At 73.1% G+C, this 56,594-nt stretch carries 53 protein-coding genes, 1 tRNA gene and 1 pseudogene (1 of these 55 only partly in view); 34 read left to right on the forward strand and 21 right to left on the reverse strand.

Features of this window, described 5'->3' with window-relative positions; genetic code table 11:
* Window positions 1-40: 40 nt before the first annotated feature.
* Window positions 41-1,495: an MFS transporter gene (locus M8C11_RS09530; RefSeq protein WP_252449293.1), complete on the reverse strand. Its 1,455-nt coding sequence runs from the start codon at window positions 1,493-1,495 to the stop codon at window positions 41-43.
* A gap of 248 nt (window positions 1,496-1,743) precedes the next feature.
* On the opposite strand from M8C11_RS09530, the gene M8C11_RS09535 reads away from it, so the two are divergent.
* From M8C11_RS09535 to M8C11_RS09545, 3 genes are all read left to right on the forward strand, one after another.
* Window positions 1,744-2,349, forward strand: coding sequence for a TetR/AcrR family transcriptional regulator (locus M8C11_RS09535; RefSeq protein WP_252449294.1), 606 nt, complete (start codon window positions 1,744-1,746; stop codon window positions 2,347-2,349).
* A gap of 83 nt (window positions 2,350-2,432) precedes the next feature.
* On the forward strand, window positions 2,433-2,744 hold the full coding sequence (locus M8C11_RS09540) for a hypothetical protein (protein WP_121686184.1): 312 nt from the start codon (window positions 2,433-2,435) through the stop codon (window positions 2,742-2,744).
* Complete coding sequence (locus M8C11_RS09545) at window positions 2,741-3,142, forward strand: hypothetical protein (protein ID WP_252449295.1); 402 nt, start codon at window positions 2,741-2,743, stop codon at window positions 3,140-3,142. The genes M8C11_RS09540 and M8C11_RS09545 overlap by 4 nt, the downstream gene beginning before the upstream one ends.
* A 56-nt stretch (window positions 3,143-3,198) precedes the next feature.
* On the opposite strand, the gene M8C11_RS09550 is transcribed toward M8C11_RS09545, so the two are convergent.
* On the reverse strand, window positions 3,199-4,608 hold the full coding sequence (locus M8C11_RS09550) for an alkaline phosphatase PhoX (protein WP_252449296.1): 1,410 nt from the start codon (window positions 4,606-4,608) through the stop codon (window positions 3,199-3,201).
* Between the two features lie 183 nt (window positions 4,609-4,791).
* Here M8C11_RS09550 and M8C11_RS09555 point away from each other — a divergent pair, with 183 nt between their 5' ends.
* The 4 genes from M8C11_RS09555 (at window position 4,792) to M8C11_RS09570 (ending at window position 9,496) form a co-directional block, all read left to right on the forward strand.
* Window positions 4,792-7,308 (forward strand): FtsK/SpoIIIE domain-containing protein, encoded by a 2,517-nt coding sequence (locus tag M8C11_RS09555; protein WP_252449297.1) that lies wholly within the window; start codon window positions 4,792-4,794, stop codon window positions 7,306-7,308.
* Complete coding sequence (locus M8C11_RS09560) at window positions 7,305-8,084, forward strand: hypothetical protein (protein WP_252449298.1); 780 nt, start codon at window positions 7,305-7,307, stop codon at window positions 8,082-8,084. The genes M8C11_RS09555 and M8C11_RS09560 overlap by 4 nt, the downstream gene beginning before the upstream one ends.
* 177 nt (window positions 8,085-8,261) lie before the next feature.
* Entirely contained in the window at window positions 8,262-8,525 is a 264-nt protein-coding gene (locus M8C11_RS09565) for a DUF6244 family protein (protein ID WP_013287536.1), read from the forward strand.
* Between the two features lie 167 nt (window positions 8,526-8,692).
* Window positions 8,693-9,496 (forward strand): alpha/beta fold hydrolase, encoded by an 804-nt coding sequence (locus M8C11_RS09570; protein WP_252449299.1) that lies wholly within the window; start codon window positions 8,693-8,695, stop codon window positions 9,494-9,496.
* Between the two features lie 57 nt (window positions 9,497-9,553).
* Here M8C11_RS09570 and M8C11_RS30505 read toward each other — a convergent pair whose 3' ends face one another.
* Window positions 9,554-11,146, reverse strand: a complete 1,593-nt coding sequence (locus M8C11_RS30505; protein ID WP_252449300.1) for a GMC family oxidoreductase — start codon at window positions 11,144-11,146, stop codon at window positions 9,554-9,556.
* 79 nt (window positions 11,147-11,225) lie between these two features.
* Entirely contained in the window at window positions 11,226-12,092 is an 867-nt protein-coding gene (locus M8C11_RS09580) for an aldo/keto reductase (RefSeq protein WP_120568872.1), read from the reverse strand.
* A gap of 164 nt (window positions 12,093-12,256) precedes the next feature.
* Here M8C11_RS09580 and M8C11_RS09585 point away from each other — a divergent pair, with 164 nt between their 5' ends.
* From M8C11_RS09585 to M8C11_RS09615, 6 genes are all read left to right on the forward strand, one after another.
* Window positions 12,257-12,622: a YciI family protein gene (locus tag M8C11_RS09585; protein ID WP_013287532.1), complete on the forward strand. Its 366-nt coding sequence runs from the start codon at window positions 12,257-12,259 to the stop codon at window positions 12,620-12,622.
* Window positions 12,623-12,901: 279 nt separating this feature from the next.
* A complete protein-coding gene (gene pyk / locus M8C11_RS09590; protein ID WP_120568873.1) occupies window positions 12,902-14,350 on the forward strand; it encodes a pyruvate kinase in 1,449 nt (482 codons plus the stop codon).
* Window positions 14,351-14,414: 64 nt separating this feature from the next.
* The gene (locus tag M8C11_RS09595; RefSeq protein WP_013287530.1) at window positions 14,415-15,284 is read left to right on the forward strand and encodes an acyl-CoA thioesterase II; all 870 of its coding nucleotides are present in this window, start codon (window positions 14,415-14,417) and stop codon (window positions 15,282-15,284) included.
* A gap of 71 nt (window positions 15,285-15,355) precedes the next feature.
* Entirely contained in the window at window positions 15,356-15,826 is a 471-nt protein-coding gene (locus tag M8C11_RS09600; RefSeq protein WP_120568875.1) for an Rrf2 family transcriptional regulator, read from the forward strand.
* A gap of 132 nt (window positions 15,827-15,958) precedes the next feature.
* Complete coding sequence (locus M8C11_RS09605) at window positions 15,959-17,065, forward strand: sulfite exporter TauE/SafE family protein (RefSeq protein ID WP_252449301.1); 1,107 nt, start codon at window positions 15,959-15,961, stop codon at window positions 17,063-17,065.
* 272 nt (window positions 17,066-17,337) lie between these two features.
* On the forward strand, window positions 17,338-19,635 hold the full coding sequence (locus M8C11_RS09615) for a cellulose binding domain-containing protein (protein ID WP_308212734.1): 2,298 nt from the start codon (window positions 17,338-17,340) through the stop codon (window positions 19,633-19,635).
* A gap of 167 nt (window positions 19,636-19,802) precedes the next feature.
* Here M8C11_RS09615 and M8C11_RS09620 read toward each other — a convergent pair whose 3' ends face one another.
* Entirely contained in the window at window positions 19,803-20,798 is a 996-nt protein-coding gene (locus M8C11_RS09620; protein WP_252449302.1) for an LLM class flavin-dependent oxidoreductase, read from the reverse strand.
* A gap of 61 nt (window positions 20,799-20,859) precedes the next feature.
* On the reverse strand, window positions 20,860-21,339 hold the full coding sequence (locus M8C11_RS09625) for an Lrp/AsnC family transcriptional regulator (RefSeq protein ID WP_047894721.1): 480 nt from the start codon (window positions 21,337-21,339) through the stop codon (window positions 20,860-20,862).
* Between the two features lie 83 nt (window positions 21,340-21,422).
* On the opposite strand from M8C11_RS09625, the gene M8C11_RS09630 reads away from it, so the two are divergent.
* Window positions 21,423-22,598 carry a PLP-dependent aspartate aminotransferase family protein gene (locus M8C11_RS09630; RefSeq protein ID WP_252449303.1) on the forward strand — a complete coding sequence of 392 codons (1,176 nt, stop codon included), beginning with the start codon at window positions 21,423-21,425 and terminating at the stop codon, window positions 22,596-22,598.
* 30 nt (window positions 22,599-22,628) lie between these two features.
* Here M8C11_RS09630 and M8C11_RS09635 read toward each other — a convergent pair whose 3' ends face one another.
* Both M8C11_RS09635 and M8C11_RS09640 read right to left on the reverse strand, forming a co-directional pair.
* Window positions 22,629-23,378, reverse strand: coding sequence for a transcriptional regulator (locus M8C11_RS09635; protein WP_252449304.1), 750 nt, complete (start codon window positions 23,376-23,378; stop codon window positions 22,629-22,631).
* Between the two features lie 35 nt (window positions 23,379-23,413).
* Window positions 23,414-23,487 (reverse strand) — tRNA-Leu (locus M8C11_RS09640).
* A 104-nt stretch (window positions 23,488-23,591) separates the two neighbouring features.
* Between M8C11_RS09640 and M8C11_RS09645 the strand changes: the two genes are divergently transcribed.
* From M8C11_RS09645 to polA, 11 genes are all read left to right on the forward strand, one after another.
* Window positions 23,592-24,212 (forward strand): ANTAR domain-containing response regulator, encoded by a 621-nt coding sequence (locus M8C11_RS09645; RefSeq protein WP_013287522.1) that lies wholly within the window; start codon window positions 23,592-23,594, stop codon window positions 24,210-24,212.
* Window positions 24,213-24,249: 37 nt separating this feature from the next.
* Entirely contained in the window at window positions 24,250-25,461 is a 1,212-nt protein-coding gene (locus M8C11_RS09650) for a hypothetical protein (RefSeq protein ID WP_252449305.1), read from the forward strand.
* A gap of 257 nt (window positions 25,462-25,718) precedes the next feature.
* Window positions 25,719-26,879 (forward strand): branched-chain amino acid ABC transporter substrate-binding protein, encoded by a 1,161-nt coding sequence (locus M8C11_RS09655; RefSeq protein ID WP_121683030.1) that lies wholly within the window; start codon window positions 25,719-25,721, stop codon window positions 26,877-26,879.
* A gap of 105 nt (window positions 26,880-26,984) precedes the next feature.
* Window positions 26,985-27,935, forward strand: coding sequence for a branched-chain amino acid ABC transporter permease (locus M8C11_RS09660; RefSeq protein WP_121683029.1), 951 nt, complete (start codon window positions 26,985-26,987; stop codon window positions 27,933-27,935).
* A complete protein-coding gene (locus tag M8C11_RS09665) occupies window positions 27,932-29,071 on the forward strand; it encodes a branched-chain amino acid ABC transporter permease (protein ID WP_252449306.1) in 1,140 nt (379 codons plus the stop codon). Before M8C11_RS09660 ends, M8C11_RS09665 begins: the two co-directional genes overlap by 4 nt.
* On the forward strand, window positions 29,064-29,909 hold the full coding sequence (locus tag M8C11_RS09670) for an ABC transporter ATP-binding protein (RefSeq protein ID WP_091420549.1): 846 nt from the start codon (window positions 29,064-29,066) through the stop codon (window positions 29,907-29,909). Before M8C11_RS09665 ends, M8C11_RS09670 begins: the two co-directional genes overlap by 8 nt.
* Window positions 29,899-30,609 (forward strand): ABC transporter ATP-binding protein, encoded by a 711-nt coding sequence (locus M8C11_RS09675; RefSeq protein WP_252449307.1) that lies wholly within the window; start codon window positions 29,899-29,901, stop codon window positions 30,607-30,609. Before M8C11_RS09670 ends, M8C11_RS09675 begins: the two co-directional genes overlap by 11 nt.
* A gap of 32 nt (window positions 30,610-30,641) precedes the next feature.
* The gene (locus tag M8C11_RS09680) at window positions 30,642-31,547 is read left to right on the forward strand and encodes an ABC transporter substrate-binding protein (protein ID WP_252449308.1); all 906 of its coding nucleotides are present in this window, start codon (window positions 30,642-30,644) and stop codon (window positions 31,545-31,547) included.
* Between the two features lie 4 nt (window positions 31,548-31,551).
* The gene (locus tag M8C11_RS09685) at window positions 31,552-32,529 is read left to right on the forward strand and encodes an amino acid ABC transporter permease (protein ID WP_013287514.1); all 978 of its coding nucleotides are present in this window, start codon (window positions 31,552-31,554) and stop codon (window positions 32,527-32,529) included.
* A gap of 53 nt (window positions 32,530-32,582) precedes the next feature.
* Window positions 32,583-33,335: an amino acid ABC transporter ATP-binding protein gene (locus M8C11_RS09690; RefSeq protein WP_252449378.1), complete on the forward strand. Its 753-nt coding sequence runs from the start codon at window positions 32,583-32,585 to the stop codon at window positions 33,333-33,335.
* Window positions 33,336-33,407: 72 nt separating this feature from the next.
* Complete coding sequence (gene polA, locus M8C11_RS09695; protein WP_252449309.1) at window positions 33,408-36,107, forward strand: DNA polymerase I; 2,700 nt, start codon at window positions 33,408-33,410, stop codon at window positions 36,105-36,107.
* An 81-nt stretch (window positions 36,108-36,188) separates the two neighbouring features.
* Here polA and M8C11_RS09700 read toward each other — a convergent pair whose 3' ends face one another.
* From M8C11_RS09700 to M8C11_RS09730, 7 genes and pseudogenes are all read right to left on the reverse strand, one after another.
* The gene (locus tag M8C11_RS09700; protein WP_252449310.1) at window positions 36,189-36,563 is read right to left on the reverse strand and encodes a MerR family transcriptional regulator; all 375 of its coding nucleotides are present in this window, start codon (window positions 36,561-36,563) and stop codon (window positions 36,189-36,191) included.
* Between the two features lie 31 nt (window positions 36,564-36,594).
* Window positions 36,595-37,344 (reverse strand): SDR family NAD(P)-dependent oxidoreductase, encoded by a 750-nt coding sequence (locus tag M8C11_RS09705; RefSeq protein ID WP_145751911.1) that lies wholly within the window; start codon window positions 37,342-37,344, stop codon window positions 36,595-36,597.
* Between the two features lie 48 nt (window positions 37,345-37,392).
* Window positions 37,393-38,259, reverse strand: coding sequence for a CPBP family intramembrane glutamic endopeptidase (locus M8C11_RS09710; RefSeq protein ID WP_252449311.1), 867 nt, complete (start codon window positions 38,257-38,259; stop codon window positions 37,393-37,395).
* A gap of 44 nt (window positions 38,260-38,303) precedes the next feature.
* A pseudogene (locus M8C11_RS09715) lies at window positions 38,304-38,648 on the reverse strand (DUF3140 domain-containing protein); the annotation flags it as partial.
* Entirely contained in the window at window positions 38,635-38,853 is a 219-nt protein-coding gene (locus M8C11_RS09720; protein ID WP_252449312.1) for a DUF2945 domain-containing protein, read from the reverse strand. The pseudogene M8C11_RS09715 and the gene M8C11_RS09720, both read right to left, overlap by 14 nt.
* A 97-nt stretch (window positions 38,854-38,950) precedes the next feature.
* Window positions 38,951-39,121 (reverse strand): hypothetical protein, encoded by a 171-nt coding sequence (locus M8C11_RS09725; protein ID WP_252449313.1) that lies wholly within the window; start codon window positions 39,119-39,121, stop codon window positions 38,951-38,953.
* 55 nt (window positions 39,122-39,176) lie between these two features.
* Window positions 39,177-39,980, reverse strand: a complete 804-nt coding sequence (locus M8C11_RS09730; protein ID WP_252449314.1) for a class I SAM-dependent methyltransferase — start codon at window positions 39,978-39,980, stop codon at window positions 39,177-39,179.
* Window positions 39,981-40,292: 312 nt separating this feature from the next.
* Between M8C11_RS09730 and rpsA the strand changes: the two genes are divergently transcribed.
* Together rpsA and coaE are read left to right on the forward strand one after the other, a co-directional pair.
* Entirely contained in the window at window positions 40,293-41,822 is a 1,530-nt protein-coding gene (rpsA, locus tag M8C11_RS09735) for a 30S ribosomal protein S1 (RefSeq protein ID WP_121682996.1), read from the forward strand.
* A gap of 162 nt (window positions 41,823-41,984) precedes the next feature.
* Window positions 41,985-43,163 carry a dephospho-CoA kinase gene (coaE, locus tag M8C11_RS09740; protein WP_252449315.1) on the forward strand — a complete coding sequence of 393 codons (1,179 nt, stop codon included), beginning with the start codon at window positions 41,985-41,987 and terminating at the stop codon, window positions 43,161-43,163.
* Window positions 43,164-43,200: 37 nt separating this feature from the next.
* On the opposite strand, the gene M8C11_RS09745 is transcribed toward coaE, so the two are convergent.
* Window positions 43,201-44,814 carry a hypothetical protein gene (locus tag M8C11_RS09745; protein WP_252449316.1) on the reverse strand — a complete coding sequence of 538 codons (1,614 nt, stop codon included), beginning with the start codon at window positions 44,812-44,814 and terminating at the stop codon, window positions 43,201-43,203.
* Window positions 44,815-45,110: 296 nt separating this feature from the next.
* On the opposite strand from M8C11_RS09745, the gene uvrB reads away from it, so the two are divergent.
* The 4 genes from uvrB (at window position 45,111) to M8C11_RS09765 (ending at window position 49,457) form a co-directional block, all read left to right on the forward strand.
* Window positions 45,111-47,216, forward strand: a complete 2,106-nt coding sequence (gene uvrB, locus M8C11_RS09750; protein WP_120568893.1) for an excinuclease ABC subunit UvrB — start codon at window positions 45,111-45,113, stop codon at window positions 47,214-47,216.
* Between the two features lie 25 nt (window positions 47,217-47,241).
* The gene (locus M8C11_RS09755; protein ID WP_252449317.1) at window positions 47,242-48,078 is read left to right on the forward strand and encodes an AraC family transcriptional regulator; all 837 of its coding nucleotides are present in this window, start codon (window positions 47,242-47,244) and stop codon (window positions 48,076-48,078) included.
* A 25-nt stretch (window positions 48,079-48,103) separates the two neighbouring features.
* Window positions 48,104-48,472, forward strand: a complete 369-nt coding sequence (locus tag M8C11_RS09760) for a VOC family protein (RefSeq protein WP_252449318.1) — start codon at window positions 48,104-48,106, stop codon at window positions 48,470-48,472.
* 85 nt (window positions 48,473-48,557) lie between these two features.
* Window positions 48,558-49,457 (forward strand): DUF5753 domain-containing protein, encoded by a 900-nt coding sequence (locus M8C11_RS09765; RefSeq protein ID WP_121686259.1) that lies wholly within the window; start codon window positions 48,558-48,560, stop codon window positions 49,455-49,457.
* Between the two features lie 108 nt (window positions 49,458-49,565).
* Here M8C11_RS09765 and M8C11_RS09770 read toward each other — a convergent pair whose 3' ends face one another.
* Window positions 49,566-49,859: an antibiotic biosynthesis monooxygenase gene (locus tag M8C11_RS09770; protein ID WP_013287496.1), complete on the reverse strand. Its 294-nt coding sequence runs from the start codon at window positions 49,857-49,859 to the stop codon at window positions 49,566-49,568.
* A 390-nt stretch (window positions 49,860-50,249) separates the two neighbouring features.
* Here M8C11_RS09770 and M8C11_RS09775 point away from each other — a divergent pair, with 390 nt between their 5' ends.
* Entirely contained in the window at window positions 50,250-51,248 is a 999-nt protein-coding gene (locus tag M8C11_RS09775) for a TerC family protein (protein WP_135244020.1), read from the forward strand.
* Between the two features lie 57 nt (window positions 51,249-51,305).
* On the opposite strand, the gene M8C11_RS30405 is transcribed toward M8C11_RS09775, so the two are convergent.
* Complete coding sequence (locus tag M8C11_RS30405) at window positions 51,306-52,421, reverse strand: C40 family peptidase (RefSeq protein ID WP_308212735.1); 1,116 nt, start codon at window positions 52,419-52,421, stop codon at window positions 51,306-51,308.
* A 57-nt stretch (window positions 52,422-52,478) separates the two neighbouring features.
* A complete protein-coding gene (locus M8C11_RS09790; RefSeq protein ID WP_252449319.1) occupies window positions 52,479-53,576 on the reverse strand; it encodes a mandelate racemase/muconate lactonizing enzyme family protein in 1,098 nt (365 codons plus the stop codon).
* 44 nt (window positions 53,577-53,620) lie between these two features.
* Between M8C11_RS09790 and M8C11_RS09795 the strand changes: the two genes are divergently transcribed.
* Window positions 53,621-54,418, forward strand: a complete 798-nt coding sequence (locus M8C11_RS09795) for a tyrosine-protein phosphatase (RefSeq protein WP_121686262.1) — start codon at window positions 53,621-53,623, stop codon at window positions 54,416-54,418.
* A gap of 5 nt (window positions 54,419-54,423) precedes the next feature.
* Here M8C11_RS09795 and M8C11_RS09800 read toward each other — a convergent pair whose 3' ends face one another.
* Window positions 54,424-55,287: a serine hydrolase gene (locus M8C11_RS09800; RefSeq protein ID WP_252449320.1), complete on the reverse strand. Its 864-nt coding sequence runs from the start codon at window positions 55,285-55,287 to the stop codon at window positions 54,424-54,426.
* Between the two features lie 73 nt (window positions 55,288-55,360).
* Between M8C11_RS09800 and M8C11_RS09805 the strand changes: the two genes are divergently transcribed.
* Window positions 55,361-56,026 carry a class I SAM-dependent methyltransferase gene (locus M8C11_RS09805; protein ID WP_252449321.1) on the forward strand — a complete coding sequence of 222 codons (666 nt, stop codon included), beginning with the start codon at window positions 55,361-55,363 and terminating at the stop codon, window positions 56,024-56,026.
* A gap of 202 nt (window positions 56,027-56,228) precedes the next feature.
* Here M8C11_RS09805 and typA read toward each other — a convergent pair whose 3' ends face one another.
* Window positions 56,229-56,594, reverse strand: the 3' portion of a protein-coding gene (gene typA, locus M8C11_RS09810; RefSeq protein ID WP_252449322.1) for a translational GTPase TypA. It continues 1,503 nt past the right edge of the window; only the last 366 of its 1,869 coding nucleotides appear in the window; its start codon lies beyond the right edge, outside the window; the stop codon is at window positions 56,229-56,231.

Here is a 56,594-nt window from a genome sequence, read left to right on the forward strand (position 1 = left end):
CAGGCGCCGGGCGGGGCTTCTGTCCGCGTACCGAATGGGGTCAGCGGGCCGGGACCAGCTCCGGCGCCGGTGCCAGGTCCGGCACCGCCGGCCCGATGCGCCGCCGGGGCCACCGGCGGCGCCCGGAGGGTACGGCGAGCGCGGCCAGCGCCGCGGCCACCGAGATGCCGGTGAGCAGCAGGAATCCCGCCGTGAAGCCGGCCTCCCGGGGCAGCCCGCTCGGCTGCGGATTCGCGGTGATCACGGCACTGGCGAGCGCCGCGCCGATCGCGCCGCCGATGGTACGGATGTTGGCGTTCATGCCGGTCGCCGCGCCGGTCTGCCCGGCCGGCACGTTCGCCACGATCAGGTTGGCCATCGAGGCGAACGCCAGCCCGATGCCGAGGCCCACCAGGCCGCCGGCGACTCCGACCTGCCAGCGGGTGTCGTGCGCGACGGTCAGCATGGCGGCGGCCGCCACGTTGAACACCGCGCCGGTGCTCAGCTGCGCCTTGGCGCTGAACCGGGACTCCAGCCGCCCGGCCAGCAGACCGGCCACGAACATGCCGACGAGCATCGGCAGCATCAGCAGTCCGGCCTGGGTGACGCTGGCGCCGAAGCCGTAGCCGGCGCTGGTCGGGATCTGCGCGAACTGCGGCAGGAACGCGTAGACGGCGAACATCGAGGCGCCGTAGAGCAACCCGACGAGGTTCGTGGTCCAGACCGCCGGCAGGCGCATCATCCGCAGGTCGATCAGCGGGTTGGCGGCGCGGGCCTCGGTCGCCAGCCAGGCGACCGCGAGCACCGCTGCCAGCGCCAGCAGCCCGACCACGCGGCCGGAGCCCCAGCCCCACGCGGCGCCCTTGCTGACCGGCAGCAGCAGCGCCACCAGCCAGCCGGACAGGAGTACGGCGCTGAGCCAGTTGATCCGGCCCGGGGTGCGTACCGGTGAGCGCGGCACGAACCGGTGTGCGGCGAGCGCGGTCAGCCCGACCACCACCAGCGGGATCCAGAACAGCCACCGGTAGCCCAGGGTGGCCACGATCGGCCCGGCCAGCACCACGCCCAGCCCGCCGCCGACGGCCACGACCGCGGAGATCGAGGCCACCGCCGAGCTGACCCGGGCGGCCGGGAACTCGTCGCGGATGATGCCGAACGACAGCGGGAAGACGGCGCCGCCGATGCCCTGCACCACACGGGCGGCGATCAGCACGCCGATGCTGGGTGCCACGGCCGCCAGCAGGCAGCCCAGCGCCAGCGCGGCGAGCGAGAAGACGAGCGTCTTCTCCTTGCCGACCATGTCGCCGATGCGGCCGACGATCGGCGTGAAGACGGACGCGGAGAGCAGGTACGCGGTGAGCACCCAGGTCACCGTGTTGGGCGAGGTGTGCAGGTCGTGCTGGATGGTGGGCAGCACCGGCGTGATCAGCGACTGGAGCATCGCGAAGAATCCGGTGCCGGCGGCCAGCACGAGGAAGGTGATCCGGCGCGAGCCGCGCCGGGATGAGTGGATCATGTGGGACGACTCCCCGTTGTCGGTACGACTGTGGTGGCCGCTCGCGCGTGGTGCGGCGGTGGCGGCCGGGTTTCGCTGGTGCTCAGCGGTCGGCGGGCATGGTGGGACCTCCCGGGTCCGTGGGGGCGCGAGGATCGCGGGGCCGGAAGTCCGGAGTAAGCTATCCGGAGGGATGGCTCCGGTCAGTAACCGGAGGCGTGCCTCCATTAACCTAGCGGAGGGGTGCCTCCGGTTGCAAGGCGGAAGGGGTGACCCGCGTCATGGCCGACGCCGACGTGTCCGGTGAGGTCTTCGCGCGCCGCCCGAAACGGGCCGACGCCCGCCGCAACTACGACGCGCTGATCGCCGCCGCCCGCGAGGTCTTCGGCGAGCACGGCGCCGGCGCGTCGCTGGAGGAGATCGCCCGCCGGGCGGGCGTGGGCATCGGCACGCTCTACCGCAACTTCCCCCAGCGGCGGGACCTGTTCGAGGCGGTCTACGTCGAGGAGGTGCGGGCGCTCAGCGCCTCCGCCGACGACCTGGCCGACGAGCCGCCCTGGGATGCCCTGGTCGCCTGGCTGCACCGGTTCGTCGCCTACGTGGCCACCAAGCGGGCGCTGGCCGAGGAGCTGGTGCACGACTCCGAGGTGTTCCGCAGCTGCCGCACCGAGATCTACGCGACCGGCGAGCCGCTGCTGCGCCGCGCCCAGGCCGCCGGGGCCGCCCGGCCGGACGCCGGATTCGACGACGTGATCCGGCTGATCAGCGGCCTCGCCGCGTACCAGTTCCCGGACCCGGCCCAGCGCGACCGCGTCCTGGCCATCGCGCTGGACGGCCTGCGTGCGAGCGCCGGGGCGGAATCGACGCGGGCCTAGCCGAGGCGGAGGATACCCGCTTCCGTCGAGACGATCCCGCGTGGCGCAGCCCTCGGCCGGTGCGATCCGATAGCATGCTGGGTGTGACCGGACCGGTGAGCAAGAAGTCGTTCTCGCTGCCTGCGGATGTCGCGGAGCGTTTGGAGCGCGAGCCGAACGCCAGCGCATACGTCGTCGACGCTGTGCGGGCACGGATGCGCGCCGAGGACCTCGATGCCGAGTTCGCCCGACGCGGGATGACCGTTTCCGCCCAGGGTCGTGCACGAGCCCGGGTGCAGCGCGCGCAGGTGGAGCAGGAGTGGTCGCCCGGTCGCCGCCAGGCTCTGCGAGAGCGTTCGCGCCGGGCGGCACGGGAGATGGCCGGCGAGACCGACCCTCAGGCACCGGCGGCATGACCACTGAGGAGCCGCCGGTTCGCCTGGTGCTGGACCGGTCGGCGTTGGTCGGCTACGTGGCCGGTTCGATGCACGTGGCCGAGCCGCTGCACGAGGTCGCGCACGACGGGGTGCGCTTCGGCGTGCCGGCGGTCGTCGTGGCCGAGGCCTTGGCGGTGATCGACGAACCGGGCGACCGCGCGGTGCTGCACCGGCTGTTGGAGCGTCCCGCCTGCGCGGTCCTGCCGACCTGGGGCGAGGACTGGCAGGAGTTGGCCTACTGGCGCAGGATCACCGGCCGGGTCGACCTCGCGGCAGCGGTGATGGCCGTTCTCGACCACGACGCAAGTGTGCTGACCGGCGAGGGCAAGGCCTACGGCGACGGGGGAGACCTTCCCGTCATCGCCTTTCCCGGCTGACCGGATGTGTCGGCCGGCGGCTCCCACGCGAGAACCGCCGGCCGCTCGCTGTCCCGTCAGCGGTGCCCGTTGCTCGGCCGCCCCCACGGTCCGGTGATCGCGAACACGTACCCCGGCGACTGGATGTTGGCGAACAGCGTCCTCCCGTCCGCGCTGAACGTCGGCCCGGTGAACTCGCTGTCGTTGAGTTCGTTGCGGGCCAGCGGGTACGCCTTGCCCTGCTCGGTGACGCCGACCAGGTGCGACACGCCCTCGCCGTCCTCGGCCAGGATCACCCCGCCGTACGGCGAGACGGTGATGTTGTCCGGCCCGTCGTAGTTGCCGTGGTCGGCCTCCGGGTCGGTGTTCACCCCGAAGATGGTCTTCAGCGTCACCGTCTGCCGGCGCGGGTCGTAGAACCACACCTGTCCGTCGTGCTCGTTGGCGCTGCCGTCGTCGTGGCGGGCGTAGCTGGCCACGAAGTACGCGCCGCCGTCGCCCCACCAGGCGCCCTCCAGCTTGCGGCTGCGGGTGACCTCCGCATCGGTGAACTGCTTGCGTACCGACACGGTTCGGGCGTCGCGTTCGGGCACCTCGACCCACTCCACGCGGTAGCGGGTGCCGGGGGTGGTGGCCTCGGACAGGTCGGCCACGTGGCCGTCACCGTGCAGGCAGCGCATCGCGGCGAGGCTGCCGGCGGTGCCGCCGTCGGGGCGCTGGGCCAGCGCCCGCAGCGCGCCCTTGCCGCCCCGGAAGCCGGGCGGCGGCGTCCACCGGAAGTACAGGCCGTTGGGCCCGCTCGCGTCCTCGGTCAGGTAGATCGAGTGGGTGTACGGGTCGACCGCGACGGCCTCGTGGGAGTACCGCCCGAGGAACGTCAGCGGCACCGGGTCGGTGTTGGCGGACCGGTCGTGCGGGTCGACCTCGAAGACGTACCCGTGGTCCTTCAGATACCGCCCACCGGCCCGCTGCTCGGTCTCCTCGCAGGTCAGCCACGTGCCCCACGGGGTGATGCCGCCGGCGCAGTTGTTGTGCGTGCCGGCCACGCTGACGTACTCGCGCAGCCGCCGCCCGTGCCGGTCCACCTCGATGGTGGTGGTGCCGCCGCGGGCGCCCGGGTCGTAGGTCAGGCCGGGCAGCGCCGGCACCGGGTACGGCTCGTCGCCGCCGATCTCGTGGTTGTTCACCAGCACGGAGCCGTGCGGGCCGCGGAAGCAGCCGGTGCCGTCCGCGTCGCTCGGGGTGGGCTGCCCGGACTCCAGCAGCGTCGCGCCGGCCTGCGCGACGACCGTGTACGAGAAGCCGGGCGGCAGCGCCAGCAGGCCCGCCGGGTCCGGCACCAGGTCGCCGTAGCCGGCTGCCGGGCGGCACGCGGGCCGGGCCGCGGCGGGTCCGGCGATGGCCTCCAGGCTGCCGGCCACCACGATGCCGAGTCCGCCGGCCGCGCCGCCGCGCAGCAGGGACCGCCGGGAAAGAGGTGAGGTCACGTCGTCGCCTTCCTGTGCGCACGATTTGCTGACCGAAGGCAAGCCGGGCCGGGGGAACGGCGGGCGGCGCGCCCGTCCGACGCCGGGTGAACAGTGGACGAATCCCCGGTGCGGAGCGCCCCGTGCCGGTGCGGCGCGCGTCCGTTAGGGTTCCCCTCGATCGCAAACGTCGGAGGGCGGACGGTGGGCAGACTCGCGGCGGCGTACCGGCAGGCGGTCGATCGGCATCGACGGGCGGTGCGGCACTGGGAGACGGCCCGGCGGCTGCTGGGCGCCGCCGGCCCGGCGCCGGTGGGCAGCCCCGAGCTGGTCGCGCGGCTGGCCCGCCTCGGCGGTGAGCTGGCCGCCGCGGTGCCCGGCACGGCCCGCGTCGCGACCCACCCCGTTCCGGTACGCCTCGGCGCCGCGACCACAGTCGACGGCGCGTTCCCGGTGCTCGTGCCGGTGGGCGCGGGCGCGCACCTGGCGGTCGACGCGGACGCCCGCGACCCGCGCGTCGGCGAGCTGCTGCGGGCGGTGGTGGTGCGGCTGCTGACCGCCGCACCGGCCGGCGCGATCCGGGTGGCCGGCATCGACCAGGCCGCCTTCGGCGCGGCGTTCCTGCCGCTGCGTCCGCTGCACGACGCCGGGGTGCTCGCCGCGACGGCGACCACAGAGGCGGAGACGACGGCCCTGCTCGACCTGGCCGAGCGGCACGCGCGTACCGCCCAGCGGTCCGCGCCGGAGGACCGCGAGCTGCTGGTGGTGGTCGCCGCGTCCGCGCCGCCGCCCCGGGAACTCGCCCGCCTGGCCGCGCTCACCCACGCCGGCCCGGCCGCTGCGGTCTGCGTGCTGCTGGCCGGCCACCCACCGGCCGGGCCGACCGCCGCGCCGCCGCTGGGCGCCACCACCCAGCTGCGCGTCACCGAGCGGTACACGCTCGTCGGCGACCCGCCCGGGCGCCCGTTCAGCACCGACGGCAGCGGGCTGGCCGCGCCCGTGGTGCTCGACGGCGACCCGTCGCACGCCACTGTGACCGCGCTGGCCCGCCGGTACGCCGAGGCCGCCGGCCAGGACGGCGTCACGTTCGCCGACCTGCTGCCCGCGCAGCGCTGGGCCGGGTCCGCCGCCTCCGGGCTGCGTACCGTGCTCGGTCGGGCCGGCCGCCGGCCGCTGAGCGTCGCGTTCGACGACGCCACCCCGCACTGGCTGGTGGGCGGGCGGACCGGCGCCGGCAAGACCGTCCTGCTGCTCGACGTGCTCTACGGGCTGGCCGCCCGCTACTCCCCGGCCGAGCTGCGGTTGATGCTGCTCGACTTCAAGGAGGGCGTCAGCTTCACCGAGTTCGTGCCCACCGACCGTGACCCGTCCTGGCTGCCGCACGCCGACGCGGTGGGCATCGAGTCCGACCGCGAGTACGGCGTGGCGGTGCTGCGCGAGCTGCGCGCCGAACTGGGCCGCCGCGCCGACCTGCTCAAGCGGCACGGGGTCAGCCGGCTCGCGGATCTGCCGCCGAACGCCCGGCCACCCCGGATCGTCACAGTCGTCGACGAGTTCCACGTGCTGTTCGCCGGCAACGACGCGCTGGCCCGGCAGGCCGTCGACCTGATCGAGGAACTGGCCCGCAAGGGCCGCTCGTACGGCCTGCACCTGGTGCTGGCGAGCCAGAGCACCACCGGGATCGAGGCGCTCTACGGCCGGGCCGAGGCCATCTTCGGGCAGTTCCCGCTGCGGATCGCGCTACCAGGCGGCGACGCCGTGCTGGACCCGCGCAACGACGCCGCGCGCGGGCTCACAGTCGGCACGGCAGTGGTGAACACCGGCGCGGGCGCGCCCGGCGCGGACGTGGAGGTGCGGTTCCCCGACGCGCACGCCGCCTCGGCCGACCTCGCCGCGCTGCGCCACGAGCTGCACGCGGCCCGCCCGGCCGGGGCGCGCCCGCCGGCCGTCTTCCGGGGACACGAGACGCCCCGGCTCACCGGCGACCCCGCCTGGACGGCGCTGACGCCGGGCGCCGGCCCGCCGTACGCGCTCGTCGGCCGCGTGGTCGACGTCCCCGGCAGCCCGGCCGGCTTCGCGCTCGACGCCAGCCCCGGCCGGCACCTGGCAGTGGTCGGCACCTCGGCGGCCGGCGCGGACGTGCTCCGGTCGGCCACCCTGTCGCTGGCCCGCCAGCACGCACCCGGCGCCGCCCGGTTCCTTTTCACGCCGCTGGCGCCCGGCACCACCGACGCCGCCGACGACCTGGCCATGACGCTCGCCGCCGCCGGGCACCAGGTCCGGCGCCTGGACGCCGCCGCGCTGCGCGCCCAGCTCGCCGAGGCCGCGACCGGCGACGCCCCGGATTCCGGGCGCACCTACCTGGTGGTGTTCGGGATGGACGCCGCCGCCACGACGCTGGCCGCCTCCGACCCGGCGACGTTCCGCTCCGGGTACGACGACCTGCGCGCCGTGCTGCGCCAGGGCCCCGCGCGCGGGGTGCACGTGCTCGGCTGGTGGCGCGGGCTGCGCCGGCTCGCCGACGACCTCGGCGGCAGCGGGCACCGCGACGACGTGACGGGCCTGGTCGCGCTCAACGTGCCCGCCGCCGACCTGGGCCTGCACCTCGGCGTCCACGACCTCGCGTACGTCCCGCGTGAGGGCCGTGCCCTGCTCGTCGACCGGCACGAGCACCGCACCGCGCTGATCGTGCCGTTCGCGGCCGGGGGGGACAGCACATGAGTGGGTTCGACGAGTACGCGGCGCTGCTGCGGGAGCTGTCCACCCGGCAGCGGGGTGGGGAGCGGGAGATCGCCGCCGAGGCGGAGCGCCGCCGCGGCCTCCAGTCCGCCGTCGACACGCTCGGGCAGCGGCTCACCGCCCAGGGCCAGCACCTCGACCGGCTCGGGCAGGCGATCGGCGTGCCGATGACGTCGGTCCCGGCCGAGGCGCCGGCACCGGCGATGGTGGCCGGTGGGGGAGCGCCCGGTCCCGCGCCCGGACCGGGGGACGGGGTGCCCGGCGGCGCAGCCGACGCGCCGGGGCGGCCGGACGTCGGGGCGTACCCCTCGGGGGGTGTTCCGGCGCCGCGGGCCGGCGACCCGGCGGCGGAGCTGGCGGCGGCGGGCCGGCTGGCCGAGGAGGCCGACGGGTACGGGCAGCAGGCCGACGCGCTGGCCCGCACGCCGGTGTTGCTGCCCACCTGGTCCGCGTCGGCCCGGGCGGTGGTGGTGTACGCGGGCTGCGCGCTGGCTGGTTCGCTGCTGATGCTGATCGCGATAGTGGGTTCGTCGCTGCCGGTGACCGGGCTGGACCTGGTGGCGGCGCTGTCCTGCGCGGGCGTGCCGTTGATGTCCTTCGTGGCCGGTCAGGTCGTGCTCGCCCGCTGGGGCCGCCCGGTGGTGGAGGGCGAGGCGCCGCCGGCCGGGCGGTACGTGCCGCTCGGCTTCGTGATCTGCGCGCTGGTCTCCCCGTCCTTCTTCTGCCTCTACCTCCTCCTGTTCCGCCTCCTCCGCTGACCCCGGCCCTTCTCCTCCCACCCCGCCCTCACCCCACCCCGCTCCGTCGATCATGGAGTCACGGCCCCGAGGATGCGGCATTTGTGGCCTTCGGGCGGGCGGGGAGTGCAAGATCGCGAAGGCGGTGGGGCGGGACGGGGCGGTAGGCTCGCGGGGTCGGTGAGCTGGGGAGGGCGTGTGAGCGCGGCGGAGATCATCGCCAGGCTGGCGGCGGCGGCACAGAAGCTGGACGAGGCCAAGGCGCGCACCGCCGCTGCGGCGCAGGACGCGGCCGAGGCGCGGGCGCTGGTGGCGGGCGCGCTGGAGGGGGCCACGGCGGGCCCGTTGATCGGGGTCATCGACTCCTACCGGCAGGCGCTGGCGCAGGCCGCACAGGGCGGGGAGCCGGCCCGGCAGCACGTGCAGGAGACCATCGCGAAGGTCCAGGCGCTGGGCAACTGAGCCCGGTCCGGCATGCCGGTTTGCGCTGAGGGCGCCACAAGGGTTACCGGGGCGTAACTTTTCATTGACGTGTGTGAAATCGGACACGCATCATCGTGTCCACGATCGATCGGATCCCACCCGTCCCCCCGGCTCCGCCCGGGTACCTCCCCCCGGAGGTGCAGCCCATGCTGCTCCGAACGATCCTGGCCGCCACCACCGCCGCCACCGTCCTGCTCGTCCCGGCCGCCGCCCAGGCCGCCGCCCCGGAACCCGCAGCCCCGCCGACCACGGCCACCGTCGCCACCGCCGCGGAACGGGCCGCCGCCGCGGCCGCCGACCCGGTGATCGTGGTCGGCGGCCTGAGTGGAATCTCCATCGCGTACGAGCCGATCGCCGCCCGGCTGCGCGCCGACGGCTACCGGGTCTCGATCTTCCAGTTGCCGAACCTCGGCCTCGGCGACATCCGCGAGTCCGCCCGGGCGTTGTCGTCCTACGTGGACCGGGTGCGCGCCGCCACCGGCGCGGCCCGGGTCGACCTGGTCGGCCACTCCGAGGGCGGTCTGGTCAGCCGCTGGTACGTCAAGTACCTCGGCGGCGCGGGCACCGTCGACCAGTACGTCAGCCTGGGCAGCCCGCAGTACGGCACCTACGTCGCGAACCTGGTCGCCGTCCTCGGGCTGGGCAGCTGCGCCGGGGTGATCGCCTGCCAGCAGATGACCATCGGGTCGAGCTTCCTGGCCGACCTCAACGCCGGGGACGACACGCCCGGCCCGGTGCGCTGGGCCACCGTGCGCACCTGGCAGGACGAGCTGGTCCGGCCGGTCGACAACGCCGTGCTCGCCGACGGCGCCACGAACATCCTGGTGCAGGCGTGGTGCCCGTTGCGGGTCGTCGGCCACCTGGGGCTGGTGCTGGACGGCCCCACGTACACGGCGGTGCGCCAAGTGCTCGCCGGCGCCCCGGTCCAGCCGAACTGCTTCGCGGTCTGACACACGTGCCCGGGCCCGCCGCCGCGCAGGCCCGGGCACGTCCGGCCGCGCCGTCGCTCAGCCCGCGTCCCGTCCCGTGATCACGTCGGCGGCCCGCCAGGCCAGCGCGGTCACCGGGGCGCTGGTCCAGCCGGCCACCATCACCGGCAGCACCGACGCGTCGACCACCCGCAGCCCGTCCACGCCCCGCACCCGCAGTTCGGGGTCGACCACGTGCTCGTCGCCGGCGCCCATCGCGCAGGTGCCGATCGCGTGATAGCCGCAGTAGCCGCGCGCCACGGCCGCCTCGACGATCTCCGCGTCGGTCGTGGTCGCCGTCCCGGGCACCGTCTCGGAGCGGATGCGCTTCGCGATCGGGCCGGTGCCGAAGAACTCCCGCATCCGGCGGAACAGGTCCACCGCCACCCGCCGGTCGTGCCCGGTGGTGAGGTAGTTCGCCACGATGGCCGGCGGCGTACGCGGGTCCGCGTCGGTGATCGTCAGGCTGCCCTCGCTGTCCGGCCGCGTGACGGTGCCCAGGCACATCACGCCCGGCTCCCGTTCCAGTTCCAGCGCCTTGCCGGGCCGGGGCGGGGCGGCCGAGAACGGCGCCATCAGCAGGTGCGCGTCCGGACGTTCCAGCTCCGGGCGGGACTTGAGGTGGGCCGCCACGTCCAGCACCGGCAGGGCGAGCGGGCCGCCCCGGGTGAGCAGCCAGCGCAGCGTCGCCCGGGCCTGCCCGAGCGGGCTGCCGATGGTCATGTTGTGGCCGCCGGGCTCGGCGAGGCGGTACTGGAGCACGATCGACCGGTGCTCGCGCAGCCCGGCGCCGACCCGGGGCCGGTCCAGCAGCACCGGCACCCCTGCGGCGCGCAGCGTGTCCGCCGGCCCGATGCCGGAGACCTGCAACAGATGCGGTGTCGCGAGCGCGCCCGCGGCGAGGATCACCTCACCCGCCGCCCGGTACTCGATGTCCCGGCCGCCGTGCGCCGCCCGTACGCCGACGGCCCGGCCGCCCTCGACGAGCACCCGCAGGACCACGGCGCCGACCTCGACTGTCAGGTTGGGCCGGCGCCGCACCGGGTGCAGGAACGCGTCGGCGGCGCTGACCCGGCGTCCGGCGTGGATGGTGGCGGTGGGGTAGCCGATCCGTTCGTCGTCGTGGGCGTCCAGGTCGTCGGCGCGGCGCCAGCCCAGCTCGGCGCCGGTGGCCACCATCTCCTCGGCGAGCGGGTCGGTGCCGGTGGCGATGGACAGCCGCACCGGGCCGCCCGTGCCCCGGTGCGGCGCGGGCCCGAGCGGGTGGTCCTCCAGCCGCGGGAACACCTGCGACATGGCGGACCAGCCCCAGCCCAGCGGTGCGAGGGCGTCCCAGTCCCGGGCCGCGCCGCGGCTCCAGATCATGCCGTTGACCGACGTCGAGCCGCCGATCATCCGCCCGCGCTGCCAGATCTCCTGGCGGCCCGGCCCGGTGGTGGCGGGGTAGTGCCAGGCGGTGCGCCGGTCGTCCATCAGCCGGGAGAACGCCTTCGGCACCCGCACGTACGGGCTGCGGTCCCAGCCGCCCGCCTCCAGCAGCAGCACCCGTGTCCCCGGATCCTCGGTGAGGCGGTTCGCCAGCACGCACCCCGCCGCGCCGGCCCCCACGATGACGTAGTCGAACTCCTCCACAGCGGACCCCCACTCGTGAGAATCCCTCTGACAGTAGTTGTTCGATCACATTCCGCGAAAGGGCCGGGCGGCGTCCGGGTCAGGCGGCCTTGGCCAGCGCCTCGAACTCGTCGTCGGTCAGCTCCACCTCGGCCGCGGCCACGTTCTCCTCCAGGTGCGCCACCGACGACGTACCCGGGATCGGCAGCATCACCGGCGACCGGCGCAGCAGCCAGGCCAGCGCGAGCTGCGCGGGGCTGGCGCCGTGCGCGGTCGAGATCGCGTCGAGCGGGCCGCCGGCCCGGGCCAGGTTGCCGGTGGCGATCGGGAACCACGGGATGAACGCCAGGTCGTGGCGCTCGCAGTGCGCCAGCACGTCCTCCGCGCTGCGGTCGGCCAGGTTGTAGAGGTTCTGCACGGACACGATCGGCGTGATCGCCCGGGCCGCCTCGATCTGCTCGACGCTGACCTGGGACAGCCCGATGTGCCGGATCTTTCCCTCCTGCCGCAGCAGCGCCAGCTCGCCGAGCTGGTCGGCCAGCGGCACCTTCGCGTCGATCCGGTGCAGCTGGTAGAGCGGGATGCAGTCCAGGCCCAGGTGGCGCAGGCTCAGCTCGCACTGCTGGCGCAGGTACTCCGGGCGGCCCACCGGCCGCCAGTCGTCCGGACCGGAGCGGGTCAGCCCGGCCTTCGTCGCGATGACCAGGTCGTCGGCGTACGGGTGCAGCGCCTCACGGATCAGCAGCTCACTGACGAACGGCCCGTACGAGTCGGCGGTGTCGATGAAGGTGACCCCCAGCTCGTACGCGCGGCGCAGCACCCGCACCGCCTCGGCCGGATCCTTCGGGTCACCCCACACGCCGGGGCCGGTGAGCTGCATCGCCCCGTAGCCGAGGCGGTCGACCGGCAGGTCGCCACCGATCCGGTAGCTGCCCGACGCCTTGGCGGGCTGGGTGCTGGTGGCCATTCGCGGTCCTCCTGTGCTCGTTCGTGCCTCGCGGGGCGGTACTGCGCCCCGGCCCCTGGACATTCCCCGGATCGCGGCGGCGAAGCACTGGTAGTTGCGGCGAGCGGCCCCGGCGCACCGGGCCGCCGTGGGAGGCTGGGCGGGACGGTGGTCAGGAGGTGCGCATGGCCGCGACGCCACGGCTCGACTTCGCGCTGGACACGTACGAGTGCATCGTGCTCTACCCGGGGCCCTCCGGGCGGGCCCTGCCGGACGAGACCGTGCAGCGGCTGCAGGCCGAGCACCTCCAGCACATGCGGGCGCTGCAACGGCGCGGCATCGTGCTCGTGGACGGGTCCGTGGACGGCCCGGCCCGGGAACCCGACCCGCCGATCGGTTTCGGCCTGGCCCGCACCGGCTCGGTGGACGACGTCCGCAGCGTCATGGAGGCCGACCCGGCGGTGCAGGCCGGGCTCTACCGGGTCGAGGTGCTCACCTTCCTCTGCCCGGCCGGCTCGCTGGAGTTCCCGCTGGTCAAGACGGAGAGCTGAGGCTCCTCGCGCGCCCCTGCGACGACACCGCTCGCTGCCGCGTACCCAGTGCTCGCCGACGGCCGGACGGCCGGGCGCGACGGTCCCACAGTGCCCCGGGCCGACCCGTGACGGGGAGCGGTACGATTTCTCACCGCGCGGTCGCCGATGCCCGCCACACGACGTTCCGGTGCGGTACGCCTACCGCCCGCCCACGCGGTTGACGCGCGTCGTTGGACAAATGTTCCGCAGTCCGCAAGGGGTCGGCCGGGAGGCCGATCCGGAGGAGAGACTAGCCTGATGGGCGTGACACGCCGCGCGAAGATCGTCTGCACTCTCGGCCCCGCCACCTCGTCCCCGGAGCGTATCCGGGGACTCGTCGAGGCAGGCATGAACGTGGCGAGGCTCAACTTCAGTCACGGCAGTCACGAGGATCACGAGTCGGTCTACCGGCTGGTCCGCGAGGCGGCCGAGGCGTCCGGCAAGCCGGTCGCGGTGCTCGCCGACCTCCAGGGCCCCAAGATCCGCCTGGGCAGGTTCGCCGACGGCCCGCACGAGTGGCGCACCGGCGACTCCGTCGTGATCACCGGCGACGAGGTGGTGGGCACCAAGGAGCGGGTCTCCTGCACCTACCGCAAGCTGCCGCAGGAGGTGAAGCCGGGCGACCGGCTGCTGATCGACGACGGCCGGGTCGCCGTCGAGGTCAGCGACGTCACCGGCAACGACATCCGGTGCCTGGTCACCGAGGGCGGTCCGGTCTCCAACAACAAGGGCGTCTCGCTGCCGAACGTCGCGGTGAGCGTCCCGGCCCTGTCCGACAAGGACGCCGAGGACCTGCGCTTCGCCCTCGGCCTCGGCGTCGACCTGGTCGCGCTCTCCTTCGTCCGCTCGCCGGAGGACATCAAGCTCGTCCACTCGATCATGGACGAGGAGGGTGTGCGCCGCCCCGTCCTGGCCAAGGTCGAGAAGCCGGAGGCGGTCGACCACCTGGAGGCGATCGTGCTCTCCTTCGACGGAGTCATGGTCGCCCGCGGCGACCTCGGCGTCGAGCTGCCGCTGGACCAGGTGCCGCTGGTGCAGAAGCGTGCCGTGCAGCTGTGCCGGGAGAACGCCAAGCCGGTCATCGTGGCCACCCAGATGCTCGACTCGATGATCGAGAACTCCCGCCCGACCCGCGCCGAGGCATCCGACGTGGCGAACGCGGTGCTCGACGGCGCGGACGCGGTGATGCTCTCCGGCGAGACCAGCGTCGGCAAGTACCCGGTGCTCACCGTCAGCACCATGGCGAAGATCGTCACCACCACCGAGGCCGGCTCGATCGCCGTCCCCCGGCTGCAGCACGACCCGCGTACGCACGGCGGCGCGCTCACCGTCGCCGCCTCGTCGATCGCCCGCGCCATCGGCGCCAAGGCCATGGTCGCGTTCTCGCAGACCGGTGACACCGTCAAGCGGCTGGCCCGGCTGCACTGCGACCTGCCGCTGCTGGCGTTCACGCCGGTGCCGGAGGTGCGCAACCAGCTCGCGCTCTCCTGGGGCGTGGAGACGTTCCTGATGCCGTTCGTCCAGCACACCGACGACATGTTCCGCCAGGTCGACCAGGCGCTGCTCGGCCTCAACCGGGCCAACCCGGGCGACTACGTGGTGATCGTGGCGGGCAGCCCGCCCGGCACCCCGGGCTCCACGAACACGCTGCGCGTGCACCAGTTGGGCTCGCTGGTCGATGCGGCCTCGGCCCGGGCTCTCCAGTGAGCGCGAGGAGTGAGCCGGGTTTGCGAGCCCCGCAGTCGCGAACGAAGGTGACGCGGTGAGTGGTGTGGCCACCGGGCAGGCGGCGGTCGACCAGCTGCTGGAGGTGCTCGACCTCGCCCGTACCGGGGAGATGACCTTCCGGGGGATGAGCCCGCAGGTGGGCCCGCAGCGGGTCTACGGCGGGCAGGTCGCCGGCCAGGCCCTGGTCGCGGCCGGCCGCACCGTCGACGCGGAGCGGGCCGTGCACTCCCTGCACGGCTACTTCGTGCGCCCCGGCGACCCGGCCGAGCCGATCGAGTACCAGGTGGAGAACGTCCGCGACGGCCGGTCCTTCTCGGTGCGCCGCTCGGTGGCGTTGCAGCACGACAAGCCGATCTTCTTCATGTCGGCGTCGTTCCAGCGCCAGGAGGAAGGGCTGGACCACCACGCCCCGCTCCCGCCGGACGTACCCGGCCCGGACGACGTGCCGACCATGACCGACCGGCTCTCCCGCTACCCGGAGCGGCTCGGCATCTGGGGGATGATCCCGCGCCCGATCGACGTGCGCTACGTCGGCGAGCCCGGCTGGGTCCGACCCGGTGACCGCCCGGCCGAACCGCACCAGCGGGTGTGGATGCGCCTGGACGGCAAGCTGCCGGACGATCCGCTGCTGCACGCGTGCGCCCTCACGTACGCCTCCGACCTGACGCTGCTGGACTCGGTGCTGTCGGTGCACGGCGAGGTGTGGGGGCCGGGCGGTGTGGTCGGCGCGAGCCTCGACCACGCGCTGTGGTTCCACAGGTCGTTCCGCGCCGACGAGTGGTTCCTGTACGACTGCTGGAGCCCGTCCGCGTCCGGTGCCCGCGGCCTGGCCACGGGCCGGATGTTCACCACCGACGGCCGGCACATCGCCAGCGCCGTGCAGGAGGGGCTGCTGCGGCGCGTCGGCGGCTGAACGCCCGGCCGGTGATCGTCCGGGCGCGGGTCGGAGGGCCGGTCCGCACGGCAGCGGACTAACCTGGCCGTATGCGTCTCTCCGCCCGGGTCGACTATGCCCTCCGCGCGGCCGCCGAGCTGGCCTCTGTCGCGGACCGGGGGACCACCGGGCGGAGCCGGCCGGTGACCGCCGAGCAGATCGCCCGCGCGCAGGACATCCCGCCGAAGTTCCTGGAGAGCATCCTGCTGCAACTGCGCCGGGGCGGCATCGTGCACGCCCAGCGTGGCCCCGAGGGCGGCTACTGGCTGGCCCGGCCCGCCGGGGAGATCTCCCTGGCCGAGGTGATCCGCGTCATCGACGGTCCGCTCGCGCACGTACGCGGGCAGCGGCCGGAACAGCTCGGCTACCAGGGTGCGGCCCGCGCGTTGCAGGACGTCTGGATCGCGCTGCGGGCCAGCGAGCGGGAGATCCTCGAGCTGGTCACCATCGCCGACGTGGCCGCCGGCGCGCTGCCCGGCCGGGTCAACGAACTGGCCGCCGACCCGCGCGCCTGGAGCTGACGCCAGCTTCCGCACACCCCGGCACACCGTCCGGCGTCTCCTACCAACCGGATGGGGGACTTGACCCGGGGCGCCTCCGTGCCGCATTGTCGACCAAGTTGATAGGAGATACCGAAAAGTCAGGGGGCGCTCGTGCGCAAGCTGCTGGTCCTCGCCCTCGTCGGGCTCGCCGCGCAACTCGTCGACGGTGCGCTCGGCATGGCGTACGGACTGACCTCCTCGACGCTTCTCCTGTTCGCCGGCGTGGCGCCGGCCGCGGCGTCCGCCTCGGTGCACCTGGCCGAGATCGGCACCACGCTCGCCGCGGGCGTCTCGCACTGGCGTTTCGGCAACGTCGACTGGAAGGTGGTCGGCCGGATCGCGCTGCCCGGCGCGATCGGCGCGTTCGCCGGGGCGACGTTCCTCAGCTCCATCTCCACCGAGGCGGCGGCGCCGTGGATGGCCGCCATCCTGTTCACGCTCGGCGCGTACCTGCTGGTGCGGTTCTCCCGGCCGCTGCGCGCCAACCGCGCCGCCGGCCGGCTGCGCAGCCGCTTCCTCGCCCCGCTCGGCCTGGTCGCCGGCTTCGTCGACGCCACCGGCGGCGGTGGCTGGGGACCGGTCGCCACCCCGGCGCTGCTGGTCTCCGGCCGGATGGAACCCCGCAAGGTCATCGGCTCGGTGGACACCTCCGAGTTCGTGGTGGCCGGCGCGGCCAGCATCGGCTTCCTGATCGGCCTCGGCTCCGAGGGCTTCCTGCTGCCCACTGTGGCCGCGCTCCTGGTCGGCGGCCTGATCGCCGCGCCCATCGCGGCCTGGCTGGTCCGCATCGTCCCCGCCCAGCTGCTCGGTGCCGTGATCGGCGGCGTGATCGTGCTGACCAACGCCCGCACGCTGCTGAGCGCCGGCGGCGTGGGCGGCTCGGTGCCGGTGGTGGTGTACGCGCTGCTCGGCGCCGCCTGGCTGGTCGCCGTCGGGCTGGCGGTGCGGGCGCTGCGCCGTGCCCGCCGGGCCCGCGCCACCGTCGACGTGGCGCTGACCTCCGCGGCGCCGGCCGACGCCGCGATCGCCTCCGCGTCGCCGACGGGGGCCGCGATCGCCTCCGCGTCGCCCGCCGAAGCGGTGGAGCCCGCCGCGGCGGGGGAGTCCGTCGAGCCGGCGGAGGCCGCGAAGTCGGGGCAGGTCCGGGAGCCGGTGGCCACCGCCGAGACCACCGAGAACGCGGAGTCGCGGAAGCTCGCCGCCGCCGTCGAGGGCTGAGCCGCTCGCGGCCCTGGGCCGCGCCGTCGCCCGGCCGCGCCGTCGCCCGGGAGGGCTCTGTCTCGGCGTTTCGGCCATTCCTTCTCGCCGGCCGCCGCTCCACCGTTGTGCCGCGCTTGTGGGGGTGTCCGGCGGTGACCTAGGCTGACGGAGCGCGGAGCCGAATCACCGACGTCGATGTGTTGACGTCGCCCGTCGCGTCAGGGCACGTAACCGCCGGTCCGGGCAGACCGGCCCCGTCGCGTGCCTGACCTCCGCGAAAGGCATTCCCCGTGCACCCCACCACCCCACGCCGCCGGATCGCGCTGCTCGCCGCGGCCTCGGCGGTCACGCTGTCGGCCGGCGCGCTCACCACGATGACGGCCGCCGCGGCGGCCGTCGCCTGCCGGGTCGACTACCGGATCACCAACCAGTGGAGCGGCGGCTTCGGCGCCGACGTGACAGTGACCAACCTCGGCGACCCGGTCAACGGCTGGACCCTCGGCTGGAGCTTCGCCGCCGGCCAGCAGGTCGTCCAGGCGTGGAACGCGACGGTCAGCCAGTCCGGCGCGCAGGTCAGCGCCCGCGACGCCGGCTACAACGCGGCCATCGGCACCGGCGGCACCGCGAACTTCGGCTTCAACGGCTCGTGGAACAACGCGTCGAACCCGGTCCCGGCCGCGTTCACGCTCAACGGCACCGCCTGCACCGGCGCGCCGTCCACCAGCGCGCCGCCGTCGACGCCACCACCGAGCACACCCCCGCCCAGCACGCCACCGCCGAGCACGCCACCGCCGTCGACGCCCCCGCCCACCACGCCGCCGCCGACCACCCCGCCGGCCGGCGCGAAGCAGATGGAGGACCTCGACCGGGGCCTGGTCAGCGTCCGCTCCGGCAGCGGGAACCTGGTCTCCTGGCGGCTGCTCGGCACCGAGACCACGGGGGTTTCGTTCAACCTCTACCGGGGCGGCACCAAGGTCAACGGCAGTCCCATCACCGGCGCCACCACGTACCTGGACAGCGGCGCGGCGGCCGGATCGGCGTACACCGTGCGGGCCGTGGTGAACGGCGCCGAGCAGGCGGCGTCCGCCCCGGCGCTCCAGTTCGCCAACGGTTACCTGGACGTGCCGATCCAGCCGCCGCCCGGCGGCACCACCCCGTCGGGGGAGGGGTACAGCTACTCGGCGAACGACGCGAGCGTCGGTGACCTCGACGGCGACGGCCGCTACGAGTTCGTGCTCAAGTGGGACCCGTCGAACGCCAAGGACAACTCGCAGTCCGGCTACACCGGCAACGTCTACGTCGACGCGTACACGCTCACCGGCACCCGGCTGTGGCGCATCGACCTCGGGCGCAACATCCGCGCCGGCGCCCACTACACCCAGTTCCAGGTGTACGACTACGACGGCGACGGGGACGCCGAGGTGGCCATGAAGACCGCCGACGGCACCCGCTCCGGCACCGGCCAGGTGATCGGCAACGGCTCGGCCGACCACCGCAACTCCAGCGGCTACGTGCTCGCCGGCCCGGAGTACCTGACCATGTTCGACGGCCGCACCGGCGCAGCCGTGTCCACAGTCGACTACGACCCGCCGCGCGGCACCGTCTCGTCCTGGGGTGACTCGTACGGCAACCGGGTCGACCGGTTCCTCGCCGGCACCGCGTACCTGGACGGGCAGCGACCCTCGCTGATCATGGCGCGCGGCTACTACACCCGAGCCGTCGTCGCGGCCTGGGACTTCCGCGACGGCACGCTGCGCAAGCGCTGGACGTTCGACTCGAACGCCTCCGGCAACGGCGCCGCGGCAGGCCAGGGCAACCACCAGCTCTCCGTGGCCGACGTGGACAACGACGGCCGTCAGGAGATCGTGTACGGCGCCGCCACCATCGACGACAACGGCCGGCTGCTGTACTCCACCGGCAACGGCCACGGTGACGCCCTGCACGTCGGTGACCTCGACCCCGCCCGCTCGGGCCTGGAGGTGTTCAAGGTCGACGAGGACGGCAGCAAGCCCAGCTCCTGGATGGCCGACGCGCGTACCGGGCAGATCATCTGGCAGACCGCGCCCAGCGGCGACAACGGCCGTGGCGTCTCCGGCGACGTCTGGGCCGGCAGCCCGGGTGCGGAGTCCTGGTCGTCGGCTGTCGACGGGCTGCTCAACACCCGGGGGCAGAACGTCGGGCGCAAACCGTCGTCGGCGAACTTCCTGATCTGGTGGGACGGCGACCCGGTCCGGGAACTGCTCGACGCCACGAAGATCGACAAGTACGGCACCGGCGGCGAGACCCGGCTGCTCACCGGCAGCGGCGTCGCCTCGAACAACGGCACCAAGTCCACCCCGGCGCTCTCGGCCGACCTGCTCGGCGACTGGCGGGAAGAGGTGGTCTGGCGCACCTCCGACAGCACCGCGCTCCGCATCTACAGTACTCCGGTCACCACCGGCCTGCGCCTGCCGACGCTGATGCACGACCCGCAGTACCGGGTGGCAGTGGCCTGGCAGAACACCGCCTACAACCAGCCGCCGCACCCGGGCTTCCATTTGGGCGACGGCATGAGCACGCCGCCGGCGCCGAACATCTACCTGCGCTGAAACGGCAGGCACCGGGTCGCCGGCCGCGGAATCCGCTCCGCCGGCGACCCGGTGCACCACACCGCAGCATTCCCGACCCGTCCCGACCGGGAATGCCGTACCACCACCGGGGACAAAGTTATGCGTCCCACGCGACGGTGCGGTGACGTGGCTATGAAGAGCGTGTTTCAGCCCTCCCGGCGCAGCCCGCCCGCCACCTTCTCGGCGATCAGCTCGAACGAGCGGACCCGGTCCGCCACGTCGTAGACCATCGTGGTGAGCATCAGCTCGTCCGCGCCGGTGCGCTCCAGCAGTTCCCCGAGCTGCCGGGCCACCGTCTCCGGCGAGCCGGTCGCCTGGCCGTCGCGGCGCTGGGCGACGAACTCCCGCTCGAACTCCGAGTACGGGTACGCCGCCGCCTCCTCCGGCGTGACCAGCGGCTCCGGCCGCCCCGACCGCAGCTTCAGGAACGACAGCCCGGCCGGCCCGGCCAGCCACTCGGCCCGCTCGTCGGTCTCCGCGCAGACCGCGTTCACCGCCACCATCGCGTACGGCCGGTCCAGCCACTGCGACGGCCGGAAGTTCTGCCGGTAGAGCTGCAACGCCGGGATCGTGTTCTGCGAACTGAAGTGGTGCGCGAACGAGAACGGCAGCCCGAGCAGGCCCGCCAGCTGCGCGCTGAATCCGCTGGACCCGAGCAGCCACACCTGCGGCGACTGGCCACGGCCCGGCGTCGCGGTGATCCGACCCGGCTCGGCGCCGGAGAAGTAGTTCATCAGGTCGGCCAGCTCACGCGGGAAGTGCTCGGCCGACAGGCCCTCCATGGTGCGGCGCAGCGCCAGCGCGGTCACCTGGTCGGTGCCCGGCGCCCGGCCGATGCCCAGGTCGATCCGGCCCGGGTGCAGCGCCTCCAGCGTGCCGAACTGCTCGGCCACCACCAACGGCGCGTGGTTGGGCAGCATCACGCCGCCCGAGCCGAGCCGGATCGTGCTGGTGTTCGCCGCCAGGTGCGCGAGCAGCACCGCCGGAGCGGAACTCGCGATGGCGGGCATGTTGTGGTGCTCGGCCACCCAGAACCGGCGGTAGCCCAGCTCCTCGGTGCGGCGGGCCAGCTCCGTGGTGTACCGCAGCGCCTCACCGGCACTGCCGGTCGCCGCCACCGGGGCAAGATCAAGAACAGACATGGGTACGTCGATCACAGATAGGTGCAACCCGCGACGTGCCGGAATTGTTCCGCCGGGTGCGCTACCCCATACCCCGGGCCTGCTCGAAGATCAGGCTGGTCTGCGTGTGCTGCACCGCCGGATCGACAGCCAGATGATCGAGTACGAAGTCCCGCAGCGCGTCGCCCGACGCGGCCCGCACGTGCAGCACGTAGTCCTCCGCGCCCGCCACGTGGAACACCGACACCACCCCCGGCAACCGCACCGACCGGGCCCGGAACGCGTCCACAGCGGCCCGCTCGTGCGCGGTCAACCGCACCGAGACCAGCGCCTGCAACGGCAGACCCACCGCCGCCGGATCCACCTCGGCGTGGAACCCGCGGATCGCCCCGCACTCGCGCAGCGCCCGCGTACGCGTCAGGCACGTCGACGGCGCCACCCCGACGCGCTCGGCCAGCGCGTTGTTCGGCAGCCGGCCGTCGGCCGCCAGCTCGGTGAGGATCGCGCGGTCGGTGTCGTCCAGGCCGGCGAACGGCCGTACATCATTCGGTGCGGCAGGCATGTGACCATCCTTCACCGAATCACTGTCCGGCGAAAGCGTGATTACCAGAATGTTGTTCGCTGCTATTGCCTCCCGCCGTCGTCATGTTCGACGCTTCCGGCATGACTTCCGTGGACACCGCAGCCGTACACGCCGGGCGCGCCGACCTCGCCGGGCTCGGCGTCCACGTCCCGCCCATCGACCTGTCCACCACCAACCCGCTGCCCTCGGTCGCCGGCGGCGGTGACGACTACGAGACGCTGGCCACCGGCGGCACCCTCCCGGCCGGCGGCAGCGCCGTCTACCAGCGCCTCTGGAACCCCACCGTGGCCCGGTTCGAGACCGCGCTCGCCCAGCTCGAAGGCACCGCCGAGGCCGTCGCGTTCGCCAGCGGCATGGCCGCGCTCACCGCCACCCTGCTCGCCGCCACCCGCGACGGCAAGCGCCACGTCGTCGCCGTCCGCCCCCTCTACGGCGGCACCGACCACGTCCTCGCCACCGGCCTGCTCGGCACCGAGGTCACCTGGGCCACCCCCGCCGACGTGGCCGCCGCGATCCGCCCCGACACCGCCGTCGTCGTGGTCGAGACGCCGGCCAACCCCAGCCTCGACCTGGTCGACATCGCCGCGCTCGCCGACGCCGCCGGTGACGTCCCGCTGCTCGTCGACAACACAGTCGCCACCCCGGTGCTCCAGCAGCCCGCCCGCCACGGCGCCGCGCTCGTGCTGCACAGCGCCACCAAGAGCATCGGCGGCCACGGCGACGTCCTCGCCGGCGTCGTCGCCTGTGGACCCGAGTGGGCCGCCCGGCTGCGCCAGGTCCGCGCCGTCACCGGCGCCGTCCTGCACCCGCTCGGCGCGTACCTGCTGCACCGCGGCATCCAGACCCTCCCGCTGCGCGTCCGCGCCCAGCAGGCCGGCGCGGAGAAGCTCGCCGCCTGGCTCGCCGGGCACCCCGCCGTCGAGCGCGTCCACCACCCGTCGCTGCACGACCCGGCCGGGCTGGTCGGCCGCCAGATGTCCGGCACCGGCAGCCTGCTCGCCTTCGAGGTACGCGGCGGCGCGCCCGCCGCGGCCGAGGTCGCCGGCGCCTGCGAGCTGATTACGCACGCGGTGTCGCTCGGCGGCGTCGACACGCTGATCCAGCACCCGGCGTCGCTCACCCACCGGCCGGTCGAGGGCGACGCCAAGCCCTGCGGCGGGCTGCTGCGCGTCTCGGTCGGCCTGGAGGACCCGGAGGACCTGCGGGCGGATCTCGCGCGGGCACTGGCGCGGATCTGACGGCGGCCGGTCGCCCGCGGCGTCGTCGGGTCACGACTTCGGGCCGACGTGCCGGTCGAGGGCGGCTACCGCCTCCCGGCGGGCCACCGACAAGGAGTTGCGGCGGTTCATCCGCCAGGCGATGCCGAGCCGGTCGAGGGCCTGCTGGCAGAGGCCGATGATGTCGGCCGACTCGTTGTTGAACATGTAGCGGGGATAGACGTACTCCTTGCCCCGCACGACGACCCGGTTGGCGAAGCGGCACCCGTCGGAGTGGAAGAGGCCGCGCAGGAAGTCGCCCGCCTGGGCCTCGACGATGGGGCGCTGCCAGTCCGCGAGGACGATCGGACGCCGGTGCTTCCTACCGGGCCCGTGTTGCGGGAACAGGCACGGCCAGTGCCTGCCGTAGCTCTGCACGCTGACGCAGCCCGGATGCCGGACGCGCTGGACCTTCTCCGCCAGGACCCGTCGCATGGCGTCGTCGCACGCCTCGATCAGCCCGGGCCAGCTGTCACTGCAGGAGATCCGGAGCACCGGCACCCGTGCCCTGGTCACGAGATGCCCGTCGCCCAGGTAGAGCCCGAGGAGATAGGCGTAGGCCGCCGGGTCTGTCGGAACGCGGACACCCTCGCGGCAGCGGAAACACCGCAGCGCGGTGCCGTGCTGCTTCGGCTCCGGCCGATCCCTGCACCAGTGCCAGACGGTGCGGTAGTTGAGGCCCACCGCGCGGGCCGCCTCCGCGACGGTGGCCCCGGACAGGAAGGCCTGACGTGCTCGCGCGCGTATCTCGGGTGGATGCACGCGGACATCTTCGAACGCGCGTACGACAGTTTCGGTGTCCCCGGTGGGATTCGAACCCACACTGTCGGAGGTTTGAGCTCCGTTTCTCTACCGATTGGAATACGGGGACAGGCTCGCGCGACGCTCTCGCGTCGTGCCATAGGTTACCTACTACGCTAGGGGCGGCGACACCCGGCAGGGCGGGTGTCGGGCTCGAACCGGTGGGAGTGGCTCGTGGGCGAGATGCAGGCGGACGCCGAGCGCAAGCGCGTTCTGATCGCCGAGGACGAGGCGCTCATCCGGCTGGACCTGGCCGAGATGCTCGTCGAAGAGGGCTACGAGGTGGTCGGCGAGGCCGGTGACGGCGAGACCGCCGTCAAGCTCGCCGAGGAACTCAAGCCGGATCTGGTCATCCTCGACATCAAGATGCCGATCATGGACGGGCTGGCCGCCGCCGAGCGGATCGCCGGCGCGCGCATCGCCCCGGTGATCATCCTGACCGCGTTCAGCCAGCGTGACCTGGTGGAGCGGGCGCGGGCGGCGGGCGCGATGGCGTACCTGGTCAAGCCGTTCCAGAAGAGCGACCTGGTGCCGGCGGTGGAGATCGCGCTGTCCCGCTACTCCGAGATCGCCGCGCTGGAGTCGGAGGTCGCCGGCCTCACCGACCGGCTGGAGATCCGCAAGACCGTCGAGCGCGCCAAGGGCGCGCTGATGACCACGTACGGGATGACCGAGCCGCAGGCGTTCAAGTGGATCCAGCGCACCGCGATGGACCACCGGATGACCATGAAGGAGGTCGCCGAGCGGATCCTCGCCGAGACCGCCGGCGGCGAGGTGGAGCAGCCCGCGTCCTGACCTTCCGGGGAGGCATCCGATCGATAGGATCGGATCCATGTCTCCCGCGCGCGTCCGGCCGATCCTCGTCGCCGCCGTGCTGCTCCTGTCGGCCTGCCACGCCACTCCGCGACCGCTGCCCGAGCCCGCGCCGGTCCGCCCGCAGTGGCAGCCCGTCGAGCTGGCCCTTCCCGCCGGCGCCACCGGGCGTCCGGTCCTGCGCGACACCGCGCGGTGCGCCGGCCGGTGGTACGCGGTGGGCGGGCTGGTCGATCCGGCGGGGGAGACCCGGCCGGCGGCGTGGTCCTCGTCGGACGGCGTGACGTGGTCACCGATTCCGGTGCGCGGTCAGACGTTCTACGGCCGTCAGCACGTGCTCTACGCGGTGGCGTGCCGCGCCGACGGGATGGCGGCGCTGGGTGCGAAGACGGGTGGCGTGCACGGCAATCCGCGTACCGGGACGTGGGTGTGGCGTCCGGGCGGGCCGTTGCGGGAGGTGCCGGCGGCGTTCGAGTTGTTCGGCGGTCCGCGCGCGGTGAGCGCGTCGCGGCTGGCCGCGGGTCCGGGTGGTTGGCTGGTCGCCGGGTCGCGCGCGGACGGTGCGGCGGTGTGGACGTCGCCGGATGCCGAGGGGTTCGTGCTGCGCGAGGGCGTCGCGGAGCTGGCCGGCGACGGCCGGGGCCGGACGGCGGCGTACGACGTGGCGGCGGTGGGGTCGGGCTGGCTGGTGGTGGGGTCGTTGCTGCCGCCAGGCGGTACGGCCCGGACGCCGCTGTCGTGGTTCTCGGCGGATGGCCGGGTGTGGCGGCGGCTGGCCCTGCCGGTGCCGTCGGGGGCGGCCGGGGCGGCGGAGCGGGTGGTGCCGGCCGACGGCGGTCCGGTGGCGGTCGGCCCGCTGGGTGACCGCTTCGGGGTGTGGCGCGGGTGCGGCGAGTGTGGCTCGCCGTCCGCCGGTTCGGCGGGTGCGGCGCAGGGGTGGCGGCGGGTCGGCGGGTTCGGCTCGGCGGGCCCCGGGGTGTCGTCGGTGGACGCGCTCGCGGCGTCCGGTGGGCGGCTGGTCGCGGTGACCGGGGACGGGGCTCAGCGACGGCTCTGGATGTCGCGTGACGGTGGTGCGTCGTGGCTTCCGGTGATCACGCCGGTGCCGGTGCCGGACGGGGGCGACGCGGCGCTGGCGGTGGCCGTCCGCGACGACCGGCTGCTCGTGGTCGCCGATGACGGAAAGGTATCCCGTGCCTGGTGGGGGGCGTTGCCGACCGTCGATCGGTAGGGGGTGGGGAGGGCCTGGCCCGTTACCGAGGAATAGTCGGCGAAAGCCTTTGCGCGCCTTCGGTTCTTACGCCGATGGGCTTGAATCCGCCACGGCGTGTAACGGTTCGGTCAACCCCGCTTTCCAGGTCTTACGCCACCGCTCGCGGTGGGATAACGTCCCGCCCCAGACCGGCGACGACGGTCTTGGTTCGTCCACCCCGCAAGGGCCAATCAGCGGCGGGTGGTTCGGATCATGGACGGAGGAGGGTTCGGGCCTTGAGGCAGAAGCTCGCACGCGTGATCGGCGGGGTCGCCATGCTGGCGCTCGTCGCCGGTGGCACCGCTTGTTCCAGCGGCAGCGACGATGAGGGTTCCGGGGGCAGCGCCTGCGGGAGCAAGATCGCTTTCTTCGGCGCGCTGACCGGAAGCTCGGCCGCGCTGGGCATCAACGAGAAGAACGGCGTCAAGCTGGCCGTCGACAAGTACAACAAGGAGAACGCGGACTGCAAGGTCGAGCTCGCCGAGCTCGACTCGCAGGGCAGCCCGGACCAGGCGCCGGGTCTGGCCCAGAAGGCGATCGACGACACCAAGATCCTGGGTGTCGTGGGTCCGGCCTACTCGGGCGAGTCCGAGGCCGCCGGCCCGCTGTTCAACGAGGCCGGTCTGGTCACCATCACCCCCTCCGCGACCAACCCGACCCTGGCCACCAAGGGCTGGAAGACGTTCTTCCGTGCGGTCGGCAACGACCTGAGCCAGGGCCCCGCCGCCGGCGTCTACATGAAGAACGTGCTCAAGGCCGACCGGGTCTACGTCATCGACGACCAGTCCGCCTACGGCGCCGGCCTGGCCGACGAGGTCAAGAAGGTGCTCGGCCCCGCGGTCGTGGGCAGCGACAAGGTCCAGGGCGAGGGCAAGCAGACCGAGTTCTCCGGTGTGGTCACCAAGGTCAAGGCCGCCAACGTGAAGGCGGTCTTCTACGGCGGCTACTACCAGGAGGCCGGCCTGATCCGTAAGCAGCTCACCGCTGCCGGCGTCACCGCCCCGCTGGTCGCCGGTGACGGCGTGAACGACGGCGCCTACATCACCTCCGCCGGCCAGGCGGCTGCCGAGGGCACCATCCTCACCTGCCCCTGCCAGCCGTCCACCGAGGCGCGCGGCACCTTCGCGGCCGACTTCAAGGCGCTCAACGGCACCGACCCGGGCACCTACAGCGACACCGCGTTCGACGCGGCGAACATCCTGCTGGCCGGCATCAAGGCCGGTAAGACCACCCGTGCCGACCTGCTGGAGTTCGTCAAGGGCTACAACGGCGAGGGCGTGGCGTCGACCTACAAGTTCGTCGAGGGTGGCGAGCTGGACCCGGCGCAGGTCAAGGTCTGGGCGTTCAAGGTGCAGGGCGGCAAGGTCGTCCCGGACCAGGAGATCCCCAAGTCCTGATCGGTCGATCGCTGGGCTGGCGATTGAGTTGTGATCGCGGGTGCGGCCGGGAGCTGGCTCCCGGCCGCACCCTCTTTTTCTCTTGAGCGACGGAGTGTCCCTCCCTTGGACTTCGACGGCTTGTTCTCCAACTTCGGGGAACTCACCACGACCGGCTTGACGCAGGGCGCCATCTACGCCCTGGTCGCGCTCGGCTACACGCTTGTCTACGGCGTGCTCAGGCTTATCAACTTCGCCCACTCCGAGGTCTTCATCGCCGGCGCGTTCGCCGCGATCTGGACCTGGAACGGCTTCGGACTGGACCAGAACTCGCAGGTCAGCGGCGTCGGCTCGATCCTGTTCTACCTGCTGGTGGCGATGATCGTGGCGGCCATCGCCTCGGCGGGCACCGCGACGGTGATCGAACGGGTGGCGTACCGGCCGCTGCGGAAGCGCAACGCGCCGCCGCTGGCGTTCCTCATCACCGCGATCGGCGCCTCGATCGCGATCTCCGAGGCGTTCGGCGTCTACACGCGGCGTCTGCCGGAGGGTGCGCCCCGGCTGGTCAGCTCCGAGCCGCTGTTCCACATCGCCGGGGTGCCGATCGACGCGGTGCAGCTGCTCACGGTCGGCTCCGCGCTGGTGATGATGTTCGCGCTGGACCAGTTCATCAACCGCAGCCGTACCGGCCGCGGCATCCGTGCGGTCGCGCAGGACGCCAACACGGCGGCCCTGATGGGCGTCAACAAGGACCGCATCATCCTGATGGTCTTCATCGCCGGTGGCACCATGGCCGGTGTCGCGGGCCTGCTCTACGACGTGCGGATCCAGACGCTCACCTACAGCGTCGGCTTCCTGCTGGGTCTCAAGGCGTTCACCGCGGCGGTGCTCGGTGGTATCGGCAACCTGCGCGGCGCGCTGATCGGCGGCCTGCTGCTCGGCGTCGTGGAGAACTACGCCTCGGGTCTGTTCGGCAGTCAGTGGAAGGACTTCGCCGCGTTCGCGGTGCTCGTCGTGCTGCTGATGTTCCGGCCGACCGGTCTGCTCGGCGAATCACTGGGGAGGGCACGCGCATGACGACCACCATCGACCCGCCGGAGCGGCGGGAGACGGCGGCGGACAAGCTGCGGCAGGGCCGGCACGCGATCTCGGAGCGCTGGCGTCACGCACCGCGCTGGGTGCGCTGGGTGCTGCTCGCCGCGGTCATCGCGTTCTTCTACGCGCTGCCGAACAAGGAGTTCTACCAGTACCTCGGGCCGATCCCGACGCCCGGGGCGAACTTCACCCAGGTGCTGTTCACGGTCTCGATCTACGTGCTGCTGGCGGTCGGGCTCAACATCGTGGTCGGCTTCGCCGGCCTGCTCGACCTCGGCTACTTCGGCTTCTTCGCCGTCGGCGCGTACACGGTCGCGGTATTGACCTCGCCCAGCAGCAACCTCAAGACGCTGTGGCCGTGGCTGCTGGTGGTGCCGATCGCGATCGCCCTGACCATGGTCTCCGGCGTCATGCTGGGTACGCCGACGCTGCGTCTGCGTGGTGACTACCTGGCGCTGGTGACGCTCGGCTTCGCCGAGATGATCCGGATCGCGGCGGTCAGTTCCGAGTTCCTGCGGGGACAGCGGGGCTTCAGCGAGATCCCGCACCCGCCCGGCCAGTACGCCGACGGCCGGCCGTGGTTCGGCGTGCTCGACGCCCGCCCGTACTACTGGCTGGTGCTCACGCTGATCATCCTGGTGGTGATCGGGGTGCGGAACCTGACCCACAGCCGGGTCGGCCGGGCCTGGATCTCGATCCGCGAGGACGAGGACGCCGCCCAGCTCATGGGCGTGCCGACGTTCAAGTTCAAGCTGTGGGCGTTCGCCTCCGGCGCGGCCATCGCCGGCCTGGCCGGCGCACTGTTCGCCGGTAAGCAGAACTTCGTCAACTCGCAGAACTTCGAGCTGCTCAACTCGATCATCATCCTGGCCGCTGTCATCTTCGGCGGCTCGGGCAACATCGTCGGCGCGATCGTCGGCGGCGGCCTGGTGGCGTACATGATCGAGCGGTTCCGTGGCATCGAGCTGTTCGGCATCGAGCTGTACGAGTACCGGTTCCTCTTCTTCGGTCTGGTGCTCGTGGTGATGATGATCTTCCGGCCGCAGGGCCTGATCCCGAACCGGCGACGAGCGGCGGAGTTCAAGGACCGCCGCAAGGAGGTGATCGTCGGTGAGTGACACCGAGCAGAACCCGAAGGTTCCGGTCCAGGCGGCGGCCCCCGCCGTCGAGGCGGTCGGCAAGCGGGAGCCGTTGCTGGAGGTCGACCACGTCACGCTGCGCTTCGGCGGCGTGGTGGCCCTCAACGACGTGGACTTCACCCTCTACAAGGGTGAGATCCTCGGTCTGATCGGCCCGAACGGCGCCGGCAAGACCACCTGCTTCAACGCGATGACCGGCATCTACCAGCCCACCGAGGGGCAGATCCGGTTCCTGGGCCAGAAGATCAGTGGCAAGAAGCGCCACCAGATCACCCGGATGGGCATGGCCCGTACGTTCCAGAACATCCGTCTCTTCCCGGAGATGACCGCGCTGGAGAACGTCCAGGTCGGCGCGGACGCGCACCACAAGACCAGCGTGATCTCCGCCCTGCTGCGCCTGCCGCGGCACTGGAAGGAGGAGCGCGAGGGCCGGGAGAAGGCCGAGCGCCTGCTGGAGTTCGTCGGCATCCGCAACCGGATGCACGAGTTCGCCCGCAACCTGTCCTACGGCGAGCAGCGGCGGTTGGAGATCGCCCGCGCGCTGGCCACCGACCCGAAGCTGCTCTGCCTGGACGAGCCGGCCGCCGGCTTCAACCCGGCGGAGAAGGAGGAGCTGCTCCAGCTCATCCGGCAGATCCGGGACCAGGGCGTGACGGTGCTGCTGATCGAGCACGACATGCGCCTGGTGATGGGCGTGACCGACCGGATCGTGGTCCTGGAGTTCGGAAAGAAGATCGCCGAAGGGCTGCCCGCCGAGGTGCGGGACAACCCGAAGGTGGTCGCGGCGTACCTGGGGGTGCCGGACGATGCTGCTTGAGATCGAGGACGTGAGCCTGCTCTACGGGCGGATCCAGGCGCTGCACGGCATCAGCCTGACCGTGGACGAGGGGGAGATCGTCGCGCTGATCGGCGCGAACGGCGCCGGCAAGTCCACCACCATGCGGGCGATCTCCGGCATCCGGCCGGTCGCCTCCGGCAAGATCAAGTTTGCCGGTGAGGACATCACCAAGCTCCGGGCCGACCTGCGGGTCCGGCGCGGGCTGTGCCAGGCGCCCGAGGGCCGGGGCATCTTCCCCGGCATGTCGGTGCTGGAGAACCTCGACATGGGCGCGTACACCCGGCGCGACAAGGCCGGCATCGCGCAGGACCTGGCCCGGGTGCTGGAGCTGTTCCCGCGGCTGGCCGAGCGGCGTAAGCAGGCCGGCGGCACGCTCTCCGGCGGCGAGCAGCAGATGCTCGCGGTCGGCCGGGCGCTGATGAGCCGGCCGAAGCTGCTGCTGCTCGACGAGCCGTCGATGGGTCTCGCGCCGATGCTGATCCAGCAGATCTTCACGATCATCACGGAGATCAACCAGCAGGGCACCACCATCCTGCTGGTGGAGCAGAACGCCCAGCAGGCGCTGGCGCGCGCCCACCGGGCGTACGTGCTGGAGACCGGCCGGATCGTCAAGAGCGGCACCGGCGCGGACCTGCTGCACGACCCCTCGGTCAAAGAGGCCTACCTCGGCGTGGCCTGACCGGCCGACCCCTCGCAATAAGGAGTACAGCCATGTTCCACCCCAACCCCGGACGGCGGGCGGCGCTCGGCGTCGCCGGTGCGGCCGTCCTGCTGCTCTCCCTCGCCGCGTGCGGCGAGGAGGAGAGCACCGACCAGCCCGGCGGCGGCCCCAGCGTCTCGTCGTCGGTCGACGCCGCGCTGGCCGCGAAGGTCCCGGACGCGATCAAGTCGGACGGCAAGATCGTGGTGGGCACCGACTCCACCTACGCCCCGGCGGAGTTCCTGGACAACGACGGCAAGACCGTGATCGGCTTCGACGTCGAGCTGTTCACCGCGGTGGCGGCCAAGCTGGGCCTCAAGGCGGAGTTCGTCTCGGCGCCGTTCGGCGACATCATCAACGGCGTCAACTCGGGCAAGTACGAGGCGGGCGTCTCGTCGTTCACCATCAACGACGACCGCAAGGGCCAGGCCAACATGGTCAGCTACTTCCAGGTCGGCACGCAGTGGGTGACCAAGAAGGGCAACCCGGCCGGGATCGCGCTGGACAACGCCTGCGGCAAGAAGATCGCGGTGCAGAAGGACACGGTCCAGGTCGAGGACATCCAGAAGCGCTCCAAGGCGTGCACCGACGCCGGCAAGCCGGCGATCACCGTCGACCAGTTCCCGGGCCAGGACGCCGCCACTGCCGCCGTCGTGTCCGGCAAGGACGACGCGATGCTCGCCGACTACCCGGTCGGCGTGTACGCGGTGACGCAGTCCAACGACGCCCTGGAGCTGCTGGACAAGCAGTACGAGGCGGCGCCGTACGGCTACGTGCTGGCCAAGGAGCAGACGCAGCTGGCCGAGGCGGTGCGGGACGCCACCAAGGCCGTGATCGCCGACGGCTCGTACAAGCAGGTGCTCGACAAGTGGAAGGTGGGAGACGGCGCGATCACGGACCCCGCGATCAACCCGTGACGACATGACCACCGAGGAAGCGACAACCGCGCGGGCACGGCCGGAACCGATCAAGGCCGTGCCCGTGCGGCACCCCGGACGATGGGTCGCCGTGGCGGTGCTCTCCGTCCTGGCCGCGATGTTCGTCCACCTGCTGGTGACCAACGAGGCCTTCAACTGGTCCTTCATGGTCGACAAGATGTTCCGGCCGCCGATCATCGAGGGCCTGCTGCGCGGCACCGTGCTGATGACCGTCAGCGCGATGCTCATCGGCGTCACGCTCGGCGTGGTGATCGCGGTGATGCGGCTGTCGGACAACCCGATCCTGCGCGGCGTGGCCTGGCTCTACACCTGGTTCTTCCGGGCCGTGCCCCGGCTGGTCCTGCTGGCCGTCTTCGGCAACATCGGCATCCTGTGGAGCCGGGTCGAGTTCGGGGTGCCGTTCGACACCCAGATCGGTCAGCTGTTCGGCATCGACAACCTGCAACTGCGGCTGTTCGGGTTCTCCTCCCGTGACATCCTCACCGGCTTCATGGCTGGTCTGCTCGGCCTCGCGCTCTCCGAGGCCGCGTACATGGCGGAGATCGTCCGGGCCGGCATCCAGTCGGTCGATCCCGGCCAGACCGAGGCCGCTCAGGCACTCGGCCTGAGCCGTGCCCAGCTACTGCGCCGGGTGGTGCTGCCGCAGGCGATGCGGGTGATCATCCCGCCGACCGGCAACGAGACCATCGCCATGCTCAAGGACACGTCCCTGTTGCTCTACGTGCCGGTGAGCGTGGAGCTGTTCTTCCAGCTCGACGCCGTCGGCAAACGGACGTTCCAGATCTTCCCGATGTACGTCGCGGCGTGCCTGTGGTACCTGTTCCTGACCAGCATCCTGCTCGTCGGCCAGTACTACCTGGAGCGCCACTTCGGCAAGGGATACGGCGTCACCGGGCGGGCCCGGCTGAAGCTGCGAGGGATGACTGCCGAGGCCGGTGGCGGCGCGGGGGTGGTGAAGTGACCGAGCTGATCGTGCCCGCGCAGGCCACCGCGCCCAGGGCCGGGTCCGGCCTGATGGTGCGGGCCGAGCAGGTGCACAAGTCGTTCGGGCCGCTGGAGGTGCTCAAGGGCATCGACCTGGAGGTCCGCGCCGGTGAGGTGTGCTGCCTGCTCGGGCCCTCCGGCTCCGGCAAGTCGACGTTCCTGCGCTGCATCAACCATCTGGAGAAGATCGACGCCGGCCGGATCTGGGTCGACGGCGACCTGATCGGCTACCGGGAGCGCGGCGGCAAGCTGTACGAGATGCGGGACAAGGACGTGGCCGCGCAGCGCCGTGCCATCGGCATGGTGTTCCAGCGGTTCAACCTGTTCCCGCACATGACGGTGCTGCAGAACGTCATGGAGGCGCCGGTGCTGCTGCGCCAGGCGAAGAAGGCGCAGGCCCGGGAACACGCCGCGCAGCTGCTAGACCGGGTGGGACTGGGCGACAAGCTCGGCGCGTACCCCGGTCAGCTCTCCGGCGGCCAGCAGCAGCGGGTGGCGATCGCCCGGGCGCTGGCCATGCGGCCGAAGCTGATGCTGTTCGACGAGCCGACCAGCGCGCTCGACCCGGAGCTGGTGGGCGAGGTGCTGGACACGATGAAGGACCTGGCCCGCGACGGCATGACGATGATCGTGGTGACCCACGAGATCGGCTTCGCCCGCGAGGTGGGCGACCACCTCGTGTTCATGGACGGCGGCGTGGTGGTCGAGCAGGGTGACCCGCGCGAGGTGATCTCGGCGCCGAAGCACGAGCGGACCAAGGCGTTCCTGGCCAAGGTTCTCTGACCTCGGCCTCCGGTGCGGCGCGCGCCGCACCGGAGGCCGGAGTTGTCGGGCGTACGGACTAGAGTCGCAGCCGTGACAGCTACGACGCCGCGCCTGCTCCTCGTCGACGGACATTCCCTGGCATACCGGGCTTTCTTCGCCCTGCCTGTGGAGAACTTCTCCACCACCACGGGGCAGCCGACCAACGCCGTCTACGGCTTCACCTCGATGCTGATCAACGTGCTGCGCGACGAGCAGCCGACGCACATCGTCGTGGCGTTCGACGTCTCCCGCCGATCCTTCCGCACCGAGAAGTACTCCGAGTACAAGGCCGGCCGCAGCGAGACCCCCACCGACTTCAAGGGCCAGGTCAGCCTGGTCAAGGAGGTCCTCGCCGCGCTGCGCGTGCCGGTGGTCGAGAAGGAGGGCTACGAGGCCGACGACGTCATCGCCACGCTCGCCTGCCAGGCCCGCGACCAGGGCATGGACGTGCTGATCACCACCGGCGACCGGGACGCGTTCCAGCTCGTCGGCGAGCAGGTGACAGTGCTCTACCCGCGCAAGGGCGTCTCCGACCTGGCCCGGATGGACCCGGCCGCGGTCGAGGCGAAGTACGGCGTCACCCCGGACCGCTACCGCGACCTGGCCGCGCTGGTCGGCGAGACCAGCGACAACCTGCCGGGCGTACCGGGTGTCGGCCCGAAGACCGCGGCCAAGTGGATCAACCTGTACGGCGGCGTCGAGGGCGTGGTGGCCCGCGCCGACGAGATCAAGGGCAAGGCCGGCGACAGCCTGCGCGAGCGGCTGGCCGACGTGATCCGCAACTACGAGATCAACTGCCTGGTCTCCGATCTGGAGCTGCCGGTCCGCCCCGAGGACGCCCGCTGGCAGGGCTGGGACCGCGAAGCCGTGCACCAGGTCTTCGACACGCTCCAGTTCCGCATCCTGCGCGACCGGCTCTACCAATACCTGGAAGCCGTCGAGCCGGAGGCCGAGGCGGGCTTCGACCTGGCCGGCGAGGTGCTCACCGAGCCGGGCGCGCTCGCGGGCTGGCTCGACACGCACGCCCCGGCGGGCGCCCCGGTGGGCCTGGCGGTCACGCTCGACACCGGCCCCAACCGCCGGCACACCGCCACGGTGACCGCGATGGCGCTGGCCACCGCCGCCGGCGCGGGCGCCTGGTTCGACCCGAGCGCCCTGGGCGCCGACGACGAGGCCGCGCTGGCCGGGTGGCTCGCCGACGCGGAGCGTCCGAAGGTGCTGCACGACAGCAAGCCGGCGGTGCTGGCGTTCGCCGCGCACGGCTGGGAGCTTCAGGGCATCGCCCGCGACACGCAGATCGCCGCCTACCTGGCCCGCCCCGACCAGCGCTCCTACGACCTGACCGACCTGGCGCTGCGTTACCTGCACCGGGAGCTGCGCGTCGACGCGCCGGAGACCGGTCAGCTCACCCTCGATGGGCTCGGCGACGAGGGCGTGGCCGAGCAGAACCTCATGCTCCAGGCCCGCGCCACGCTCGACCTGGCCGACGCTATCGACGCCGAGCTGTCCCGCGACGGCGAGCAGTCGGCCCGGCTGATGGCCGGCGTGGAGCTGCCGCTGATGCGGGTGCTCGCGACCATGGAGCGCACCGGCATCGCCGCCGACACCGACTACCTCTCCGAGCTGGAGGCGCACTTCGCCGCCGAGGTGAAGGCCGCCGCCCAGAGCGCGTACGAGGTGGTCGGCCGGGAGTTCAACCTCGGTTCCCCGAAGCAGCTCCAGGAGATCCTCTTCACCGAGCTGGGCCTGCCCAAGACCAAGCGGATCAAGACCGGCTACACCACCGACGCCGACGCGCTCCAGTGGCTCTACGCGCAGACCGAGCACCCGCTGCTGCACCACCTGCTGCGCCACCGCGACGTGGCGAAGCTCAAGTCGACTGTCGACGGTCTGCTCAAGTCGGTCTCCGACGACGGCCGGATCCACACCACGTTCAACCAGACCGTGGCGGCGACCGGGCGGCTGTCCTCCACCGAGCCGAACCTGCAGAACATCCCGATCCGCACCGAGGAGGGGCGGCGGATCCGGCGCGCGTTCGTCGTCGGCGAGGGCTACGAGTGCCTGCTCACCGCCGACTACAGCCAGATCGAGATGCGGATCATGGCGCACCTGTCCTCGGACGACGCGCTGATCGAGGCGTTCAACTCCGGGCACGACTTCCACGCCGCCACCGCGTCCTCGGTCTTCACGGTCGAGGTCGGCGACGTGACCGCCGACCAGCGCCGCAAGATCAAGGCGATGAACTACGGCCTGGCGTACGGGCTCAGCGCGTTCGGCCTGTCCCAACAGCTCGGCATCAGCGCCGAGGAGGCGCGCGGGCTGATGGAGAACTACTTCGCCGGGTTCGGCGGGGTCCGCGACTACCTCCAGGAGGTGGTGGCCCGGGCTCGCCAGGACGGCTACACCTCCACCATCCTGGGGCGCCGCCGCTACCTGCCCGACCTGGTCAGCGACAACCGGCAGCGCCGCGAGATGGCCGAGCGGATGGCGCTCAACGCCCCGATCCAGGGTTCGGCGGCCGACATCATCAAGGTCGCCATGCTGCACGTCGACAACGCGCTGCGTGACGCCGGGCTGCGCTCCCGGATGCTGTTGCAGGTGCACGACGAGCTGGTCTTCGAGGTCGCCCCCGGCGAGCGGGAGGCGCTGGAGGCGTTGGTGCGCAAGGAGATGGGCGAGGCGTACCCGCTGTCGGTGCCGCTGGAGGTGTCGGTGGGCGAGGGCCGCGACTGGAACAGCGCCGACCACTGACCCCACCGCGCCACCCCGCCCCGGCGGTGATCAAGGAGTTCGTGTCCCCGAAAGGACTCGGGAGTGACACAAACTCCTTGATCACCGCGCAAGAGGCGGCGGGGACGGCGAGAGGGCGGGGTCGGGGGCGGCGGCCTGGAGGGCGGCGGCCAGGCGGTCCCGGACGGCCACCTGGGCCGCGATCCGGGCGTCCAGCACGGCCAGCCGCTCCCGGCCGACCCGCAGCCCCGCCGGGGACGGCGGCGCCGACGCCACGTCCCCGTCCAGGCAGGGCAGGAAGACCCGCACGTCGTCCAGCGTCAGCCCGGCGTCGAGCAGGTGACGGATGTTGCGGACCCGGGTGACGACCGCGTCGTCGTACTCGCGATAGCCGTTCGCCGCCCGGGCCGAGGCGATGAGCCCGTGTTCCTCGTAGTGCCGCAGGGCACGCGGCGTGCAGCCCGTCGCCTTCGCCACCGCGCCGATCCGCACCGCCCCCACCGTCCTCTCACGCGACCACCGCGCCCCCGTCCACCGGCAGCACCACACCGGTGACGAAGTCCGCCTCCGGCTCGCACAGCCGCCGGATCGCCCAGGCTACGTCCTCCGGCCGGCCGATCCGGCCCGCCGGGGTGTGTGCGAGCTGCCAGTCCCGTACCGCCGCGCGCCGCTCGGGGGAGAGGCCACTGTGCTCGCCGATGGGAGTGTCGACCGCGCCAGGCGCCACCGCCACCACCCGGACGCCGAGCGGCGCGAGTTCCACCGCCCAGCTGCGGGTCAGCGAGTCCAGCGCGGCCTTGCCCGCCGCGTACACCGAACTGCCCGGCCAGGCGCGCAGGCCGACCGACGTGGTGACGTTGACGATCACGCCACGGGTCGCGGCGAGCGCCTCGACGGCGGCGTGCGCCAGCCGGATCGGCGCGAGCAGGTTCGTCTCCAGCTGCCGCCGGGCGGCGTCCTCGTCCAGCTCCGCCAGCGGCCCGCCGCCGGCCACACCCGCGTTGTTGACCAGGACGTCGAGGCGGCCGTACCGGTCGAGCGCGGCGCCGACGACCCGGTCCGGCCCGTCGGGAGCGGTGACGTCGGCCGTCAGCGGGGCGATACCCGGCCGGCCGGCGGCGGTCTCCGCCAGCGGCGCGGCGCGCCGGCCGACCGCGACCACTGCGTACCCGGAGGTGGCGAGGGAGCGTGCGGTGGCCCGGCCGATGCCGGTCCCCGCACCGGTGACCACGGCGACGCGTGGCGTGCGGCGTTCCATGCCGGCATCGTCCGACCCTGCCGCCTGCGGCAGGGTCAAGCGGACCGGTCAGAGACCGAGCAGGACCGGCATCGCGTTGACCGCGCCGTGCACCACGAGCAGCGGCCACATCCGGCGGTACCGCGACCACAGGTAGCCGAGGAACAGCCCGAGCGCGCCGTGGTTGACGACCACCGACGCCAGGTCGACGGCGGGCCGGCCGCTGCCCTGGATGGCCACGTGCCAGGCCGCCCACACCAGCGACGCGAGCACGATCGCCGGCCAGCGCCCCAGCAGCGACTCCCACCGGGTCTGCAGCCACCGCCGGTAGAAGGCCTCCTCCAGCAGCGCGTTCACCGCGAAGGCCACAAGCAGCGTGACGACCAGCTCGACCGGCGTGACGGTCCGCCCCCAGTCGCTCGCCGGCACGGACAAGGGCGTCGCGTAGCTGAGCACCAGCCACACCGCCACCGGCAGCGCCGGACCCCACCGGTGAGCGGCGTCCGCCGGGGCCGGCCCCGGCCGCCACCGTGGCGGCAGGCGGCGCGCGGCCAGGAACACCACAAGGGGTACGCCGAGCAGCAGCGCGAGCTTCCACACGGTGTACGCGGGTTCGCCCCCCAGCAGCGGCATGACGGCGGCGAACGCGATCCCGGCCAGCAGCAGCGGCACCGCCTCACGGTACGGCGCTACCGGGTCCGGCCACCTCGGGTCGGGCGCGGGCGGGATCAGGCGGATCAGCGCGATCGCGGCCAGCGCCGGTATCCAGCGGCTCCACATCGGCACGGTGCCGTCGTGGTCGGCGCTGTACCTGACGCCGGTGTTGCCGGTCGCCACCAGGAAGACTGCCGCGACGGCGATCAGGCCGAGGCCGGCCACGAGGACCACCCGCCCGGCGCGGGGATGACGGCCGGCGATCGATACGTCTGTCGTCATCGCCGGCACGGTACCAACGCCCGGCGAACGGACCGGCCGGCTCAGCCCTTGAGCGGGTCGTGGCCCCAGTTCATCAGCGACCAGCGCCACCTGGTGTCCCGGACGTCACCCGCGGGACGTTGCGCCAGGTGCCGGTGCACGTACCCGATCACCTTGCGCATGTGCTTGTAGTCGGCGGCGGTGAGGTCGGCGCGCTTGCGGCGCAGCAGGTCGACGATGCGCCGGCCGGAGTCGTGGCCGACCGACTCGCCGCCCTGGGTGCCCTTCTTGTGCCAGCCGACGTGTTTGGACTCCTCGCTCTCCAGCCAGCGGGACAGTTCGCCCGGCTTCATGTTCACCGCGTCGGTGAACTCCCGGTACGTCTGCTGCGGATCCTCAGCGCGACTCATGGCGAAGCACCTCCGGCCGGTGGGCGACGTCGCGGCCCGAGTCGTCGTTGGTGATCCGGTACTGCGGCTGCTCCGGTGAGGCGTTCACGGTGTGCCCGCGTACGTGGGTGCGCTCGGTCAGCTTCTCCTTGACGACGCCGTACGCCCGGCCGCTGTGGCTGGCCCAGGAGACGTGGTCCCCGGCGTGGGACTCTTTCTCGGCCATGCCGCCCGGTTACCCGGAGTGGATACCGAGTAACGGCGTCGTCAGGGCCGGATCTCCGCGATCGGCAGCTTGATCGCGAAGGGCTCGGGCAGCTCGATCACCTCGCTGCCGTCGTCCACCAGTTCGTACTGCCGCTCGCCGCCCGGGCCGAGCGGGGGGCGTCGTCCGGCAGGGTGAGCAGATCCTCCAGCGTGTAGTCCGCACGCTGCTGCCGCATCGGGTCCGGACACCAGGGGCCGGGTGATGCCGGGATGGGCTCGGCGCTCATGCGGCGAGCGTACCGCCGGGTGCGGAGCCCGTGTCGCACCGGACGTGCGACGCGCTCAGTCCGTCGGCTTCTCGGCGACGAAGATGGCGGTGCCGGGGAACAGCCGGCCGCGCAGCGGGCTCCACTGGCCCCAGATCCCCTCGTGCCCGGCCGGCCACTCCGGTTCCACCAGGTCCAGCAGGCGGAAACCGGCGCCGACCAGCTCCCGGATCCGGTCGCCCAGGGTGCGGTGCTGCTCGACGTACGTGGCCACGCCGTGCTCGTCCTGCTCGACGTAGGGGGAGCGGTCGAAGTACGAGTGCACGGCGGTCAGCCCGCCCTCGCCCGGGTCGTCCAGGAAGATCCAGCGCATCGGGTGGGTGACCGAGAAGACCCACCGGCCGCCGGGGCGCAGCACCCTCGCCACCTCGCGCATCGCCGCCGCCGAGTCGTCCACGAACGGGATCGCGCCGAACGCGGTGCAGACGGCGTCGAACGCGGCGTCGGCGAACGGCAGGGCGAGCGCGTCGGCCTGCACCAGCGGCACGCGTACCCCGGTGCGGTCGGCGGCCTCGGCGGCGTGCCGCAGCATGCCGGCGGACAGGTCCAGCGCGATCGGCCGGGCGCCCTGGGCGGCGAGCCAGCGGGCGGCGGCGGCCGCTCCGGCGCCGAGTTCGAGGATGCGCCGGCCGGTCACGTCGCCGAGCAGCCGGGCGTCGGCCTCGCGCAGCCCCTCGGGGCACCAGACGAAGTCGGCGTCGCCGAGGAACGCGCCGTGCTCGGCCTGGTACGCGTCGGCGTCGGTGTCCCACCATCCGCGGTTGGCGCGGCGGATCTCGCCGGCGTCGACCCGTCGGCGGGTCACCCTGTCGTCGTCCACCCGTCCACGCTAGGTCCGGCGGCGCCGGGCCGGTCGGGTGGGGTGGCGGTTGGGGCCGGTGTGACGGACGAGACAGCTGTGGCACCTTACCGAGCAAAATCTCCGCTTTCGCAGCGGATGAGTTCGCACGGACCCGGGAGGGCTTGCACGCTGTGGTAATGCAGCGGGTAGGCTAGACGATGCGCTCGCGGATCGTGTGCCTCGGCAGGGAGCAGGTGCGCGGTCACCGGAGCCACTAATGATCTTCTCGCGTCGATCGTTCGGTGTGCCCGGCGACGGATCCGCTGGCGCGGAAGAGTCACTGCGACACCCATGCCCGCTGTGACAACCCATCCGACCGGAGCAACCGCCCACATGACGAGCAGCATCGAGGCCACCTCGAGCGCCAACAAGGTCACCCACGACGACCTCGGCTCTGAGGAAGCTTTCCTCGCCGCGATCGACGAGACCATCAAGTACTTCAACGACGGCGACATTGTCGAAGGCACCGTCGTCAAGGTCGATCGGGACGAGGTCCTGCTCGACATCGGCTACAAGACCGAGGGTGTCATCCCCTCTCGGGAGCTGTCGATCAAGCACGACGTGGACCCGGCCGAGGTCGTTTCGGTGGGCGACCACATCGAGGCCCTCGTCCTCCAGAAGGAGGACAAGGAGGGTCGGCTGATCCTCTCCAAGAAGCGGGCGCAGTACGAGCGGGCCTGGGGCACGATCGAGAAGATCAAGGACGAGGACGGCGTCGTCCGCGGCTCGGTCATCGAGGTCGTCAAGGGTGGTCTCATCCTCGACATCGGCCTGCGTGGCTTCCTGCCCGCGTCGCTCGTCGAGATGCGGCGTGTGCGTGACCTGCAGCCGTACGTCGGCCGCGAGCTCGAAGCCAAGATCATCGAGCTGGACAAGAACCGCAACAACGTGGTCCTGTCCCGCCGTGCCTGGCTGGAGCAGACGCAGTCCGAGGTGCGCACCGAGTTCCTCAACAAGCTCCAGAAGGGGCAGGTCCGCAAGGGCGTCGTCTCCTCGATCGTCAACTTCGGCGCGTTCGTCGACCTGGGCGGCGTGGACGGCCTCGTGCACGTCTCCGAGCTGTCCTGGAAGCACATCGACCACCCGTCCGAGGTCGTCGAGGTGGGCCAGGAGGTCGAGGTCGAGGTCCTGGACGTCGACCTGGACCGCGAGCGGGTCTCGCTGTCGCTCAAGGCGACGCAGGAGGACCCGTGGCGTCAGTTCGCCCGCACCCACGCGATCCAGCAGATCGTGCCGGGTAAGGTCACCAAGCTGGTGCCGTTCGGCGCGTTCGTCCGGGTGGACGACGGCATCGAGGGCCTGGTCCACATCTCCGAGCTGGCCGAGCGCCACGTGGAGATCCCGGAGCAGGTCGTGCAGGTCGGCTCCGAGGTCATGGTCAAGGTCATCGACATCGACCTGGAGCGCCGCCGGATCTCGCTGTCGCTCAAGCAGGCCAACGAGGGCTTCGTCGAGGGCGAGGAGCACTTCGACCCGACCCTCTACGGCATGGCCGCGACGTACGACGAGCAGGGCAACTACATCTACCCGGAGGGCTTCGACCCGGAGACGGGCGAGTGGCTCGAGGGCTACGACAAGCAGCGCGAGACCTGGGAGCAGCAGTACGCCGAGGCGCGTCAGCGCTGGGAGGCCCACACCAAGCAGGTGCAGACCTCCCGCGCCGCCGACGCCGAGGCCGCTGCCAACCCGGCTCCGCCCGTCACCAGCGGCACCACCACCTCGACCTCGGCCCCGAGCCGTCAGGCCGAGGAGCCGGCCGGCACGCTCGCGACCGACGAGGCGCTCGCCGCGCTGCGGGAGAAGCTCGCCGGCGGCAAGTGACCGGACGCTGACGCGGGTTCGTCCCACCGGACGAACCGGCGACTGCCTCTGAACGACGGGCCCCGTCCCCGCGTTCCGCACCAGCGGAGCGCCGGGGGCGGGGCCCGCGTCGTACGCCGGGGCGGTTTGGCATGCCGACACCGGATCCGGTTGACTGTCCGGGTGCTGAAGGTGGGGCTGACCGGCGGAATCGGATCGGGCAAGAGTGCGGTGGCGAGCCGTCTCGCCGCGCTGGGCGCGGTGATCGTCGACTCGGACCGCATCGCCCGGGAGGTCGTCGCGCCCGGCACCGACGGGCTGGCCGAGGTGGTCGCCGCCTTCTCCGACAAGGTCCTGGACGCCGACGGGGCGCTGGACCGGGCCGCCCTCGGCGCGCTGGTCTTCGGCGACGAGGCCGCCCGCCGCACGCTCGAAGGGATCACCCATCCGCGGGTACGCGCGCGCAGCGCCGAACTGGTCGCCGCCGCTCCCGCCGACGCGATCGTCGTGAACGACGTACCGCTGCTGGTCGAGGTGGGACTCGCGCCGACGTACCACCTGGTGGTCGTGGTGCAGACGGCCGTGCCGACCCGGATGGCCCGGCTGACCCGCGACCGGGGGATGGCCGCGGCGGAGGCGCAGCGGCGCATCGCCGCGCAGGCCGACGACGCCACCCGCCGCGCGGTCGCGGACGTGCTGCTCACCAACGACGGCACGCTCTCCGAGCTGCACGGCGCGGTGGACGCCCTGTGGCGCGACCGCCTGCTGCCCTACGAGCGCAACGTCCGCGAGCGCCGCGCCGTCCCGCCCGACCCGGTGGCGCTCGCCGCGCCGGACCCGACCTGGCCCGAGCAGTACGCCCGGCTCGCCACCCGGATCCGCCACGCCGCCGGCGGTGACATCCGGGTCGACCACGTCGGCTCGACCGCCGTGCCCGGGCTCGCCGCGCCCGACGTGATCGACATCCAGGTGACGGTGTCCTCGCTCGACGAGGCGGACGGGCCGCTCGCGCAGCGGCTGGCCGAGGCCGGGTTCCCGCGGCTGCCGGGCGACTGGTGGGACGCGCCGCGACAGCCGGAACCGGTGCGCTGGGCCAAGCGGCTGCACGGCGGTGCGGACCCGGGGCGTCCGGTGCGCCTGCACCTGCGGGAGGCCGGTTCGCCCGGCTGGCGGTACGCGCTGCTGATGCGCGACCACCTGCGTGCCGACCCGGCACGGCGGGCCGACTACCTCCAGGTGAAGCGGGATCTGGCGGCGGCCGCGCCGGAGCACGCCGCGTGGGGCACTGTGACCGATCCCTGGTTCGACGAGGAGCACCTGCGCGCCGAGGAGTGGGCCGAGCAGACCGGCTGGCGGCCCTGACGGGCCGTCCCGCGAACGCGGCCCGTTCAGCGCGACGCTAGGCCGACGACCCGCCGCTGCCCGCCGCGCGCCCCGGGGTGAGGTCGAGCCGGATCCACACGCCCGGCCCGGTCCGCAGTTCCATCCGGCGCGGCAGACCACCGCGGTCCAGCCACAGGCGGCGGCCGCCCGGCAGCTCGAACACGTCGACCGTCCGGTCGCCCGAGCGGTCCTCCCGAACGCGGACGACGTCACCGGCCGGCGGGCGCCGGGCCGCCCGCAGTGCCGCGTCGAGCAGCCGGTCCAGGTCGTCGCCCGGCGGACGCGCGGGGGCCGCGAGCAGCGCGGCCGGCACCGGCGTCGGGGGCGTCGCGGGTCCGTCGGGGGAGCGCTGCACCTGCGCCATCCGTCCCGGCCGGGCCCAGCGGAGGGTACGCCGGCCGCTGCCCTCCTCGATCACCGTGACGTACGCCGACGGCGTCGTCCAGTTCACCGTGCCGGTGGCCCGCAGGTCGGCCGACGGGGCGAGCGGAGCGTCCACCGCCACCGTCGTGCCGCGCAGGGCCCGGAGCCGGGCGGGCAGCGCGGCCAGCCGGGCGGCCTCGTCGTCGGTGAGCGCCCGGGGCTGCCCGGGCGGTCCGCCGAGGACGTCCACCGGGTGCACGGTAGGCCGGTCGGCGCGGGTCAGGTCGACGGTGACGGGTGTGCCGTCGGCCAGCCGCCCGGTGAGCCGGTGCAGCCGGGCGTCCGCGTCCACCCACAGCGTCGGCGGCGGGTCACCAGCCGGTGCGAGGGGCGCCTGGAGCACGTCCACCGGGACTCCGCCGACCCGGTCGTCGCGCAGCCACCGGCCGTCGGTGGCGGGCCGGTCGACCCGGTCGGCGCCGAGCCCGATCAGCAGGTCGCGTACCGCGCCCAGGCCGTGCCCGCCGGCCGCCTCCCGCATCCGCCACCGGTCCGCCGGCGGCACCAGCGGGGGCCGGGCCGGGGTGGGGAGCGCGCCGGGGTCGGGCCGCACCAGCAGCGCGGACGCGGTGGCCTGGACCAGGCCCCGGTCGGCGCCCGCGCCCGGGCCGCCGACGTCCAGGTAGACCAGGGGGCGGGCCCAGTCGACCCAGCCGACCAGTTCGGTACGGGCGGCGTCGGCCCCGACGGTGACCCGGACGCCGGCGCGTACGTCGCGCAGGTTGGTGACCCGCAGCGCGGCCACCCGGTCGGCTTCGGCGGCGGTGAGCGGGCGTGCCGTACCGGTCTCGTCGGCCCGGTGGGGTGCCCAGGTCAGCAGGCCGGCGACGAGCGTCGCGGCGGAGATCGCGGCGGCTGCCACGAGCGCGGCGAGCGCGATCCGGCGCCGGTCCGGCCCGTCCGGCGGGTCGTCGGCGCCGTCCAGTTCCGGGTCGCTGCCCGGCCGGGTGGTGAGCGTGGGACGGCGGCCGGCGAGCGGGTCGGCGCGGCGGCGCCGGCCGGCCACCGTGGCGGGCCGGGTCGGTGTGCTGGTGCGGCCGCGACGGTGACCCCGGCCCGGTTCCCGGGGGACGGCCTGGTCGCCGTCGCCACGCGCGGAGAGCCGGTGCGGGCGGCTCGCGCCGCGCTGGCGGCCCGGCTCGTCGGCGGGCGGGGGCGTGCCGGTGTCGGGCTCGCGTCGCGGCCGGCGCTCGGGAGAGGTCCCCACGAGTGGAGAACGCGAGAGCGGGGTTTCGGTGACGAGCAGGGGCGCTCGCGGCGGCCGGTCAGCGCTGCGCGCGACCACCGTCGGCGCGCACGCCGGTCGTCCCGGGTGCTGCGGCCCTGGCGCCGGGGGCGACCGGCCCGCGAGGGGCGATCACCTGCCCGGTCGGCCGCCGCGAGCGGCCTACGGTACGAGGGTAGACCGGTGAGATGAGCCACACAATGGGAATATCGAAGCCGATCAGGGACGGTCCGTGGTCGTGGCCGGAAGTGTCGGACCGCGGGCGTACCGTTGGTGTCATGGCGCTCGACATTCCCCGGCTCGACGGCCGCTTCCAGGTCGTCAGTGAGTTCCAGCCGGCCGGTGACCAGCCGGCTGCCATCGACGAGCTTGAGCGTCGCGTGCGGCGCGGCGACCGCAACACGGTGCTGCTCGGCGCGACCGGCACGGGCAAGAGCGCCACCACGGCGTGGCTGGTCGAGCGCCTCCAGCGGCCGACCCTGGTGCTCGCCCCCAACAAGACCCTCGCCGCCCAGCTCGCGAAGGAGTTCGGCGAGCTGCTGCCGCAGAACGCGGTCGAATACTTCGTCTCCTACTACGACTACTACCAGCCCGAGGCGTACATCCCGCAGACCGACACCTACATCGAGAAGGACTCCTCGATCAACGAGGAGGTCGAGCGGCTGCGGCACTCGGCCACGATGTCGCTGCTCACCCGGCGGGACGTCATCGTGGTCGCCACCGTGTCGGCGATCTACGGCCTGGGCACGCCGGAGGAATACCTCGACCGGGCCGTGCGGGTCAAGGTCGGGCAGGAGCTGGACCGCGACCAGTTGCTGCGCCGGCTGGTCGACATCCAGTACACGCGCAACGACATGGCCTTCCAGCGCGGCACGTTCCGGGTCCGCGGCGACACGCTGGAGATCATCCCGGCGTACGAGGAACTGGCGGTCCGGATCGAGCTGTTCGGTGACGAGATCGAGAAGCTCTACTACCTCAACCCGCTGACCGGTGACGTGGTCCGCGAGGTCGACAGCCTGATGATCTTCCCGGCCACGCACTACGCCGCCGGTCCCGAGCGGATGGAGCGGGCGATCCGCGACATCGAGGCCGAGCTGGGTGAGCGGCTGGCCGAGCTGGAACGGCAGGGCAAGCTGCTGGAGGCCCAGCGGCTGCGCATGCGCACCACCTACGACATCGAGATGATGCGCCAGGTGGGCTTCTGCTCCGGCATCGAGAACTACTCCATGCACATCGACGGCCGGCTGCCGGGCAGCCCGCCGCACTGTCTGCTCGACTACTTCCCCGACGACTTCCTCACCGTGGTCGACGAGTCGCACGTGACGATCCCGCAGATCGGCGGCATGTACGAGGGCGACGCCTCCCGTAAGCGGATGCTCATCGACCACGGTTTCCGGCTCCCCAGCGCGGCTGACAACCGGCCGCTGCGCTTCGACGAGTTCCTGGAGCGGGTGGGCCAGATGGTCTTCCTCTCCGCGACCCCCGGCCCGTGGGAGCTGGAGCAGGCGCAGGGCGAGTTCGTCGAGCAGGTGATCCGGCCCACCGGCCTGATCGACCCCGAGGTGGTGGTCAAGCCGACCAAGGGGCAGATCGACGACCTCATGCACGAGATCAAGCTGCGTACCGAGCGCGACGAGCGGGTGCTCGTCACCACGCTGACCAAGAAGATGGCCGAGGACCTCTCCGACTACCTGCTGGAGAACGGCATCCGGGTGCGCTACCTGCACTCCGAGGTCGACACGCTGCGCCGCGTCGAGCTGCTGCGCGAGCTGCGCAAGGGCGACTACGACGTGCTCGTCGGCATCAACCTGCTCCGGGAGGGCCTCGACCTGCCCGAGGTCTCGCTCGTGGCGATCCTCGACGCCGACAAGGAGGGCTTCCTGCGCAGCGGCCGGTCGCTGATCCAGACCATCGGCCGCGCGGCCCGTAACGTCTCCGGCCAGGTCCACATGTACGCCGACAAGATCACCCCGTCGATGGCGAGCGCGATCGACGAGACCAACCGGCGCCGGGCCAAGCAGATCGCGCACAACGAGGCGAACGGCATCAGCCCGGAGCCGCTGCGCAAGAAGATCCACGACATCCTCGACGACATCTACCGCGAGGCGGAGGACACCGAGAACAGCAACGTCGGCGGGGCCGTGCGGCAGTTGTCCCGGGGCAAGGCGCCGGTCAAGGAGACGCGCAGCCGCCGGGGCGCCGCCGCGACCCCGTCGCGCGAGGGGATGGCCCGGGCCGACCTGGCCAACCTCATCCAGGAGCTCAACGACCAGATGCTCGCCGCCGCGCGCGAGCTGCAGTTCGAGCTGGCCGCGCGGATCCGCGACGAGGTCGCCGACCTCAAGAAGGAACTGCGCGGGATGGACGCCGCAGGGGTCCGGTGACCGGCGCGACGGCCGGGGCGGCGCGATGCTGACCGAGGCCGTCATCGGGCGCCCCGACCCGCGACTGCGCCAGTGGGTGGACCGCTACCTCGGCTACCGGGAGGACGCGCCCGTCCCGCTCGTGCGCCGGGAGGCGGCGGGCGCGTTCGTCGTGCTGATCCTCGGCTGGGGCGACCCGCTGGACGTGACCGACCCGCGTGCTCCCGGCCGCGGCGCGTACGCCGCCAACGCCTTCCTGGCCGGTCCGTTCGACGGCTGGTGCGCCACCCGGACGGCCGGGACCGGCACCGGCGTGCAGGTGCTGCTGACCGCCCCGGCGGCCCGCCGCCTGCTCGGGCTGCCGCTGGCCGAGCTGACCAACCGGGCGGTGCCGGTCGACGCGGTTGCGGGCTGGCTGGCCCGGCTGCGCGACGAGCTGGCCGGCGAGCCGGGCTGGCCGGAACGCTTCGCCCGGCTCGACGCGGCCCTGGTCGCGCGGCTGGCGTCGACCGCGCCGGTGGACCCGCACCTGCTGGCGGCCTGGCGGCGCCTGGACGGCAGCGGGGGAGCGGTCGGCGTGGCCGCGCTCGCCGGGGAAGTGGGCTGGTCCCGCCGTCACCTGTCGGTCCGGTTCCGGCGGGAGTTCGGCCTGCCGCCGAAGACCGTCGCCCGCCTGCTGCGCTTCGAGCGGGCGTACGCGAGCCTGGGCCGGACGCTGCTCACCGCGGACGCCGCAGTGCCGGACGACGCCGGGTGGGCGGAGCGGGCCGCCCGGTGGGGCTACTGCGACCAGTCGCACCTGATCCGCGAGTTCCGCGAGTTCGCCGGCGCCACCCCGGCCGCGCTGACCGCGCCCGGATCGCATTCGTCCAATCCGGTCTGACCGCGCCGGCGGCAGACTGACGGGCATGCGAAGCGTCTATCCGGTCCTGCGGTATCCCGACGTGCGAGCCGCCGTGGACTTCCTCTGTGCCGCGTTCGGCTTCACCGTGCGCGAGGCCCACGAGCTGCCCGACGGCACGATCGGCCACGCCGAGCTGGCGTACGGCGACGACCTGGTGATGCTCGGCCCGGGGCCGGCGCCGCGGTCCCGGCCCGCCGACGACGACTACCGCGTCTACGTGGCGATCGACGATGTCGACGCGCACCACGAGCGCGCCCGGTCGGCCGGGGCGGAGATCGTCCGGGCGCCGTTCGACACCGACTACGGCTCCCGCGACTACGCCGCCCGCGACCTGGCCGGGCTGGTCTGGTCGTTCGGCACCTACCGCCCCTGACCGCGTCGCCCGCACGGTTGCGCTGTGTGGGCGAGGTATTGCCGAGCGTGACGGTGATGCGTACGCTCCCTCCCGGGAGGCGTGCATGCCGTTGTCAGCAAGTCCTGTGGTCCGGAGGGCGAGGCTCGGTGTGGAGCTGCGCCGGCTGCGCCGTCGCGAGTCGCTCACACTGGAGCAGGTCTGCGCCCGGCTGGGCTGGGCGTCCACCTCGAAGCTGTCCCGCATCGAGCTGGGGCAGAGCCGGCCCGATCTGGCCGACGTGCTCGACCTGCTCGACGTCTACGAGGTGCCGTCGCCGCAGCGCGATGAGCTGATCGTCATCGCCCGTGACGCCGCCACCGGCCGGGGCTGGTCGAAGGCGCTCGGCGAGATGGGGGAGCGTCAGCGGGCGTACGCCGAGCTGGAGGCGGGCGCGGAGCGCATCGTGGAGTACCAGTGCGTGCTCGTGCCCGGGCTGCTCCAGACCCCGGCGTACGCCCGGCTGCGCGTGTCGGCCGGCGCGGCGCTGGCCGGGGAGGTGGACGTGGAGGCCGACGTGCGGGCCCGGGTGGCGCGCCAGGAACTGCTGATCCGGCCGGACCCGCCGCACTACACCGCGCTGGTGGACGAGCGCGTCTGCGACCCGGACGGGCTGCCTTCCGACGTGTGGCGCGACCAGATGCGGCACCTGCTCGCGCTCGCCGAACGGCCCCGCGTCACCGTCCGGGTGCTGCGGTCCGCGGCGTCGAGCGGCGACGGGCCGCACCCGCTGGCGCCGTTCTCGTACTACTCCTACCCCGACCCGGAGGATCCGCGCACCGTGCTGGTGGAGACGCTCACGACCGACCTGCGGCTGGTCGCCGAGGCGGACGTGACCCACTACGAGCGGGTCATCGAGCGGCTGCTGGCGGCGGCGCTGCCGGCGGACGCCTCCGCCGAGCTGGTGGCCCGGCGGCTCGGTGCGGCGCCCGTGCCCCGGCCGCGCGATCCGCACGAGCTGGAGTGAGGCGCACGGCCCGCCGACGGTGCGGCGCGACCACCGGGCCCGGCGCCCCCGATGACCGTCGGGACCGGTGGCCGCGCAGCGCGCAGGCTACGACAGCGGTACGACAGTTCAGGCCGGAACGTCGATGAAGTGCTCGACCAGCGGCGGGCCGGCGAAGTGCGGGCCGATCAGGCCGCGCCACTGCGCGAACCGCTCGGTCTGGCGGAAGTTCACGTCGTGCGCCTCGACCGAGTCCCACTCGACGAGCAGCACGAACCGGGTGGGCGACTCCACGCCCCGCGTCATCCGCACGGAGCGGCAGCCCTCGGCGCCGGCGAGGATCGGCCGCGCCTGCGCGTAGGCGGCGGCGAACTCGTCCTCGTGTCCGGGCGTGACATCGATCAGCGCGACCTCAAGAACCATGCTGGCAGCCTGCCATGCCGGCCCGCCGCCGGTGCGTCCCGGGTGACATCCCGGCACCCCGCACAGGCACATGGCTAGCCTCCTAGGACGCGCTGCGGGACGTGAGCCGCGGCACGTCGAGACATCGACGGGTGGCCCGGAGATGCGCCACCCGGGTGCGATGGTGAACAATGGCGGCCGAGGAGGGGAGTATTCCCCCGCGACGGAGTCGTCAGCACGGAAGAGCGCCGGCACCCCCGGTGGCCCGACCCGGCTCCGTCGGTCGGAACCCGGCACGCGGGCTCCGGCGGAAGAGACCTCCGACAGTCACCCCTGTCAGCGTCGACGCACCCCGGCACCGCACCCGGGCGTACGGTGTGCCCGACGCAGCGTGTCTGCCGGAGGATGGATTTGAACGTGTCCGCATTGGTGTGGGCGGTAACGCTGATCGCGATGATCGCGGTCCTGCTCGCCGACCTGTTCATCATCGGCCGGCGGCCGCACGAGCCGAGCGTCCGCGAGTCCAGCCTGTGGGTGGGCTTCTACGTCGGCCTGGCGCTGCTCTTCGGCGTGGTCCTCTGGCTCACCGCGGGTGGGCGCGTGGCAGGGGAGTTCTACACCGGCTGGCTCACCGAGTACAGCCTCTCGGTGGACAACCTCTTCGTCTTCGTGATCATCATGGCCCGGTTCGGGGTGCCCCGGCAGTACCAGCAGAAGGTGCTGCTCGTCGGCATCATCCTGGCGCTGATCATGCGGGGTGGCTTCATCGCGGCCGGCGCGGCGCTGATCTCCCAGTTCTCCTGGGTGTTCTACATCTTCGGCGCGTTCCTCATCTACACCGCGGTGAACCTGGCCCGGCAGGGCGAGCCGGACGAGGACGAGTTCAGCGAGAACCTGCTGATCCGGTGGAGCCGCAAGGCGCTGCCGCTGTCCCGCGACTACGACGGGGCGCGGATGACCACCCACGAACACGGGCGGCGCCTGTTCACCCCGATGCTGATCGTGATGATCGCGATCGGCACCACCGACCTGATCTTCGCGCTGGACTCGATCCCGGCGATCTTCGGCATCACCCAGGAGCCGTACCTGGTCTTCACCGCCAACGTGTTCGCGCTGATGGGGCTGCGGCAGCTCTACTTCCTGCTCGGCGGTCTGCTGGACCGGCTCATCTACCTCAGCTACGGCCTCGCCGTGGTGCTCGGCTTCATCGGCGTCAAGCTGGTGCTGGAGGCGCTGGCCGAGAACAACCTGCCGTTCATCAACGGCGGCGAGCACGTGGCGTGGGCCCCGCACATCCCGATCTGGCTCTCGCTCACGGTCATCCTCGGCACCCTGGCCGTGGCCACGGCCGCCAGCCTGGCGAAGTCGTCGCGGGACCGGCGCCGGGAACTGACCCAGGCCCGCCGCTGACCCACCCGTACCGCCGGGGCGCTCCCATCCCGGGGGCGCCCCGCGGCGTGTCCGGGGTCAGACGCGGTGGGCGCCGACGAGGGTGGCGGTCCGGTCGGCGGGCAGCTCCTCCTCGACCACCCGGCGGGTCAGATAGCAGGCGTGCAGCATCCGGCGCCGGCCGCCGCGCGGCTCGGCCGACACGATCCCGACGTGGTGGATGCGCCGGCCGGGCCGGGCGAAGAAGTAGAGGTCGCCGGGGCGCTCGGCGTCCAGCGGCACCCGCGAGGTCGCCGCCGCCTGGTCGTCGGCGTCGCGGGGGAGCGTGATCCCGTACCGCCGCCAGGCCAGGTGCACCAGACCGGAGCAGTCGATGCCGTCGGTGGACATGCCGCCCCAGACGTAGACCAGGTCGCGCAGCCGCTCGGCGACCGCGAGCACCTTCTCGGCCTCCGGACGCTCGGCGGGCAGCGGCACCAGGTCGTCCTCCGTGGCCCAGAGCGGTTCGGGCCGCCCGGGTACGCGGACCGGACGCCTGCCGTCCACCGCCGGCCCGGCCGGGGTGAGCCGGGTGCCGAGGACCACGCCGGTGAGCGCCGCGTCGCCGTCCGGCCCGGCGCGCAACGCGGTGTGGGCGACATCGACGGTCAGCGGCCGGTCGGCGGCCGAACCGGTGCCGGCCGGACCGGTGCCGGAGCCGGCCGAACCGGTACCGGCTGGGACAGGACCGGACGGACCGGAGCCGGACGGACCGGAGCCGGACGGGCCGGGACCGGACGGGCCGGTGCCGGCCGGCCCGGCCGGAACGGTGCCGGACAGAGCGGGGCCGGCGGGGCCGGCGTCGGCCGGATGAGTGGAGGACGGGCCGGCGTCGGCGGGATCGGCCAGGTGGGCGGCCCGCAGCCAGCCCGGGTAGCCGTCGGCGCCGAGCTTCGCCGCGGGCTGGCCCAGCGCCACCACCCGTACCCAGCCGTCCGGCCGGGTCTCGGTGACGCGCACCGGCTCGCCGAGCAGCAGCTGGGTCAGGACGCAGTCACCGACGAGCTGGTCGCGGTCCATGCCGGCGATCCAGGCGGCGACGTCGGGGGAGCCGGCGAGGGCGGGACAGTCGATCGGGCGTACCGCCTCGGGCGCGGTCCAGAGGGTCGCCACCGGTACCCGTACGACGGCCCGGCGGCCGGGCTGAGGCGCCACGCGTACCCCTCTCTGCGGTGGTCGTCGGGGCGACCATATGAAAAATTCTGACGATGCTCAAGCATGTGCCTGAATTTTAGCTTCACGTAGCCCGGTGACGCCCAGTCCCGGCGCGTCCGGCAGCAGCACGCTCGCGCCCTCGTACCGGATGCCCCCGGCGACCGGCGACCAGGCCAGCCACCAGGCGGCGTCGAGGTCCGACACGGCCGTGGTGCCGTAGGCGGCGACCAGGCTGGCCGCGGCGCCCACCCCGACCGGCCCCTCCATCATCGAACCGACGATGGTGCCCATGCCCTGCGCGGCGGCCAGGTCGAGCAGCGTGCGGGCCGGTTGCAGGCCGCCGCACTTGGCCAGCTTCACGTTGACCATGTCGGCGGCCCGCCGCCGGATCACCTCGACCAGGTCGCGCACGTCGAAGACGGACTCGTCGGCCAGGATCGGCAGGTCCACCCGGTCGCTGACCCAGGCCAGCCCGTCCAGGTCGCGGCGGTGCACCGGCTGCTCGACCAGCTCCACGTCGAGCCCCGCGTCCTCGATCGCCCGGATCACCCGGACCGCCTCCCGGGGCGTCCAGCCCTGGTTGGCGTCCAGCCGGATCCGCACGTCCGGCCCGACCGCGGCCCGCACCGCACGGACCCGGTCCAGGTCGCCGCGGGCGTCCGTGCCGACCTTGAGCTTGAGCACGGTGAACCCCTCGGCGCCGCGCCGCGCCGCCGTCGCGGCCAGGTCCACCGCGTCACCGGCCGCCAGCGTGACGTCGGTCGGCACGCGCAGCGCCGTGCCGCCGAGCAGACGCACCAGGGGTACGCCGAGCCGCCGCGCGGCCAGGTCGTGCAGCGCCACGTCGACCGCCGCCTTCGCCGACTCGTTGCCCACCACGGCGCGGCGCACCAGCGCGCAGGCCGCCTGGAGGTCGTCGGCGTCGCGGCCGACCAGCAGCGGCGCGAGCATCTCGCGGACGCACGCCTCGGCGCCCGCCACCGACGCGCCGGTGACCTGCCAGACCTGCGGCGCCTCCCCGAAACCCGAGCGCCCGTCGCCGTCGATCACCTCCACGACCAGCGTGTCCACGGTGGTGGTGCGGCGCAGCGCGGTGACGAACGGGGTGTGTAAGGCGGCCGAGAGCCGGTGGGTGCGTACCGCGGCGATCGTCATGTGGGGCACCCTATAGCCAACTGGCACCGAGCAGGGGAGGGCCGATGGCCGGGCGGGAATGGGAGCTGGTGGGCGCGCCGAACGCGCGTGACCTGGGTGGACTGCCGACGACCGACGGGCGGCGGGTACGGGCGGGACGGCTCATCCGCACGCCCGCGCTGGGCCGGCTGACCGACGAGGACCTGCCGGTGCTGGGCAAGCTCGGCCCGGCGTGCGTGGTGGACCTGCGCGACGTCCACGAGCAGGCGGTGGCCCCGCCGGACCGGTTGGTGGGGGAGCCCCGCACCGTGCACCTGCCGGTCTACGACGCGGCGCACCCGGTGTTCACGTACGTCTCGGCGGTGTTGCAGGGCCACGACCTGGACGCGTACGCGGCGCTGGCCCGCGAGGGCATGCCGGGGGCGATGACGGCGATCTACCGCTGGTTCGTCACCGGTGAGTCGGCGCGGGCCGGGTTCGGCGAAGCGGTGCGGCTGGCCGCCGACGGCGCGAACCTGCCGCTGCTGTTCCACTGCTCGGCCGGCAAGGACCGGACCGGCTGGCTGTCGGTGGTGCTGCTGACCGCGCTGGGGGTGGAGGAGGAGGCGATCCGCGCCGACTACCTCGTGCACAACGAGCTGACCGAGAGCCTGCGCGAGGTGCTGCTGTCGGCGATGATCCAGCGCCGGCCGGACCTGGACCCGGCGGTGGCCCGGCCGCTGCTGGAGGTGCGCCCGGAATACCTGGACGCCGCCTACGACGAGGTGCGCCGCGCGCACGGCTCGTTCGAGGCGTACCTGCGGGACGGTCTGGGGGTGACCGACGCCGACCGCGCCGCGTTGCGCGAGCGGCTGCTGGAGTAGCCGGGTCAGCCGGCCAGGTCGTGCCGGGCGGCCCAGACCTGCTCCGAGACGTGCGCGATCAGGCGGCAGGCGTCGTCCTCGACCTCGCCGTCCGCGCCGCCGTCGGCCAGGTCGGTGGTGGTGCAGACGACGATCGTGTACGGCGGCGCGTCGTCCGGGAACACCACGCCGGCGCCGTGCCGCACACCGCGTACCCAGCCGTTCTTGTGCGCGATCCGGGTGCCGTCGGGCAGCCCGGCGGCCAGGTCCTCGCGGTGTTCCTGCGCGACGAGCACGTCGAGCATGGCGGCGCAGCCGGCCGGTGAGGCGAGCGGGCCGGGCCGGGTCGCGCCGAGCGCCAGCTCACCGAGCAGGGCGGCCAGGTCGGCGGCGGTGACCAGGTTGTCGATGCCGGAGTCGCGGGCGGCGAAGTCCTCGATGCCGCGGCCGGTGACGCTGTGCCGCGCCCCGGCGAGCGCCCACGCCTGCGCCACGGCGGGCAGCCCCACCTCGCCGATGCAGATGTTCGTGGCCAGGTTGCTGGACCGGACGATCATCCGCTCGGCGAGCCAGCGCAGCGACGCCTCGCCGCCGACGCGGTCCCAGACCGCCTCGTCGTTGTCGTAGTCGCGGTCGTTGGCGAACCGGGGCGCGCCGGACAGCGCGGAGTCGAACGAGTTGCGCACCGGCACCGGCGCCTCCAGGTCGAGCCGGCCGGCCTCGGCGGCGCGGAACAACGCCACCAGCACGGCCAGCTTCATGGTGCTCGCCGCGTAGTGGGTGGCGTCGGCCCGCCGCGTCCACGTGGGTCGCGCGCCGGGCCGACCCACGTACGCGGAGACGATGCCGGGCACCTTGTCCAGGTGCGCGTCGAGCTCCTCCCAGATCATGACCGCACCGTAGCCGATCGCCGCGGCGTACGCGGGGCAGCGTCGGACCCGGGTACGGGGCTAGCGTGCGGAGATGACGACCCCGTTGTACGACGACATCGCCGACTGGTACGAGGAGTACGCCAGCGAGACCTCGTCGGTCTACATGGACCGGGTCCGGTCGGTGCTGGCCGACCTGCTGGGCGACGGGCCGGGCCGGTGCGTGGACCTGTGCTGCGGCACCGGGGCGCACGCGGCCGAGGTGCGCCGTCTCGGGTGGACACCGGTGGGGGTGGACCTGTCCGGCGGGCAGCTGCGCCACGCCCGCGCCCGGCTGCCGGTGGCCCGGGCCGACGCGACCGCGCTGCCGCTGGCCAGCGGCGCCGTGCCGGCAGTGGTCTGCGTGCTCGCGCACACCGACATGCCGGACTACCCGGCGGCGGTCGCCGAGGCGGCGCGGGTGCTGGCGCCCGGCGGCCGGCTGGTGCACGTCGGCGTGCACCCGTGTTTCGTCGGCGCGTTCGCCGACCGGTCCGAACCGGAGCGGATCGTGATCGACGGCGGGTACGCCTCGCGTGAGCACACGGTCCGCTCGTGGAACTCGGTCGGGGTCCGGGCCCGGGTCGGCGCCTGGCACCTGCCCCTGGCCGGACTGCTGGACGCCGTGGCGGCCGCCGGACTGCGGCTGACCCGGGTGGTGGAGTCCGGTTCCGGCCCCGTCCCCGACGTCCTGGCCCTGGCGGCCACCAAACCCCACTGACCCGCCCGTCGCCCGCAACGCCCTCTCGCCCCCGTGACCGCCACTCACACCGTCGATCATGAAGTTGGCGGCGGATTTGATCTCCAGGACTGCCGCCAACCTCATGATCGTCCAGCGGTGGGCGGGTGGGGGAGCGGGAAGGGGGGAGCCCGGTCCGCCTTGGGCGGGCCGGGCTCCGGGGTGGGGCTGGTGAGGGGGTGGGTCAGCCGGCGTGCTTGCGGCGGGCGGCCATCCGGCCGCGCTGGGTCTGGTCCAGCACCACCTTGCGGATGCGCACCGCGGCCGGGGTGACCTCGACGCACTCGTCCTCGCGGCAGAACTCCAGCGCCTGCTCCAGGGACAGCTTGCGCGGCGGGATCAGCTTCTCGGTCTCGTCCGCGGTGGACGAGCGCATGTTGGTGAGCTTCTTCTCCTTGGTGATGTTGACGTCCATGTCGTCGGAGCGGGAGTTCTCGCCGACGATCATGCCCTCGTACACCTCGGTGCCCGGCTCGACGAAGAGCTGGCCGCGCTCCTGGAGGTTGGTCATCGCGAACGCGGTGACCGCGCCGGACCGGTCGGCGACCAG

The organism is Micromonospora sp. CPM1 (assembly GCF_023896895.1).
Lineage (GTDB): Bacteria > Actinomycetota > Actinomycetes > Mycobacteriales > Micromonosporaceae > Micromonospora > Micromonospora tulbaghiae.

Bases quoted from the DNA above. Each gene is read 5' to 3' on its own strand.
- M8C11_RS09530 (WP_252449293.1), bottom strand. From the start codon at position 1,495: ATGATCCACTCATCCCGGCGCGGCTCGCGCCGGATCACCTTCCTCGTG.
- M8C11_RS09545 (WP_252449295.1), top strand. From the start codon at position 2,741: ATGACCACTGAGGAGCCGCCGGTTCGCCTGGTGCTGGACCGGTCGGCG.
- M8C11_RS09560 (WP_252449298.1), top strand. From the start codon at position 7,305: ATGAGTGGGTTCGACGAGTACGCGGCGCTGCTGCGGGAGCTGTCCACC.
- M8C11_RS09570 (WP_252449299.1), top strand. From the start codon at position 8,693: ATGCTGCTCCGAACGATCCTGGCCGCCACCACCGCCGCCACCGTCCTG.
- M8C11_RS09580 (WP_120568872.1), bottom strand. From the start codon at position 12,092: ATGGCCACCAGCACCCAGCCCGCCAAGGCGTCGGGCAGCTACCGGATC.
- M8C11_RS09585 (WP_013287532.1), top strand. From the start codon at position 12,257: ATGGCCGCGACGCCACGGCTCGACTTCGCGCTGGACACGTACGAGTGC.
- pyk (WP_120568873.1), top strand. From the start codon at position 12,902: ATGGGCGTGACACGCCGCGCGAAGATCGTCTGCACTCTCGGCCCCGCC.
- M8C11_RS09600 (WP_120568875.1), top strand. From the start codon at position 15,356: ATGCGTCTCTCCGCCCGGGTCGACTATGCCCTCCGCGCGGCCGCCGAG.
- M8C11_RS09620 (WP_252449302.1), bottom strand. From the start codon at position 20,798: ATGTCTGTTCTTGATCTTGCCCCGGTGGCGGCGACCGGCAGTGCCGGT.
- M8C11_RS09625 (WP_047894721.1), bottom strand. From the start codon at position 21,339: ATGCCTGCCGCACCGAATGATGTACGGCCGTTCGCCGGCCTGGACGAC.
- M8C11_RS09630 (WP_252449303.1), top strand. From the start codon at position 21,423: ATGTTCGACGCTTCCGGCATGACTTCCGTGGACACCGCAGCCGTACAC.
- M8C11_RS09650 (WP_252449305.1), top strand. From the start codon at position 24,250: ATGTCTCCCGCGCGCGTCCGGCCGATCCTCGTCGCCGCCGTGCTGCTC.
- M8C11_RS09665 (WP_252449306.1), top strand. From the start codon at position 27,932: ATGACGACCACCATCGACCCGCCGGAGCGGCGGGAGACGGCGGCGGAC.
- M8C11_RS09675 (WP_252449307.1), top strand. From the start codon at position 29,899: ATGCTGCTTGAGATCGAGGACGTGAGCCTGCTCTACGGGCGGATCCAG.
- M8C11_RS09680 (WP_252449308.1), top strand. From the start codon at position 30,642: ATGTTCCACCCCAACCCCGGACGGCGGGCGGCGCTCGGCGTCGCCGGT.
- M8C11_RS09685 (WP_013287514.1), top strand. From the start codon at position 31,552: ATGACCACCGAGGAAGCGACAACCGCGCGGGCACGGCCGGAACCGATC.
- M8C11_RS09690 (WP_252449378.1), top strand. From the start codon at position 32,583: ATGGTGCGGGCCGAGCAGGTGCACAAGTCGTTCGGGCCGCTGGAGGTG.
- M8C11_RS09705 (WP_145751911.1), bottom strand. From the start codon at position 37,344: ATGGAACGCCGCACGCCACGCGTCGCCGTGGTCACCGGTGCGGGGACC.
- M8C11_RS09710 (WP_252449311.1), bottom strand. From the start codon at position 38,259: ATGACGACAGACGTATCGATCGCCGGCCGTCATCCCCGCGCCGGGCGG.
- M8C11_RS09720 (WP_252449312.1), bottom strand. From the start codon at position 38,853: ATGGCCGAGAAAGAGTCCCACGCCGGGGACCACGTCTCCTGGGCCAGC.
- M8C11_RS09725 (WP_252449313.1), bottom strand. From the start codon at position 39,121: ATGAGCGCCGAGCCCATCCCGGCATCACCCGGCCCCTGGTGTCCGGAC.
- rpsA (WP_121682996.1), top strand. From the start codon at position 40,293: ATGCCCGCTGTGACAACCCATCCGACCGGAGCAACCGCCCACATGACG.
- uvrB (WP_120568893.1), top strand. From the start codon at position 45,111: ATGGCGCTCGACATTCCCCGGCTCGACGGCCGCTTCCAGGTCGTCAGT.
- M8C11_RS09755 (WP_252449317.1), top strand. From the start codon at position 47,242: ATGCTGACCGAGGCCGTCATCGGGCGCCCCGACCCGCGACTGCGCCAG.
- M8C11_RS09760 (WP_252449318.1), top strand. From the start codon at position 48,104: ATGCGAAGCGTCTATCCGGTCCTGCGGTATCCCGACGTGCGAGCCGCC.
- M8C11_RS09765 (WP_121686259.1), top strand. From the start codon at position 48,558: ATGCCGTTGTCAGCAAGTCCTGTGGTCCGGAGGGCGAGGCTCGGTGTG.
- M8C11_RS09770 (WP_013287496.1), bottom strand. From the start codon at position 49,859: ATGGTTCTTGAGGTCGCGCTGATCGATGTCACGCCCGGACACGAGGAC.
- M8C11_RS09790 (WP_252449319.1), bottom strand. From the start codon at position 53,576: ATGACGATCGCCGCGGTACGCACCCACCGGCTCTCGGCCGCCTTACAC.
- M8C11_RS09795 (WP_121686262.1), top strand. From the start codon at position 53,621: ATGGCCGGGCGGGAATGGGAGCTGGTGGGCGCGCCGAACGCGCGTGAC.
- M8C11_RS09800 (WP_252449320.1), bottom strand. From the start codon at position 55,287: ATGATCTGGGAGGAGCTCGACGCGCACCTGGACAAGGTGCCCGGCATC.
- M8C11_RS09805 (WP_252449321.1), top strand. From the start codon at position 55,361: ATGACGACCCCGTTGTACGACGACATCGCCGACTGGTACGAGGAGTAC.